The sequence below is a fragment of the Ktedonobacter robiniae genome (assembly GCF_016587375.1).
Classification (GTDB): domain Bacteria; phylum Chloroflexota; class Ktedonobacteria; order Ktedonobacterales; family Ktedonobacteraceae; genus Ktedonobacter; species Ktedonobacter robiniae.
In genome coordinates, this window is sequence record NZ_BNJG01000003.1 from 860712 (window position 1) to 918382 (window position 57671).

The 57671-nt window shown below is 53.2% G+C and carries 49 protein-coding genes and 1 other annotated feature (2 of these 50 cut by a window edge); of the genes, 24 read left to right on the plus strand and 25 right to left on the minus strand.

Translation table 11 applies throughout. The features are described 5' to 3' along the window. The 4 genes from JMJ04_RS36425 to JMJ04_RS36440 all read left to right on the plus strand — a co-directional run. Nucleotides 1–363 carry the 3' portion of a PPOX class F420-dependent oxidoreductase gene (locus tag JMJ04_RS36425; RefSeq protein WP_201375266.1) on the plus strand. The gene continues 93 nt to the left of window position 1, outside the view, so 363 of the gene's 456 nt are visible here — the last part of the coding sequence; its start codon lies beyond the left edge, outside the window; it ends in the stop codon at nt 361–363. A gap of 53 nt (nt 364–416) precedes the next feature. Continuing rightward, nucleotides 417–1028 (plus strand): hypothetical protein, encoded by a 612-nt coding sequence (locus JMJ04_RS36430; protein WP_201375267.1) that lies wholly within the window; start codon nt 417–419, stop codon nt 1026–1028. 262 nt (nt 1029–1290) lie between these two features. Then, entirely contained in the window at nt 1291–2853 is a 1563-nt protein-coding gene (locus JMJ04_RS36435; protein ID WP_201375268.1) for a PAS domain-containing sensor histidine kinase, read from the plus strand. Continuing rightward, complete coding sequence (locus JMJ04_RS36440) at nt 2840–3214, plus strand: response regulator (RefSeq protein ID WP_201375269.1); 375 nt, start codon at nt 2840–2842, stop codon at nt 3212–3214. The genes JMJ04_RS36435 and JMJ04_RS36440 overlap by 14 nt, the downstream gene beginning before the upstream one ends. A 144-nt stretch (nt 3215–3358) precedes the next feature. Here the strand turns inward: JMJ04_RS36440 and JMJ04_RS36445 are convergent, their stop codons facing one another. Next, entirely contained in the window at nt 3359–4219 is an 861-nt protein-coding gene (locus JMJ04_RS36445) for an RNA polymerase sigma-70 factor (RefSeq protein ID WP_201375270.1), read from the minus strand. A 316-nt stretch (nt 4220–4535) separates the two neighbouring features. Between JMJ04_RS36445 and JMJ04_RS36450 the strand changes: the two genes are divergently transcribed. From JMJ04_RS36450 to JMJ04_RS36460, 3 genes are all read left to right on the plus strand, one after another. Further along, entirely contained in the window at nt 4536–5072 is a 537-nt protein-coding gene (locus JMJ04_RS36450) for a TetR/AcrR family transcriptional regulator (protein ID WP_236038987.1), read from the plus strand. 118 nt (nt 5073–5190) lie between these two features. Beyond that, the gene (locus JMJ04_RS36455; protein ID WP_201375271.1) at nt 5191–5727 is read left to right on the plus strand and encodes a hypothetical protein; all 537 of its coding nucleotides are present in this window, start codon (nt 5191–5193) and stop codon (nt 5725–5727) included. Between the two features lie 81 nt (nt 5728–5808). Next, nucleotides 5809–6213 (plus strand): PPOX class F420-dependent oxidoreductase, encoded by a 405-nt coding sequence (locus JMJ04_RS36460; protein ID WP_201375272.1) that lies wholly within the window; start codon nt 5809–5811, stop codon nt 6211–6213. 75 nt (nt 6214–6288) lie between these two features. Here the strand turns inward: JMJ04_RS36460 and JMJ04_RS36465 are convergent, their stop codons facing one another. From JMJ04_RS36465 to JMJ04_RS36475, 3 genes are all read right to left on the minus strand, one after another. Further along, nucleotides 6289–7470, minus strand: a complete 1182-nt coding sequence (locus JMJ04_RS36465) for a zinc-dependent alcohol dehydrogenase (protein ID WP_201375273.1) — start codon at nt 7468–7470, stop codon at nt 6289–6291. Continuing rightward, complete coding sequence (locus JMJ04_RS36470; protein WP_201375274.1) at nt 7467–8276, minus strand: SRPBCC family protein; 810 nt, start codon at nt 8274–8276, stop codon at nt 7467–7469. Before JMJ04_RS36470 ends, JMJ04_RS36465 begins: the two co-directional genes overlap by 4 nt. Before the next feature lie 417 nt (nt 8277–8693). Continuing rightward, nucleotides 8694–8858 (minus strand): hypothetical protein, encoded by a 165-nt coding sequence (locus tag JMJ04_RS36475; protein ID WP_201375275.1) that lies wholly within the window; start codon nt 8856–8858, stop codon nt 8694–8696. Nucleotides 8859–9411: 553 nt separating this feature from the next. On the opposite strand from JMJ04_RS36475, the gene JMJ04_RS36480 reads away from it, so the two are divergent. From JMJ04_RS36480 to JMJ04_RS36505, 6 genes are all read left to right on the plus strand, one after another. Next, nucleotides 9412–10809 (plus strand): cytochrome ubiquinol oxidase subunit I, encoded by a 1398-nt coding sequence (locus tag JMJ04_RS36480; protein WP_201375276.1) that lies wholly within the window; start codon nt 9412–9414, stop codon nt 10807–10809. An 11-nt stretch (nt 10810–10820) separates the two neighbouring features. Next, nucleotides 10821–11837 (plus strand): cytochrome d ubiquinol oxidase subunit II, encoded by a 1017-nt coding sequence (gene cydB, locus JMJ04_RS36485; protein WP_201375277.1) that lies wholly within the window; start codon nt 10821–10823, stop codon nt 11835–11837. A gap of 219 nt (nt 11838–12056) precedes the next feature. Then, complete coding sequence (gene cydD / locus JMJ04_RS36490) at nt 12057–13808, plus strand: thiol reductant ABC exporter subunit CydD (RefSeq protein WP_201375278.1); 1752 nt, start codon at nt 12057–12059, stop codon at nt 13806–13808. Further along, nucleotides 13805–15574, plus strand: a complete 1770-nt coding sequence (gene cydC / locus JMJ04_RS36495; protein ID WP_201375279.1) for a thiol reductant ABC exporter subunit CydC — start codon at nt 13805–13807, stop codon at nt 15572–15574. Before cydD ends, cydC begins: the two co-directional genes overlap by 4 nt. Nucleotides 15575–15858: 284 nt before the next feature. Next, nucleotides 15859–17814, plus strand: a complete 1956-nt coding sequence (locus JMJ04_RS36500; protein WP_201375280.1) for a CBM35 domain-containing protein — start codon at nt 15859–15861, stop codon at nt 17812–17814. A 331-nt stretch (nt 17815–18145) separates the two neighbouring features. Next, nucleotides 18146–19876: a peptide ABC transporter substrate-binding protein gene (locus JMJ04_RS36505; RefSeq protein ID WP_201375281.1), complete on the plus strand. Its 1731-nt coding sequence runs from the start codon at nt 18146–18148 to the stop codon at nt 19874–19876. A gap of 76 nt (nt 19877–19952) precedes the next feature. Here JMJ04_RS36505 and JMJ04_RS36510 read toward each other — a convergent pair whose 3' ends face one another. Further along, complete coding sequence (locus JMJ04_RS36510) at nt 19953–20342, minus strand: PPOX class F420-dependent oxidoreductase (RefSeq protein ID WP_201375282.1); 390 nt, start codon at nt 20340–20342, stop codon at nt 19953–19955. A gap of 202 nt (nt 20343–20544) precedes the next feature. On the opposite strand from JMJ04_RS36510, the gene JMJ04_RS36515 reads away from it, so the two are divergent. Then, a complete protein-coding gene (locus JMJ04_RS36515) occupies nt 20545–21402 on the plus strand; it encodes a helix-turn-helix transcriptional regulator (protein ID WP_201375283.1) in 858 nt (285 codons plus the stop codon). Between the two features lie 155 nt (nt 21403–21557). On the opposite strand, the gene JMJ04_RS36520 is transcribed toward JMJ04_RS36515, so the two are convergent. From JMJ04_RS36520 to JMJ04_RS36565, 10 genes are all read right to left on the minus strand, one after another. Then, the gene (locus JMJ04_RS36520; protein WP_201375284.1) at nt 21558–22628 is read right to left on the minus strand and encodes a baeRF10 domain-containing protein; all 1071 of its coding nucleotides are present in this window, start codon (nt 22626–22628) and stop codon (nt 21558–21560) included. A 149-nt stretch (nt 22629–22777) separates the two neighbouring features. Beyond that, entirely contained in the window at nt 22778–23638 is an 861-nt protein-coding gene (locus JMJ04_RS36525; protein ID WP_201375285.1) for a phosphotransferase family protein, read from the minus strand. A gap of 148 nt (nt 23639–23786) precedes the next feature. Next, on the minus strand, nt 23787–26288 hold the full coding sequence (leuS, locus tag JMJ04_RS36530) for a leucine--tRNA ligase (RefSeq protein WP_201375286.1): 2502 nt from the start codon (nt 26286–26288) through the stop codon (nt 23787–23789). Nucleotides 26289–26369: 81 nt separating this feature from the next. Continuing rightward, nucleotides 26370–26635: a binding site (T-box leader), on the minus strand. A 123-nt stretch (nt 26636–26758) separates the two neighbouring features. Next, nucleotides 26759–27703, minus strand: coding sequence for an LLM class F420-dependent oxidoreductase (locus JMJ04_RS36535; protein ID WP_201375287.1), 945 nt, complete (start codon nt 27701–27703; stop codon nt 26759–26761). A 114-nt stretch (nt 27704–27817) separates the two neighbouring features. Further along, nucleotides 27818–28489: a DedA family protein gene (locus JMJ04_RS36540; protein WP_201375288.1), complete on the minus strand. Its 672-nt coding sequence runs from the start codon at nt 28487–28489 to the stop codon at nt 27818–27820. A 142-nt stretch (nt 28490–28631) separates the two neighbouring features. After that, the gene (locus tag JMJ04_RS36545; protein ID WP_201375289.1) at nt 28632–29447 is read right to left on the minus strand and encodes a chromosomal replication initiator protein DnaA; all 816 of its coding nucleotides are present in this window, start codon (nt 29445–29447) and stop codon (nt 28632–28634) included. 217 nt (nt 29448–29664) lie between these two features. After that, nucleotides 29665–29892, minus strand: a complete 228-nt coding sequence (locus JMJ04_RS36550; RefSeq protein WP_201375290.1) for a hypothetical protein — start codon at nt 29890–29892, stop codon at nt 29665–29667. Between the two features lie 267 nt (nt 29893–30159). Beyond that, complete coding sequence (locus JMJ04_RS36555; protein ID WP_201375291.1) at nt 30160–31500, minus strand: cation:proton antiporter; 1341 nt, start codon at nt 31498–31500, stop codon at nt 30160–30162. 202 nt (nt 31501–31702) lie between these two features. Next, nucleotides 31703–32548 carry a DUF6585 family protein gene (locus JMJ04_RS48450; RefSeq protein ID WP_307811799.1) on the minus strand — a complete coding sequence of 282 codons (846 nt, stop codon included), beginning with the start codon at nt 32546–32548 and terminating at the stop codon, nt 31703–31705. 22 nt (nt 32549–32570) lie between these two features. Further along, a complete protein-coding gene (locus tag JMJ04_RS36565; protein ID WP_201375293.1) occupies nt 32571–32888 on the minus strand; it encodes a hypothetical protein in 318 nt (105 codons plus the stop codon). Between the two features lie 426 nt (nt 32889–33314). On the opposite strand from JMJ04_RS36565, the gene efeO reads away from it, so the two are divergent. From efeO to JMJ04_RS36580, 3 genes are all read left to right on the plus strand, one after another. Further along, nucleotides 33315–34469 (plus strand): iron uptake system protein EfeO, encoded by a 1155-nt coding sequence (efeO, locus tag JMJ04_RS36570; protein ID WP_201375294.1) that lies wholly within the window; start codon nt 33315–33317, stop codon nt 34467–34469. Between the two features lie 190 nt (nt 34470–34659). Then, complete coding sequence (efeB, locus tag JMJ04_RS36575) at nt 34660–35925, plus strand: iron uptake transporter deferrochelatase/peroxidase subunit (protein ID WP_201375295.1); 1266 nt, start codon at nt 34660–34662, stop codon at nt 35923–35925. 28 nt (nt 35926–35953) lie between these two features. Beyond that, nucleotides 35954–36817, plus strand: coding sequence for an FTR1 family iron permease (locus JMJ04_RS36580; RefSeq protein ID WP_201375296.1), 864 nt, complete (start codon nt 35954–35956; stop codon nt 36815–36817). Nucleotides 36818–36885: 68 nt separating this feature from the next. Here the strand turns inward: JMJ04_RS36580 and JMJ04_RS36585 are convergent, their stop codons facing one another. After that, the gene (locus tag JMJ04_RS36585; protein WP_201375297.1) at nt 36886–37638 is read right to left on the minus strand and encodes an SDR family NAD(P)-dependent oxidoreductase; all 753 of its coding nucleotides are present in this window, start codon (nt 37636–37638) and stop codon (nt 36886–36888) included. Between the two features lie 237 nt (nt 37639–37875). Between JMJ04_RS36585 and JMJ04_RS36590 the strand changes: the two genes are divergently transcribed. Then, nucleotides 37876–38784 (plus strand): LysR family transcriptional regulator, encoded by a 909-nt coding sequence (locus JMJ04_RS36590; protein WP_201375298.1) that lies wholly within the window; start codon nt 37876–37878, stop codon nt 38782–38784. 88 nt (nt 38785–38872) lie between these two features. On the opposite strand, the gene cydB (JMJ04_RS36595) is transcribed toward JMJ04_RS36590, so the two are convergent. From cydB (JMJ04_RS36595) to JMJ04_RS36605, 3 genes are all read right to left on the minus strand, one after another. Continuing rightward, nucleotides 38873–39892, minus strand: coding sequence for a cytochrome d ubiquinol oxidase subunit II (cydB, locus tag JMJ04_RS36595; protein ID WP_201375299.1), 1020 nt, complete (start codon nt 39890–39892; stop codon nt 38873–38875). A gap of 29 nt (nt 39893–39921) precedes the next feature. Beyond that, the gene (locus JMJ04_RS36600) at nt 39922–41193 is read right to left on the minus strand and encodes a cytochrome ubiquinol oxidase subunit I (RefSeq protein WP_201375300.1); all 1272 of its coding nucleotides are present in this window, start codon (nt 41191–41193) and stop codon (nt 39922–39924) included. A 96-nt stretch (nt 41194–41289) separates the two neighbouring features. Beyond that, on the minus strand, nt 41290–41952 hold the full coding sequence (locus tag JMJ04_RS36605; RefSeq protein WP_201375301.1) for a PadR family transcriptional regulator: 663 nt from the start codon (nt 41950–41952) through the stop codon (nt 41290–41292). A 179-nt stretch (nt 41953–42131) separates the two neighbouring features. On the opposite strand from JMJ04_RS36605, the gene JMJ04_RS36610 reads away from it, so the two are divergent. Further along, nucleotides 42132–42953 carry an alpha/beta fold hydrolase gene (locus JMJ04_RS36610; protein WP_201375302.1) on the plus strand — a complete coding sequence of 274 codons (822 nt, stop codon included), beginning with the start codon at nt 42132–42134 and terminating at the stop codon, nt 42951–42953. Nucleotides 42954–43105: 152 nt separating this feature from the next. On the opposite strand, the gene JMJ04_RS36615 is transcribed toward JMJ04_RS36610, so the two are convergent. Further along, entirely contained in the window at nt 43106–43756 is a 651-nt protein-coding gene (locus tag JMJ04_RS36615) for a hypothetical protein (protein WP_201375303.1), read from the minus strand. 691 nt (nt 43757–44447) lie between these two features. Here JMJ04_RS36615 and JMJ04_RS36620 point away from each other — a divergent pair. Then, nucleotides 44448–46292: a glycoside hydrolase family 15 protein gene (locus JMJ04_RS36620; RefSeq protein WP_201375304.1), complete on the plus strand. Its 1845-nt coding sequence runs from the start codon at nt 44448–44450 to the stop codon at nt 46290–46292. Here JMJ04_RS36620 and JMJ04_RS36625 read toward each other — a convergent pair. The 5 genes from JMJ04_RS36625 to JMJ04_RS36645 all read right to left on the minus strand — a co-directional run bounded on the left by JMJ04_RS36625 (nt 46289) and on the right by JMJ04_RS36645 (nt 52065). Next, nucleotides 46289–47476: a cation diffusion facilitator family transporter gene (locus tag JMJ04_RS36625; RefSeq protein ID WP_201375305.1), complete on the minus strand. Its 1188-nt coding sequence runs from the start codon at nt 47474–47476 to the stop codon at nt 46289–46291. The genes JMJ04_RS36620 and JMJ04_RS36625 overlap by 4 nt on opposite strands. Before the next feature lie 157 nt (nt 47477–47633). After that, entirely contained in the window at nt 47634–48518 is an 885-nt protein-coding gene (locus JMJ04_RS36630) for a carbohydrate ABC transporter permease (protein ID WP_236038851.1), read from the minus strand. After that, the gene (locus JMJ04_RS36635) at nt 48518–49495 is read right to left on the minus strand and encodes a carbohydrate ABC transporter permease (protein WP_201375306.1); all 978 of its coding nucleotides are present in this window, start codon (nt 49493–49495) and stop codon (nt 48518–48520) included. Before JMJ04_RS36635 ends, JMJ04_RS36630 begins: the two co-directional genes overlap by 1 nt. A 23-nt stretch (nt 49496–49518) precedes the next feature. Beyond that, on the minus strand, nt 49519–50829 hold the full coding sequence (locus tag JMJ04_RS36640) for an ABC transporter substrate-binding protein (protein ID WP_201375307.1): 1311 nt from the start codon (nt 50827–50829) through the stop codon (nt 49519–49521). A gap of 204 nt (nt 50830–51033) precedes the next feature. Beyond that, on the minus strand, nt 51034–52065 hold the full coding sequence (locus JMJ04_RS36645) for a LacI family DNA-binding transcriptional regulator (protein WP_201375308.1): 1032 nt from the start codon (nt 52063–52065) through the stop codon (nt 51034–51036). Between the two features lie 362 nt (nt 52066–52427). Here JMJ04_RS36645 and JMJ04_RS36650 point away from each other — a divergent pair, with 362 nt between their 5' ends. From JMJ04_RS36650 to JMJ04_RS36665, 4 genes are all read left to right on the plus strand, one after another. Continuing rightward, the gene (locus JMJ04_RS36650; protein ID WP_201375309.1) at nt 52428–53759 is read left to right on the plus strand and encodes a Gfo/Idh/MocA family oxidoreductase; all 1332 of its coding nucleotides are present in this window, start codon (nt 52428–52430) and stop codon (nt 53757–53759) included. Between the two features lie 14 nt (nt 53760–53773). Next, nucleotides 53774–54649, plus strand: a complete 876-nt coding sequence (locus JMJ04_RS36655) for a sugar phosphate isomerase/epimerase family protein (RefSeq protein ID WP_201375310.1) — start codon at nt 53774–53776, stop codon at nt 54647–54649. Between the two features lie 124 nt (nt 54650–54773). Continuing rightward, the gene (locus JMJ04_RS36660) at nt 54774–55874 is read left to right on the plus strand and encodes a Gfo/Idh/MocA family protein (protein WP_201375311.1); all 1101 of its coding nucleotides are present in this window, start codon (nt 54774–54776) and stop codon (nt 55872–55874) included. Between the two features lie 274 nt (nt 55875–56148). Beyond that, nucleotides 56149–57671, plus strand: partial view of a family 20 glycosylhydrolase gene (locus tag JMJ04_RS36665; RefSeq protein ID WP_201375312.1) — the 5' portion only. 145 nt of this gene lie beyond the right edge of the window; the window shows 1523 of its 1668 coding nt (coding positions 1–1523); its start codon is at nt 56149–56151; the stop codon falls past the right edge of the window.

Consider the following 57671-nt stretch of genomic DNA (forward strand, 5'->3'; position numbering starts at 1 on the left):
ACAGGCGTCGGCACCCCAGTAGGCACGGTCGCCTCGAACGGTAAACTCTACTTTATGACGCCAGCGGATACCTGGAAGGTCAAACGCCTCGCCCACAATCCGCGCGTCACCCTCGCTCCTGGCAACCGCAAAGGGGAGGCGCTTGGTCCAGCGATTGAAGGCACCGTGCGCCGCCTGTACGCCGAGGAGGCAAAGCACGCGCGAGGCATGTTGCGTATCGGCATCGTGGGTCGTTTCTTCGGGATTGTCTTCGACCGCAAATACCCTGGCGAGAAAACGGCGGTGTATGAAATTGTGCTGGATGAGAGAGGCGCCGACATGGGAAATGGAGGCTTTGAGAAGACGCAGGCTGCGTGTTCCTAAGCTGGATCAACGCAGAATGTGGACAAAGAGCTGAAAAGAGAAAGGATTATTCCATGTCTGTTTTACCGCGTTTTCGTCTGATCGGGTTGCTCTGCCTGATCGGTGGAATCCTTCAATTAGCAGATACACCACTTGACCTGTGGTGGTCGGACCCCACAAGTCCGGTCCACGCTGTCGCCCGCTTGATTTGGGCTATCGCTAATGTGGCGCTCATTGGCGGACCCATAGGAATCATCGCCCGTCGGTTTGTTTTTCCTGGATGGCTGGCAATTGCTGGAGCTGGCGTTACCATCCTTGGCACTCTCAGTCAGGCGAGCGGGATGATCTGCTACCTGTTTCTCCCCAACTCTGGGGCAGGGCAGGTGTTGACGCCACCTGGTGGCATCCTGATCGCGCTCGGCATGGTCGTCCTGGGAATAGCAGCATTGTTAAGAAAGAAGTTGCCTGGCTGGCAAGCATGGGTCCCTCTCCTCGTTGGTCTGTACTTCATCGCCCAACTGGTCCTTATCCAGGTTCCTTTCTTCCTAAGAAAAGGACATCTGATTTTCGCTCCACTCGTCGATCTCTGGGGCTTTTTCTGGGTCCTTCTGGGGGTGGTGATTGTCTGGTCAGAAACTGTGCCAGCACAATCTCCTCTTACCGTTGTGTTGCAGGAAAAAAGCTGACCTGCTGCTCTTAGTTATGGGATCCATTATAGCCACCCTGCTGCCATCACACCACCCAACAATAGCAAGGTGTCTCTTTTTATCTTTGTAAACCGTATTATGGGTACTAGAGAATTTCTGTTTACTTCTTCTCCGAAAACCCTGAGCGGGAAGTGCTAGTCACGCAGGTGACGTTAGGTTTCGGGATAAGATCTTAGAGACCAGGATGGTGCGAAGTGACCACTTTCCGCTGTCTCTTTGGTTTATTTATATAAAGGGACCCATGATGTCAATACAAGATAAGCCTCAAGACTCTTCCCCCGAACACAATTCCTCCCCTACTCAATGGGAGGCACGTTTGCATGCGCTTATTGAGCATAGTCATGAGGTTTCGCTTCTACTTGATGATCAAGGTACTATTCTGTATGCCAGTCCCGCACTGACACATGTGCTAGGCTATCTGCCTAAAGAGGTATCTGGACAAACCATGCTCTCATGGGTTCACTCTCTCGATCAATCTGAGGCAAGTGAAAGTCTGGCAAGCTTACAGGCTCACACCAGGCAAGAGCTCTTTACGACACAAAGGTATCTTCACAAAGATGGCTCCTGGCGCTGGCTCGAACTACATGTCGTCAATAAACTAGCTGATCCCCAGGTAGCCGCGCTTATTTGTAGCCTGCGTGATATTACCACGCTCAAAGAAGCTGAAATCAAGCAGCAGCATCTCGTTAAGGAGTCAGACCTGGCGCATACACACCTGCTTACAGTCCTTCAACAAATGCCCGCGGGTGTTATGATCGCCGAGTCTCCCTCGGGCAAGCTCTTGCTTAGCAACGACCAGGTAAGGCAGATCTGGCGTCACTCTTTTCCTGAATCTAACGAGGTTGACAAATACGACCACTATAAAGGCTTTCATTCTGATGGCACACCCTATGCCGGGCATGAATGGCCGCTTGCGCGCTCAATCCGCCAGGGCGAGTCTGTACGGGAGGAAGAGATCACTTTTCTACGCGGCGATGGCACACGTGGTATCATGAGTGTAAGTTCTGCGCCCATCTTGAATACACAGAACGAGATTATCGCTGGCGTCGTTGTCTTCATCGATATTAGTGAAAGGAAGCGCCTGGAGCAACTCAAAGACAACTTTATCAGTATGGTCAGCCATGAGTTGAAAACACCAGTTACCAGCATCAAAGGCTATACCCAGTTGCTGCAAAAACACTTTCAGCGCTCTGATGAGAAACAATCACTCCATTTTCTTGCCAAGATGAACTATCAGCTTGATAAACTGACAGACCTCATCAATGAGATACTGAGTATCTCTCAACTGGATCTGGGTATGCTCAACCTGCGTCCTCAGGTGTTTGATCTTGTTGAGGCTGTAAGGGAGGAGTTAGAGAGCCAGCAGGCCACCACTGCAACGCATAAGCTCCAGCTCAAAGGCGTCGAAAAACTCACCATTACAGGTGACCGTGAGCGCATTGGACAGGTAATCCATCACCTGGTAAGCAACGCTATCAAGTACTCTCCAGGCAGAAAACAGGTATGTATTGAGATCTGTTATAGCGATCAAGCAGCCTTAATTCATATTCAAGATTATGGCATCGGCATCGACTCGGAGCACTTTTCCCGGATCTTCGAGCGTTTTTATCGCGTGGATGAGCCACTCGAACAAACATTTCCTGGCCTGGGCATCGGACTCTACCTCGCACACGAGATCATCCAGCGCCACCAGGGCCATATCTGGGTGGAGAGTCAGAAGGGAGAGGGCTCTACATTTAGTTTCTCACTCCCACTTCAACCCCATACAACCATTGCCAAGGAGACCAGTCATGACAACCACTAAATCTAGGGTGCTCGTAATCGATGACGATCCGGATATTGTTGAGGTGATTCAGTTACTGCTAGAGGATGCTGGATATCTCGTCTCGAACATCAATCAGCTTCCAGAAAACGCGAACTTAGCTCAAATCTGTCTTCAGGCGCAACCAGACTTCATCATTCTCGACATGCTGCTCTCAGGACAGGATGGTCGCCATCTCGCGCGCCATCTCAAAGAGAACCAGTCCACCAATCACATCCCTTTGATGATGATCTCGGCCCATCCCCAGGCCCGTTCCCAGGCGCTGGCTGCCGGCGCCGATGATTTCCTGGCCAAGCCCTTTGACATGGACGAGATGCTCGCCAAAGTTGAGCATTATTGTTAAGCTTATCTTACCAATACATCATGATATACCTGAAGTAATAATATTCCATCTACTATTTTGACTTACGATTACGTATACGTAAATATAAGAAAGCAGAGAGAGGCTGGTGGCGTGTGTCGCCAGCCTCTCTCTGCTTTCTTATGACTATACCCTTGCAAGTTTCTCCGGGTTGGCAACAATTCGAATCGCCCGAATACGTTCTTGCTCCACTTCAATAGTCATGACGGAGAAGGCTTTTTCGCCTACGCGGACAATCAAGGCTACCTGACCATTGACCTCTTCTACTTCAGGGCTATAGCCTTCGGGCCAGAAGCGCCTTGTCCCCAGCAAGAAACGGGCTACTGGGACACGTCCAACAAGCTCGTGAGTCGCTGCACCCTTGACTTTGCCGCCGCCATCTGCCCAGAAGGTGACATCTTCAGCTAACATATTCATTAGTGGTGTCATTTCGCCAGCACTTACGGCTTGCTGAAAACCGTTGAGTAACTGTCGGTGGAGTTGGGGAGAGGCCGGGAAGCGGGGCCGATGCGTACGTAGATGGAGCCTGGCTCGGCTGAAGGAGCGGCGACAGGCCGCCTCGCTCTTGTCAAGCATCGTGGAGATCTCGGGAAATTCATAACCAAAGATCTCGCGTAGCAGGAAGACCGCACGCTCGAACGGTTGAAGCTGCTCCAGCAAGACCAGGAACGCCAACGAGATCGACTCCTGCATATCGACACGCTTTTCTGGGTCGTCTGTTTCATCCATCTCGGTTGTCAGAATTGGCTCCGGTAACCAGGGACCTACATATAGTTCTCGTTTCCTGCGCGCTAGTTGAAGTTGATCCATACATAAGCGCGTGAGGATCGTGGTGAGATACGCTTTGAGTGAGTGAATGGTTTCTATGGGTGTAGACTGATAGCGCAGGTACGTTTCCTGCACCATATCCTCAGCATCCATCGCACTACCAAGCATGCGGTAAGCAATAGAAAAGAGGTACGTCCGATAAGTTTCAAAGGACTCCACGCTGTTTTCTGCCTTTCATCGACTCTTGAGAGCAAGTGTAGCCATAAATAAAGAGGGTTGAGCCATCTTATTTGGGACAACTTTCCACTCCAATTTTATATACGCCAGAGGCGCGAGGTGGATTCGGGTGAAAATAGCTTGACATAGCCTTTGGTTGCTGGTATATTTATATTTACCAAAGGTAAGTAAATTTAACTAAGGTAAATACAGGGTATATGGGAAAGAAAGACGGGCGAAGGAGCAGCAGGATCTCAAGCAAAGCATTCTAGATGCGGCGCGCGAAATCGCTCTCGCAGAAGGGTGGCGCAATGTGACGATGCGCAAGATCACAGATCGCATTGAATATAGCCATCCCGCCATTTATGCCCATTTTGCAAACAAAGATGTGCTCTTATTAGAGCTCGTGCATGAGGGCTTCCGCCTGTTGGAGGCCGACTTAAAGCTAGCCCGAGCACAAGGCCACGATCCAGTGGAGGCCATGCGGCTCATCGCTCGTAGCTACCTGGGATTCGCCTGGCGCTATCCTGAGCTATATCGCTTGATGTATGGCCTGGACGGCGTCACCTTCAGCATCTCAGAACCCGAGAAGGAAGGGCTACAGATAGAGAATGTGGTGGCACAAACAGTCAAAGACATGCTTGAGTCTCGTCACTTGTCAATCGAGCACCTGGCAGATCAGGTGAATATCATCTGGGGGACCGCTCACGGGCTGGTAACTCTTACGATGGCAGACCACATTAGCGGCGGGCAAGCGCAGGCGACGCGGTTACTCGAACGAGCACTCCAGGATATGCTGCTAACCTGGGAATATGAGGTAAACGTCACCGGTTCAGCGCCCCTTCCGAGCATATAGCTTCTCTGTAGGTCCACTGCGAAGATGCTAGGCCTGAGCAAAGTATTGCTTTAATTTACCAAAGGTAAATAAAAAAACTTAGGTAATAAATTACTACTCACGAGGGGAGATATACATCATGACACTCTATCCTTATACGCTTTTACTACACATTGTAGGTGTGATTGGCCTCTTTATCGCTATCAGCCTGGAGTTAATCATCACATCTCGCCTACGGGCTGCCAAGATGACCACCCAGGTCCATGAATGGCTCACACTCGGTCGCGTGATTGACCTGATTTTACCAGTCTCCGCTGTGCTCATTCTGGTCAGCGGCCTCGTGTTGACGTTCTCGGTGTGGGGATTGAACCATGCCTGGATAGACTTTTCGCTGGGCTTGCTCATTCTCCTGGGTATCCTGGGACCGGTGATTAACGGCCCTCGTATGAAGGCCATCTATGTGGCAGCAAAAGCCGCACCCGAGGGCGAGATCTCAGACTCTCTGAGGAAAGTTATCACTGACCCCGTGCTGCGGGCTTATGTGCCCGTTCCAGGCCTGGTTGCATTGGGCGCGATAGTCCTGATGGTTCTGAAGCTGGATTGGCTTGGCTCGGGAATTGTGATGGCTCTCGCCCTCATTGCAAGCCTCATCTTCGCCTTCTCGCTTAAAAGGTAGAACATACATTTTGTGATCGATTGTTAAAAGCCTTGATGAAGAAAGATTCGTATTAGGAGCATTCAGAGAAAGAGGAAAGAAATGTTTTCAGAACAAGAGCTCGCGTTTTTGCGCACACAACCACTGGCCAGACTGGCAACGGTGGCCGTCAATGGTCAGCCCGATGCAGATGCGGTCGGCTTCGCCTTTGAGAACGGGCACTTCTATATTGGCGGTTATTTCCTGGAACACACGCGCAAATATAAAAATATCGCCGCCGGACATAGCAAGGTGTCGCTGCTTATTGATGAACTGCGCTCGCTCGACCCCCTTGAGCCGCGCTCAATCAAGCTTCATGGTGAGGCCGCGATTCTGCAACTTGAGGAGGGTTTTCGGGGAGCCGGCACATATATTGTAATTACGCCAAAGGTCTCCTGGAGTATCGGTATTGAAGGACCAGCCTTTCAAGATGGGAAGTCAGTCATCAAGAAAATTACCTGGGAATAAAGACCATTTTCGCACGCTTCATACAAGCCGGGCCGACGCGGACTTTCACAGCGTCGGCCTGCATAATGTAAGTGATTACGCCTCCCAGGGTTTGATCACTACTTTGATACAGGAATCCTGCTTGTGCTTGAACATGTCATAGGCTTGGGGTACCTGGTCGAGGGAGACCTTATGCGTGATAACAAAGGTGGGATCGATCTCCGCCTCCTGAATACGCTTCAGCAGCGGGTGAAGGTAGCGATGCACATGAGTTTGACCCATCTTAAAGGTCAGGGCCTTGGCGAAGGCGGCGCCCATGGGCATCTTATCCACAAAGCCGCCATAGACGCCCGGTAGCGAGACAGCGCCTCCTTTACGGCAGGCCTGAATCACCTGGCGCAGGACATGGGGGCGATCCGTGCTCAGGCGCGTCTTTTGCTTGATGGTATCGGTGATGGCACCAACACTAGTTCCATGCGCCTCCAGGCCCACGGCGTCGATGCAGGCATCGGGTCCTACGCCGCCCGTCATCTGCTTGAGCATCTCCACCACATCACCCTCTTTCTCGTAGTTGATGATCTCGGCACGCCCGTGCTCCTGGGCCATGCGCAAACGCTCGGAGATGCGGTCAATAGCGATGACGCGCTCCGCACCCAGCATATAGGCGCTCTTGATGGCGAACTGCCCTACAGGACCACAGCCCCAGACCGCGACTGTGTCTCCAGGCTGGATGCCACAGTTCTCGGCCGCCATATAGCCCGTGGGGAAGATATCCGAGAGGAAGAGCACCTGTTCATCGCTCATGCCTTCGGGAACCTTGAGGGGGCCAATATCGGCGTAGGGAACACGCACATACTGAGCCTGGCCTCCGGCATACCCACCATAAAGATGTGAGTAGCCATAGAGGCCCGAGCCAGAGTAGCCATAGAGGCTCTCAGCCAGCCAGGCATTGGGATTGGAGTTGTCGCAGAGTGACCACATGTCACGCTTGCAGAACATGCAGTTGCCGCAGGCGATGGTAAAGGGAACGACGACGCGGTCGCCCTTCTTGAGGTTGCTCACATCTTTACCGACCTCAACGACCTCGCCCATGAACTCATGCCCCAGAATATCCCCCTTCTTCATGGTCGGAATATACCCATCATAGAGATGCAGGTCTGAGCCACAAATGGCCGAGGTCGTAATCTTGACAATGGCATCACGCGGGTTAAGAATTTCGGGATCGGGTACATTCTCTACTCGCACATCATGTGCTCCAAACCAGCATAGCGCCTTCATACCCGTACTCCTTCCTCTGCCTGCTTCCCTGTTGGCTGCCCCTTTATAGTGGGGACTTCGCCCGCCTCTACCAGAGATTTAAAGCGGCGCAGGATCTCGGCTACCTGCGTCTCAAGCATGATATCAGTAGCCCGACCCAGCAGCGGCATCTCAAGGACAGTTTGAAGCTTGCGATGATGTACGAAATCCATCTCCAGGATCGCAATGGTGCCGCGCCCTCCAGGAGCAGCGGTGAAGCGTACACGCCCATTATCCTCAAGCATGGGATTATTGATTACCCGCCACTCGATCAGCCTTCCTGGCTCCTCCCTGACAATCTCAATGTCCCACTCCAGGCGCTGCCCCTGCGGTCCCCTGGCCAGCCAGTGCGAACTCTTCTCACCAGTTTTACGCACTTCCTGCACCATAGGCATATAGGCAGACGCACGCTCTACATCATGCCAGGTATCGTACAGTTGTTCAGGGCTAGCTTGAATGGTCATGGCTCTATGCACACGAAAACCTGCTCCACCTGGCAGCTTGCTGACATTACTTGAGGAGAAGGGATGCTCCGCCCGGTTGACGTGCAGCCTGTCATAAAGCACGCTATGGCCTGTTGCTCCTCGATAGAGCAGACCTCCACCCAGCAAGAGGCTGGCAAGGCTACCCTTTGTCAGGCCAAAGAGAGTCAGCAGACCTCCACCCACCAAGGACCCAAGGCGCTCCCCCTGAGATATATTCGTGGGCTTATCCGTAGCTCTTTGCAATATATCGCGTATATCGCGTATATTGACTATGGCCCGATTGCTCGACTGCTCTGAAGGCATAAGCCGTTTCCTCCATGACAAGATGATTTAGTACATTCCTGTCACGAATGCCCCGGTTGTTTGTTCCATCTCTTAGCCCAGTTTACATTTTCATCACAGTTTTCTGAAACTTCTATCATAGTCTCTTCACAAAGGGGCGGTATAGTATTTATTAACCAGGAGCAAGGTCATTTCGGCGAGAATGTTTATCCAGTCCTAGCCACTCGCCTTGATACATACAATCCAATCCACCGGCAAAGGAGGATACGGCAATGTAGCAAAAGAAACTGCTCCGCGGCATCGATGAGCGAAGAGGCTCTGGTCTCTTCTTTCATCCATGCTGCGGAGCAGTTAATTTATAGAGAGTAATAACAGAGTAAGCAGAGAGACCAGGTTGAGAGCCGTACGGCTCTCAACCTGGTCTCTCTGCTTACTCTGTTATTTTGTGTTCTCTTCGTGACGTTTGAGCATGGTTTGGAGCATTTTTACGGCTCCTTCGATGGTGAGTTCGAGGTGGCTCTGCGTTTCGGTATTGTAGATCTCAACTATGCCGCGTTCGGGGTGAAACTGGATCTCAAATTCTTCGGTGCTACTGCTATACATCGTCTTGCTTGATCCTCTCTGTGTTTGGTTTGCCTCCATCTACTACTCGTAATCCGCCAGCACTCTGCTTTACTGAAGGCTAGCAGGACCTTCTTCTTAGCCGCGGAGGCACGACGCGTGCTTTAGCAGCGTCGATCAGCTTCCATAAGCTCCTCAGGACTCCGGTACTGCCTGGCTATCCTTCTTTATCCCAGGGTCGATATGAGTAAGTGCGCGCAATTCCCCAGGTCGATATGAGTAAGTGTATGCATTACACCTTAGGGTGTTTCGGTCATGAATCTGATGTCGGGATAACGTGTATAGCCAGAGTCCCAGTATATTCAAGCTTACTTAAACGTGGTTGTGTAGGATTCCACCCTACCTCCTGCTCCTTTTGCGGTTTTCACTGAGGTTACACCTGATCCAGACAGGAGAAAGAACCTGGTCTATCAGGGAAAAACTGGATACAGAAATACGGTATTTGAAGCGGCTAATATCCTGCGTTCACACGAGGTTCTTCCCCCTGCACCAATGCTATTCTTTAATTGCGATAAAGTGTAAGGAGCAAAAAATAATGGATGCGCTACTTCTAGCAAGGCTACAATTTGCTAGTACAATCATTTATCACTTCCTCTTCGTCCCACTGACGTTGGGACTCTCGATTCTACTCGTGATCATGGAAACCCTCTATGTCCGTACGGGCAAAGAAGTCTACCGGAACATGACTAAGTTCTGGGGTAAGATGTTCCTGATCAACTTCGCTATGGGCGTTGTGACTGGCCTGGTGCAGGAGTTCCAGTTTGGTATGAACTGGTCTGAATACTCACGCTTCGTAGGTGATGTCTTTGGCGCGCCCCTGGCGGTTGAGGCCTTGCTGGCCTTCTTTATGGAGTCAACCTTCCTGGGCATCTGGGTCTTTGGCTGGGATCGCCTGCCGAAGAAGATACACCTGGCCGCCATCTACCTGGTCGCCCTGGCATCTCACCTCTCGGCCTTCTGGATTCTCTCAGCGAATGCCTTTATGCAGCAGCCTACCGGTTTCGTCATTCGTAATGGCCGGGCTGAGATGACGAACTTCTTCGCACTGATCACTAATGGCCGCCTCTGGGTACAGTTCCCACACGTGGTCGCGGGTGGGCTGGTCACTGGCGCCTTCTTCGTCGCTGGTATCAGTGCCTACCGTTTGCTGAAGAAGCGTGATGAGCACGACACCGAGTTCTTTACCCGTTCAGCGCGTATCGGCCTGACGATGGCCTTGATCGGTGGTATCGCGGTCTCCCTCTTTGGTCACATCCAGGGTCAGTACAGCACAGTGCATACTCCTATGAAGATGGCTGCCGCTGAGGCCCTGTGGAATACCGAAAATCCCGCTCCACTCTCGCTCTTTAAGGTTGCGAATACACAGGAGCACAAGGATCTCTTCTCGATTGATATCCCTGCTGGGCTCAGCTTTATGAGCTACAACTCATTTGATGGCAAGGTCCAGGGCCTCAACCAGCTTCAGGCCGAATACGTGAAGCAGTATGGTCCCGGCAACTATATCCCGCCTGTCTTCATCACCTACTGGAGCTTCCGCGTGATGGTTGGTGCTGGTATGGCCATGGTCGCCATCGCGGGCCTGGGACTGTTCCTGCTGAACAAGCGGCGCTTCACCCAATATCCCAAGCTGATGATGCTGATGGTCGCCGCGATTGCAGTCCCTTTTGTTGCCAATACAATGGGCTGGATTTTGACAGAGATGGGCCGTCAACCCTGGCTAGTCTTCGGCGTCCTCAAGACAGATGCGGGCGTCTCGCCGAATGTGAGCGCCGGGATGATCCTCTTCTCGCTAAGCGCGTTTATCGCGGTCTACGCGGCCCTGGCCGTGGTCGATGGCTGGCTGCTCGTACGCACAGCGAAGCAGGATGTGCCTACGCTTGAGGCAGAGAAGGCGGCTTCCGAAGAAGAGAACGTGCTCCAGGGCGCGTACTAAGGGGAACTGTTATGAGCTTACAAATTACCTGGTTTGTGCTGATTATGGTGCTCTTCGCAGGATTCTTCCTGCTTGAGGGCTTTGACTTCGGTGTCGGCATGCTCCTGCCCTTCCTGGGCAGGAACAATATCGAGCGGAGCACGATTCTTAGTTCGGTTGGCCCCTTCTGGGACGCGAATGAGGTCTGGCTGATTACCGCGGGTGGCGCGATGCTGGCGGCCTTCCCCAACTGGTACGCGACGCTCTTCAGCGGCTTCTACCTGGTCTTTATCCTGCTGCTACTGTCCCTGATCGTACGTGGCGCAGCCTTTGAATTCCGGGGCAAGCACAACTCGCCACGCTGGCGGCGGACTTGGGACTGGCTAGCCTTCGTGGGCAGCGCGCTTCCCGGCTTTCTGTGGGGCATCATAGTCGCCAACATGCTGCTGGGTGCGCCTATCGACGCACACATGCACTATGTGGGTACGCCATGGCAGCTCTTCAATCCCAAAGCCATCATCGCGGGCCTGGCCTTTACGCTGATGTTCGCCCTGCATGGAGCGGTCTTCCTGAGCCTGAAGACTGAACACAAGCTGATGGAGCGCTCCTTCAAGGCGGCTCTCCTACTCTGGCTCCCCACGGTGATCCTGGCCGCGGTCTTTATTGGTGGTCTGTACATGACCTCGCCTGTGATTCATAGCTTCGGCAGCGATCTGCGTGTGCTCACGCCTATCGTAGGTGCCCTGGCGCTCTTGCTGATCCCAGTCATGGTCCTGCTGCGCCGTAGTGGAATGGCCTTTATTCTGACCTCGGTCACAGTCCTGCTGACCACGCTGACAGTCGCGATGGCCATCTTCCCAAATGTACTGATCTCTAGCCTGAATCCGGCCTGGAACCTGACCATCACCAATGCGTCGTCGAGTCCCTATACGCTCACGGTGATGAGCTGGATCGCGCTTACCTGTGTGCCTTTCGTTCTGGCCTACCAGGCCTGGAACTACTGGGTCTTCCGCAAACGCGTCAGCGTTCATACTCTGAGCCATCACTAATCAATCACGTTTGAGCATCTATAAGGATCGCATGCAATGTCGCATGCCTCACACTGAAGCGCATTTCTTCCTTACACGCTGCTGTGACATGGGAAGGGACCGGCGAGTCCCTTCCCTTATTTTTTCCTGTAGCTGTAACCCATTCGCCCCTTTGCTGTATATCATAATATAAGTAGGCCTTTTTTTCAGATTTGATACTACAAACCCGGGGTAGGGATTATGAAAATATATAGACGCCTCTTTCGCTATACACCGCAGGTACAGCTCTACCTGGCCTGCACGATTGGTATCGCCCTCCTGACCGGGCTGCTCATCGTGGCGCAATCCTATGGCATTACGCAGGTCATTCAACATATCTTTCTCGATAAGCAGACCCTCGCGCAGGTAACCAGCCTCCTACTCATCCTGGCCGCAGTGATGCTTGGGCGCGCGCTTCTGCCCTGGTTCGGCGAATTCATCGCAGGATATACAGCCAGCAAGGCTAAGACTTCTATCCGCGAGCGAGTGATGAAGCGCCTCTTCGCGCTTGGACCTGCCTACACCTCGGGTGAGCGTAGCGGCGAGATGGCCAATACACTAACTGAGGGCATCGAGGCCCTGGACGCCTTCTTTAGCCAGCTACTGCCCCAGATGATCATTACCATGCTGGTGCCAGTCATCATTCTGATAACGGTCTTTGCCTGCGACTTTCTTTCGGGCATTGTTCTCCTGGTCACGCTCCCCGTCCTGCCCATCTTTATGATCTTGATTGGCAAGGCTGCAGACGCCATGACAAAGAAGCAGTGGCGCCTCATGAACCAGATGAGCGCGCATTTCCTGGATGTCTTGCAGGGCCTGACCACGTTGAAGCTTTTTGATCGCAGCCGCGCCCAGAGCGAGATCGTCGAGCGTATCAGCGAGCGCTACCGCGTGATGACAATGAAGGTATTGCGTATCGCCTTCCTCTCGGCCTTTGTGATGGAGCTGGGCGCGACGATTAGCGTAGCCCTGGTGGCGGTCGAGATTGGTCTGCGCCTCCTGTACGGTCTGATGCCCTTTGATAAGGCCTTCCTGGTCCTGTTGCTGGCCCCCGAATACTTCCAGCCCTTGCGCACGATTGGCACACGCTTCCACGCCAGCATGAATAGCACGGCGGCCGCTGAGCGCATCTTTGATATCCTTGATACTCCTCTGCCAGAACAGAAGCCAGCCACGAGAGAGCCACTACCCACACCCGAAACCCTGCGCTTCGAGGGAGTCAGCTTCTCCTATCGCCAGGAGGGCAAGGAGCCACGGCGCGCGCTCGCTGACGTCTCCTTCACAGCCAGGCGCGGCCAGAAGATCGCCATCGTGGGACCCAGCGGCGCAGGCAAGAGCACGCTGGCCTCGCTTTTCTTGCGCTTTATGGAGCCAGAGAGTGGTCAGATTCTTGTCAACGAGACGCCTCTGGAGCGCTTCTCAATTCAGCAATGGCGACAGCAAGTAGCCTGGATTCCCCAGCGCCCCTACCTCTTCGACGCCAGCATCGCCGAGAATATCCGCTTTGGGCGCCAGGATGCCAACCTGGAAGAGGTTATGCAGACGGCTCAGCAGGCTGGTATCCATGACTTTATTCAGGGTCTGCCCCAGGGTTATGAGACGCCTATTGGTGAGCGCGGCGCGCGCCTGAGCGGAGGCCAGATACAGCGTCTGAGCCTGGCACGTGCCTTCCTCAAGCAGGCACCTATTCTGCTGCTCGACGAGGCCACAGCCAATCTGGATAGCCAGCATGAGGAGCGCATCCTCGATGAACTAAGCACACTAACTCAGGATCACATCCTCTTTATCATAGCGCACCGCCTGAATACCGTGCGCCAGGCAGACCGCATTCTCGTCCTGAATGAAGGTCGCCTCGTGGAAGAGGGCACGCATCATGAGCTTGTAGAGCAGAATGGCCTCTACAGAGAGTTACTGGCCGCCTACAGGCGCGATGAGAAGGAGGTAAAGGCATGAACGAGAACACGACGACAACCTTCCTGCGCCTGCTCAAACTGGCGAAACCCCTCAGAGGCTTGATGGCCCTGGCGGTCCTGCTAGGCTTTCTGACTATCGGTTGTGGTGTCGCATTACTGGCGACCTCGGCCTATCTAATCTCCGCAGCGGCACTGCATCCCGCCGTTTCAGCCCTAAGTATCGCCATTGTGGGCGTGCGCGCCTTTGGCATTGGGCGCGGCGTATTCCGCTATCTCGATCGCCTGGTCTCGCACGAAGTGGTCTTCCGCCTGCTCTCACGGATTCGCGTCTGGCTCTATAACGCCATCGAACCCCTGGCACCGGCACGCCTGCTCAGCTTCGCACGCGCAGATGGCACGGGCTTGAGCAGCGGCGACTTGCTGAGCCGCATTATCTCTGACGTAGACGCCCTTCAGAATGTCTACATTCGCGTGATCTCGCCTCCTATGGTGGCCCTGGTAGTTGCTATAAGTGTCTGGCTCTTTCTGGGCGCCTTTGATCTCCTGATCGGACTCGTCTTTATCGTCACCTTCCTGCTAGCAACGGTCGGCGTCCCCCTGCTTACGCACGTCCTGAGCCGCACGATTGGCGAGCGCTTGGTCACACTCAACGCACAACTTAAAACCGAGGTGGTCAATAATATCCAGGGCATGCCCGATATCGTCGCCTTTGGTCAGGAGGAGCACCAGGCCAACCGTCTGAGCGCGTTGAGCACAACCCTGCAAGGCCTGCAACGCCAGATGGCCAATATTACTGGCATCCAGAGCGCTCTGACTAACCTTTTTACTAATCTCGCGACCTGGCTGACGCTCCTCCTGGCGATTCCGCTGGTGACCTCGGGTCACCTCCCCGGCGTCCTGCTCGCGATGCTGGTCCTGACGGTCCTCTCCAGCTTTGAGGCCGCACAGCCTCTTCCTGCCGCCTTCCAGCAACTGGGCAGCACCACGCAGGCCGCGCGCCGTCTCTTTGAGATCGTCGATGCCCGTAGCGAGGTGGAGGACCCCAAAGAGGCCACGCCTCTGCCCCAGCGCTATGACATCGGGTTTCGCAATCTGACTTTTCGCTATATGCAGGAGCAGCCACCCGTCTTGCGCGACCTCAGCTTCCACGTACCCGAGAACTCTTGTGTGGCTATCGTGGGCGCTAGCGGCGCGGGCAAGTCGACCATCGCGCGCCTGCTCCTGCGCTTCTGGGAGCATCGCCAGGGCCAGATTCTATTGGGCGGGCAAGAACTACAAGGGTATCGCCAGGAGGACATCCATCGCCTGATGAGTGTCGTGGCCCAGGATACCCACCTCTTCAATACAAGCATCTACGAAAACCTGCGCATCGCCAATCACGATGCCAAGCGCGAGATCATCATCACGGCGGCCAAACAGGCCCAGATTCACGACTTTATCGAGTCTCTACCCCAGGGCTACGATACCCAGGTCGGGGAACAGGGCCTGTTCCTGAGTGGAGGCGAGCGCCAGCGCATAGCTATCGCCCGTGCCCTACTCAAGGACGCGCCCATCCTCATTCTCGATGAGCCAACCGCCAACCTGGACAGTCTGACCGAGCGCGAGGTCCTGCGCACCCTGCGCACCCTTATCCAGGGGCGCACCACCATTCTCATCACCCACCGCCTCGTTGACCTCGACATGGCCAATGAGATCCTGGTCCTGCGCGATGGCGAGATCGCCGAACGCGGCAGCGAGCGCCAACTCATGCAGAACGAAGGCCTCTACTGGCAAATGTGGAACCTGCAACACAAAGTGCTTGTATAAAATAAAAAGGGAAAGCGACGCTATGCGCATAGCGTCGCTTTCCCTTTTTATGAGCGCAACAGACACGAAGGGCGCCCCCTACACAATGATATACATTGACAATCTTCTATATACTTGAGTATACTTCTTATACTTGCTCCTTTGCTACAGATGTGCCAATGTCGGGAAAGGAGGTGCCAACTTTTCGCTAGCAAGCCATTCCCCGTGCTTTCTCTCTAGCCATGTGTCCCTCATACCGCTATGAATGTCGTCTCATCGCCTGTGCTGCACACAAGGAGGTAGTAATGCACAAGAGACGCCTGCTTAGAGGCCTAGTCTGCTCCCTCATTCTCTCAGCCACCTTTTTACTGCTCCCCATATTTTCTCATCCCGCTCATGCCCTTAACAATGGTGTCGCTCTGACCCCACCTATGGGCTGGAATAGCTGGAACAAGTTTGGCTGCAATATCAGCGAATCCCTGATCAAGCAACAGGCCGATGCTATGGTAAGCAGCGGCTTGAAGGCTGCGGGCTATCAGTATATCAATATTGATGATTGCTGGCAGACGAGCCGCGATAGCAATGGCAACATTGTTGCCGATGCCACAAAATTTCCCAGCGGCATCAAGGCTCTGGCTGATTATGTGCATAACGATGGTTTAAAGCTTGGAATTTACACCGATGCTGGCACCGCGACCTGCCAGGGAAGGCCAGGAAGCTATAACCATGAACAACAGGATGCTAACACTTATGCCTCCTGGGGTATTGACTATGTGAAAGAAGATTGGTGCAATACTTCGGGTCTCGATCCACAAACCCAGTACGTCAAGATGCGCGACGCACTCGCCAACACGGGCCGTGCCATCGTCTTCAGCATCTGTGACTGGGGTACCAACTCACCCTGGAGCTGGGGACCAGCCACTGGTAATCTCTGGCGTACCACAGGCGACATCAGCGACAGTTGGAGTAGCATGCTCAGTAACCTCGACTCCTCTTCGCAACATGCATCCTCGGCGTCTCCTGGCGCCTGGAATGACCCCGACATGCTCGAAGTTGGCAATGGAGGCATGACAACGACCGAGGATACCTCACACTTTAGTATGTGGGCCATCCAGGCCGCTCCCCTCATTGCTGGCAACGACCTTTCGAGTATGTCAACAAGTACAAAGAACATCCTGACGAACAGCGAAGTGGTTGCTGTAGACCAGGACCCGGCTGGCAACCAGGGTACCAAGGTCAGCGACAATGGTTCGGGACTGCAAGTCTGGTCGAAGACTCTCCAGGCCAACGGTGCCCGTGCCGTGGCCCTCTTCAATCGTGGCGGGTCCGCCACCAACATTACCGTCAACTGGAGCGATATCGGCCTCTCCAACGCTAGCGCCACGGTGCGCGATCTCTGGTCGCACACAGATAAAGGCTCATTCAGCGGCAGCTATACCGCGAATGTCCCCTCGCATGGTGTGATCATGCTCAAGATTGTGGGAAGCCCCGTCAGCAGTACCTCATATGAGGCCGAGTCCTCGGCCAACAGCCTCACCGGGCAGGCTGCCGCCTCCAGTTGCAGCAGTTGCTCCGGTGGTCAGAAGGTTGGCTATGTTGGCAATAACAGCGGCACTCTCCAATTCAACAACGTCAACGTTGGTAGCACAGGCAGCTACCAACTGACCATCTATTACACCAATGGTGATGCCTCACGAGGCGCCTCGCTAAGCGTCAATGGCGGGGCTGCCGATGCCCTGAGCTTCACTGGCACAGGAAGTTTCAACACTGTTGGCACCTACACCCTTGCTGTGAGCTTAAATGCAGGCAACAACACCATCAAGTTCTCCAACTCCTCCGCCTGGGCGCCCGACTTCGACCGGATCGCCGTCGGGCCCGGTCCGGCCAGCTCCTTTGAGGCTGAGGCATCAAGCAATACCCTCACTGGACAGGCCGCCGCCTCCAGTTGCGCCAACTGCTCTGGCGGGCAGAAAGTTGGTTACGTCGGCAATAACAGTGGCACCCTGCAATTCAACAATATTAACGTTGGCAGCTCGGGCAGCTACAAACTGACCATCTATTACACTGATGGCGATTCGGGGCGTAGCGCTACTATAAGTATCAACGGCGGCTCAGGCACCACCCTGAACTTCTCAGGCACCGGCGATTGGGGGAACGTCGGTACCTATACCATCACCATCAACCTGAACGCAGGCAACAACACCATCAAGTTCTCCAACTCCTCCGCCTGGGCGCCCGACTTCGACCGAGTTACCATCTAGGTACAATACCGACGCTGTTCAAGGATGCGTTTACATATCATGAGACGGGGAAGATCGTCTATGATATGTAAACGCATCCTTGAACAGCGCAATCTTCCCTCGTACCATTATATATAGACACGTGCTTGAGCAGCATCGTGCCATTCTATATAAGATCTATCAGCCCCTATATCTCCGCTTGACAGCTTCTCCACTTCATGAGATACTGCCACCAGATTGGTATAGATGACTTAACTTATCAACTTTCTAAAAAGAGATGCCAGTTTCGGGAATAAATAGACAGGCGTCAACACTTATAGGAGATAAGCAACTTAATTTGTGGAGGAAAAGCGTGTATAAGCAAGGCAAACGATTTGCCACTTCTGTGATGCTCGTCGTGATGGCGACCCTGGCGGTCCTGCTCGCGGCCTGCGGTAGCAATCCGGGTTCGACGACAGGCTCGTCGAAAGCCCCCGACGATAAACAGGTATTTGTCTATCCTGTGGCTGGGACGCCCGATCTTAGCGATATGGACCCCGCCTTTGCCGGTGGACCTATTGGACCTACTCTGATATATACCGGTCTCGTGCAGTTAAACGAAAAGCAGCAGCTCATTGACCAGCTTGCTCAGTCGCACAGTGTTTCGGCTGATGGATTGACCTGGACATTTAAGCTACGTCCTAATCTCAAGTTCAGCGATGGCTCTCCCCTGACCTCACAGGATATCGTGTATAGCATCAATCGCGCGCTTGAGCCAGCGCTCAAGTCGCCCTATGCCATGGTCTATCTGGGCCTGATCAAGGACGCCGACAAGCTCCAGACGGGCGCGGTCAAGACTCTGGTCGATGATAGCCTGCTGGCTCCCACGCCAGATACAGTCAAGATCATCACCAAGCAGAAGGCCGCCTACTTCTTGCAGACGATGACCTATGTCACCTCATATCCTGTGAACAAGAAGCTCGTCGACAAGTACGGCAAGAACTTCGTCGATCACCTGAGTGAAGGCGCCGGAGCCGGTCCCTTCATCATGAGCAAGTACGATCAGGGCCGTCAGATGACCTTTACGCCCAACCCTTACTACTATGGCCCTAAGCCAGCGTTGAAGAAGGTCATCATGGCCTACTATAAGGACTCGGAGACGATCTACAAGGTCTATGAGACCAACCAGGTCAGTTACGCCAAGATCCCGACCTCCAAGCTCGCCTCGGCGAGCAACCTGCCGAACAACCAGTTCCACCTGGTACCGATCCTGGGTGTGCAGTACTACGCCATGAACTACCTGGCCAAGCCCTTTAACAACATCAAGATTCGCCAGGCCTTCGATCTAGCCATCAACAAAGACCAGATCGCGAACAAAGTGCTGCGCGGCAGTGCCATCCCAACGAACAACATCGTTCCTCCTGGTATGCCGGGTCATAATCCAGACCTGACGGGTCCGGCTGGCGTCACCAGCACAAAGGGCGATCAGGCCAAAGCCAAACAGCTCTTTGCTGAGGGTCTCAAGGAAGAGAACCTGACGCTCTCCAGCCTGCCACCCATCACCCTGAGCATCTATGCGACCTCACAGGACGACACCAACCAGGCCGTCGCCGTCCAGCAGATGTGGCAGGAAGTGCTCGGCGTTCAGGTGAAGATTGATACCGTCGATGTCAACAAACTCTTCTCAGAGCTTGACTCGACGACCAATAATCCCAATGGCTTGCAGATGTGGAGTTCCTACTGGAAGGCCGATTATCCAGATCCACAGAACTGGCTCACCACGCTCTTCGCGCCCGAGTCCTCCTTCGACAACTATAACTATGGCAACAATCACGCCAAAGATATAACCGATCAGAAGAAGGCTCTCGACCTGATGCGCCAGGCTGATGGTGAGATGGATATCACGACACGCCTCAAGCTCTACAACCAGGCTGAGCAGCAGGTGGTCAATGACGCGGGTTGGATTCCTCTCTACCAGATGGAGACTGGCAAGGCACTCAAACCCTGTGTCAAGGGCTATGACATCAACGCACCCTTCATGCCCGCACCCGATAGCTGGGGCAACATCTACATCTCCAACGACAAACCCTGCACCAACGTGTAGGAGCAGACAAAACTATTCGCTCACTACTCACTCTGAAGGGAGAAGCTGGCAACAGCCTCTCCCTTCTTTTTGTTCCTTACAAGTTTTGACCGACAACATGTTGCACTTTGACATACAAGATAACGCGAGGGTCACCAGGATTACGAAATGGAGTGCCATAGTGTTCCGCGATTTCATTGAAAAAGGCCGCATCGGGATCTTCCTCAATCCGCTCAACCACGCCGCGGAATTCCGCATAGGTATAGGGATTCTCTGTATCTGTGATGGAAACAGAGACACGTGGGTCACGCTTAATGTTCTGATATTTCTTGCGATCGGTCGCATGCGTAAACTTAATATACTCGCCATCCCACAGAAACCACATGGGCGATGACTGTGGCTCGCCCTTGGCCCCAAGAGTCGCTAGATGGGCAAATGTCTTCAAGTGCAATAATTCCTGAACTTTGGGGTTATTCAAATCTGCCATTGCAAAATCCTCTCTTAATATCATCTCCACTAACTCGGCTCGCTGCGGCTCTCATGAGAAGAGCTAGCCGCAGGCGCCCGCCAGACACATCTCAACCTTCTGTGGTAGAATTATGCAATGCGTTTGCTTGCATAACCAGAACTCAACTTATCCTGGTACAAAAACTGCCAGGATAGCAGGCATAGAGAGGTTATTTTTGAGAATGAGGATGGATGATCAAGAACGACGGAGAGAACTGGCTCACTTCCTACGTACGCGCCGTGAGCGTCTCGTGCCCGAAGAGGTAGGCTTGCCTGTTGGGACGCGGCGACGCACGCCGGGACTGCGCCGAGAGGAGCTGGCCGTCCTGGCTGGAATCGGCGTAACCTGGTATACCAGGCTGGAGCAAGGGCGCGAAATAACCGTCTCCACCCAGGTACTGGAGAGCCTGGCGCAGGTGATGCACCTCGATAGTGCCGAGCGGAACCACCTCTTCATCCTCGCCCGGGAGCAGGTCCCCGCCGATCCTCATCCTCTAACGGCCATGATCGATCCAGCCCTCCAACACATCCTGGATACCTTTGGCACCTATCCCGCCTATATCGCCAATCCACGTTGGGATATCATCGCCTGGAACCAGTCCATGATGCGCGTCTATAGCGACTTTAGCGCCATGTCCAACCGTGACCGCAACATTCTGCGCTACATGTTTACCAATCCACAGCAACGCATCCTGCTTGCCGATTGGGAGAAAGAGGCCCAGAGCCTGCTAGCTCTCTTCCGCTCCAGCACAGAACGCTATGTCGGAGAGCCATGGTTCTCCGCCCTGGTCGCGGACCTTGAGCAAACAAGCCCAGAGTTTCGTCAGTGGTGGCCACGCCACGACATCCAGGGAGTCCATACAGGCAAAAAAGAGCTACAACACCCCCTGGTCGGACGCCTGGCCCTCCAATCAATCTCCTTCCAGATCATCGACGCACCAGACCTGCGTATGGTCATCTACACACCCCTGCCAGAACTGGACACCGCGCAAAAACTGGCTCAGTTGGCCCAACTCACCCAATCCCAACTCGCCAGCTAATATCTTAAGACCACCCTCCTCGCGAGGCACGGCTACCGCGTCCTGGCCTAACCTAATTTGGACACGAAGGACTTCCTAAACATTTAGAAGAGGTTCTGCAAAAGCACAGAGGCCGCATCTGCGGCCTCTGTGCTTTGACTAGATGGATGAGAAGGTTAAACCCATTGGGGGCGATAACGCAGTTGCGCGCCTACCCCTCCCAATTCCTGAAGAACAGGATTACTCTCTACTACCTCAACCCTGGCCCCTGAATTGGCCGCCTTGCGCACAAGTGTATTGCGTTGCTGATCATCGAGCGGAACATCGTTTGCCAGAATCAGAACGTCTGCCTGTCCATGCTCAAGCGCATCAAGGGTCTCCTGTATGCCACTGACCACCAACCCATTCGCGCGTATGCCTTCTACAAGGTTATCGACCTGGCTATGCGAGGCCTCACGCTCCAGGTATTCGATAACAGGTTTAATCTCGTCGTGTACCTCGCGTAGAGGTGTGTTAATATCAAGCCTCAGAACCTCTTCATGGACTAACGGCTCCACTGTGTTTGAAAGCTCTTCATGGAGCAAGGGAATGGCAACCGCATCGCCTGCGAGAATCACACGCTGGGCATCTTCTTGCTTGACAAGGTCTTCGATAGCTGAGGCGGCCTCGCGCGCAAATGCCTTCCGCTTATTCTCTACACGCCGGTGGTAGCGCGCTTGATTTAAGCAGGTTGCGTTACGCTTCCCATACCCACGAGGCAAGACCTCAGGTCCTGGGATCTCCTCAAGGAAGCCCCAACGTGTAACAAAGAGGCGGGTTGTATTGGTATCAACTAGGGCCGTGATAACCGTCTCATGCTTATCTAGCAAGTGTGCTAGTTGAAAAAGATCGGGATAGGGTTCAAAGGCAATCTGGTTCTGAAATGCGGTACCGACCTCCAGCGTTTCAAAAAGGCCGCGTTCATGACAAGCGAAGATAGCAACACCCTGCTGCCACGGCTCAACATGGTTCTCCATGTACGACTGCACCTTCTCCACATCCTTGTTAAAGGAATCTAGCATGGGATGACGCGGCAATAACGTCTTCTCAATCTCACGTATACGGTTTCTCAGTACAGGAGTAGATGTACGCGTCCATGGTCGCTTACCAGACATGTGAGGGCTCATATCCAGGTAGATGCTCAACACATACGCGTCACCAGGTTCAAAGGAAGCAAGCTTGTCGAACAACTCTTGCGTAGTCTGCATAACCTTCTCCTCAAAGAAACAAGGTATGAACTGTTGTAGAAAATCGCCTCCTTTCAAGATATTCACTGCCACAAGACCAGCCATTGTCGAGGCTTCATCTTCTGAAGGGATAATTGTTTGCCCTGCAAGGTTGCAGCGGACAGAGGCCTTTAAAGATAACGCTCCATGGCTTTCTCCAGCTCGCGCCCACAGCGAAGCACCCATTCCCGGCATGCCACCTGTACACGTACATAATAAAAGAGCCACTTCCAGACCTGGTAGAACCAATAGCGGAGGGGAAAACAGGGACCCAGATCCATGGCTTCACGATACCGGTTTACTAGCTCGAAATGGTGTATATGCCCATTGATGAGATTTACAAGATCCAACTCGCGCTCACCCCATTCGGCATCCATCGGATCAATGAGGCCAGAAATACTCCAGGTGTGGGGATTAAACAAGAGGTTACCAAAACAAAAATCGCCATGCAGGAGGACCGGCTGTCCCTGACTGGTACCAAGAATTTGTTCGCCATGCTCAATCGTACGATCCATAAGGGCAAGTACTTGAGAACCAAGATAGGAGCAAGCTTTATCAGAGTTTGTAATTGCCTGGTACGTATCCTGGATTTGTTGACTGTAATAATCCCACCAACTGCGATAAAATGGGCCATCAAACGAGCCATAGCCCTCTGGATGCGAAATAGTATGCACCTCCAGCAGGAGATCCACGGCCTGGCGCTGGAGAGATCGGCGCAGTACATGAGGAAGCCGCTCTGGCCGTGGACAAGTTTGTCCAGGAAGCCACTCCATAACAAGAGCCGAGTATGACTCCGTTTCTGGCAAACACGCGTAGACCTGGGGTACTAAAGCTGGAAGATAGGCGCGCAATTGGGCCAATTGGCGGGACTCCTGCTCCGCCATACGCGGATATTTCTGCAACTTAATCACGGCATGATACGGGGAACATTGAAAGCGTACACCATATGTCTTCCCATAGACCCCCTCCCCGAGAGGTGTAATTGATCGCATATCTGTCTTCCATGTCTTCTGAACGATACCTTGCAAGGACGAGTAAACCTGGCTATCAGAAAATTGCATACAGCCCCTTTATGTCTGCATTGCCCAGTAGCCGCGTACGCCAGGAACAGGCCCGCTCCTGGCGTACGCGGCTACTTATCTATCCAATCACGATATTTACCAGGCGGCCTGGCACGTATACGACGCGCTTGACGCTTCGCCCTTCAATAAAGTGCTGCACGCGCTCCGTTTCCTGGGCATGGCGCTGGACCTCCTCGGCGCTGGCGCTGGCAGGGATCTCGATGGTGTCGCGCAGGCGACCATTAACCTGTACGGCGATGGTCACACGCTGAGCCTGGATGGCCTCGGGATCGTACTCGGGCCAGGAGGCACGATGAACTGAGCCGCTTTTCCCCATCTGCTCCCACAGCTCTTCTGCCATATAGGGAGCGTAGGGGGCCAGCAATACCAGCAACGTCTCCAACTCAGCCTTTGATGCCGCACGCCTCTCAATGATACCATTGACATACTCCATGATGGCCGCGATGGCGGTGTTGTACTTGAGACTGGCCGTGTCCTCGCTGACTCGCTTGATTATTATGTGCATCGAGCGCAGAGCCTCTGGCGAAGAAGGCGCTTGTGGTGCGTACTGAGAATACTGCTCGACTAGGCGCCAGGCGCGCTCCAGGAAGCGTACCACGCCGCTGATTCCCCGGTCACTGAAGTCGCCACCTCCCTCATAGGGTCCCATGAACAGCAGATAAACACGGAAGACATCCGCGCCAAAGCGCTCGATATAATCGTCGGGGTTGATGATGTTTCCCCTGGATTTGGAGATCTTCGCGCCATCCCTGGTAATCATGCCATTGGCGCGGAAGCGCTTGAACGGTTCATTGTTCTCCAGCAGGCCCAGGTCGTGCAGGGCCTTGGTAATAAAGCGCGCATACATCAGGTGCAGCACACTATGCTCCGCGCCCCCGATGTACATATCCACTGGCAGCCACTTTCGCGCCAGGGCCGGATCCCAGGCCTGCGTCGCATCGTCGCTTGAGATGTAGCGCATAAAGTACCAGGAGGAGTCCAGGAAGTTATCATTGACGTCCGTCTCGCGCCGCGCTGGCTGACCACAAATCGGACAGGTCGTGTTGACAAACTCCTCGATGGCGGCCAACGGCGAGGCGCCAGTCCCCGTGGGACGCCAGTTCTCAACATCTGGCAGCACAACGGGCAGTTGATCCTCCGGCACCGGGACAGCTCCATGCTCGGGACAATAAATGATAGGGATGGGTGGCCCCCAGTAGCGCTGGCGACTGATCAGCCAGTCGCGCAGGCGATAGGAGACACTGCGCTCCCCCAGGCCGCGCTCTGTAAACCAGGCGATTACGGCCTCTCTTGCCTCGGCGCTTGCCATGCCTGTAAATTCGCCCGAGTCATACAGGATACCATCCTCTTCATTGGCCTCTTGCTCATCCTGGACAGCAGCGACATCAGCGGATCGTACGACGAAGCGTATAGGCAGGCCAACTGAGCGCGCGAAGAGCATGTCTGTCTGGTCATGTGCGGGCACGCCCATAATCGCGCCCGTGCCATGCCCCTCCAGGACATAGTCCGCGATCCAGATGGGCAGGCGCTCGCCAGTCAAGGGATGCCGAGCGTAGGCTCCAGTAAAGACGCCACTTGTGCCACGTTCGGCATCGACTGCTAACTTGCTCATGCGCTCCTGAAAGGTCTGCACCTCGGCGCGCCGCTCCTGAGCTGTGATCGCCTCGATAGCTGGATGCCGAGCGGAGAGCGCGACGAAGGTCACACCAAAGATGGTGTCAGGCCGCGTCGTATAAGCCTGGATAGCGACATCCTGTCCAGGTTGCGTCTCTCCTGATATCTCAGGCTCACTAACAACTTGCAGCGCAAAATTCAGGCCTTCGGAGCGGCCAATCCAGTTGCGTTGCAGGTTTTTGACGCGCTCGGACCAGTCCAGACCTTCCAGGTCGTCCAGCAGCCTCTGCGCATACTTCGTTGTCTTCAGAAACCACTGTTCCAGCCAGCGGCGCTCAACGATGGAGTCGCAACGCTCGCAACGCCCATTTATGACCTGCTCATCCGCCAGGACTGTCTTATCTTTGGGGCACCAGTTGACGCTGGCAGACTTGCGCTCGGCTAGCCCGGCTTTGAAGAGTTGCAGGAAGATCCACTGCGTCCAGCGATAATACTCAGGTGAGGTTGTATCCACCTCGTGTGACCAGTCAAAGCGATTGCCGATATGCTTTAATTGCCGCTCGCGAAAGTGCTCAATATTGCGCTTTGTCAGGATGCGCGGATGCACGCCCTGCTTGATCGCGAAGTTCTCGCTATGAATGCCAAAGGCGTCAAAGCCTATCGGCTCAAAGACATCATAGCCCTGCATAGCCTTGTAGCGCCCCTGGATATCCGTCCCAACATAGGAGTACATGTTGCCCACATGCAGACCCTCGGCCGACGGATACGGGAACATCATCAAATTGTAAAACGGTTTTTTGGCACGCTGTAAATCCACCTGGTACAGCCTCTGCTCCTCCCAGCGCGTACGCCACTTCGCCTCGAAGCTGGCGAAATCATAGCTGGGAGGCCGCACCTGTTGCAGCGCTTCACCTGCACCTGGTTGCGGGACATGTGTCTGTGACATAAACTCCTCCTGCTGACGGGTCATAGAGCTAATAAACAGCGAGACTCGACGCGGAGGGCAAGAAAAAAGCACCCTCCGCCCACGCAGGGCGAAAAGTGCGCTCAGGGCCACTTTCGCGGTACCACCATGCTTCGCCGTCGCCTCGCGACGACGGCCTTTAAGGGTACAGTATACCCAGCCTGCTAACGGGGGCTACCGGCAGCAACTACTCACCCCTCTGTCCAGGAGAAGCTTTCACTACTACGACTCACGAGGGAGCTTCAGATGACACGTTGATGCTGGCTCGCAGCGACCGCCAGCTCTCTGTAATCGCGATGCCTCTTACTTTCCTCGTTCTTCGTCTTGTTCCTTATATCATCTATTATACAGAGCGTACCCGACAATTTGCGCTTTGTCAAGTCTAAAAAAGGAAAAGTGGATGGTGGTATGGCGGAGTCATACCACCATCCACTTTTCCTTTTTTAATACACTTAATGCATGCAGGTTCCAACGAAGAGATGTAGAGGCTCGATCTTTGTGGCATCGGAGAAGCGGATAATGAGCTCCTGAATGCCTGCCGCCTCGTACTCGGCGATGCGCTCGCGGATCATATCGGGCGTGCCGATGAGCGCACGCTTGCGGGCCTCGTCGATATTAGCGCGCATATTGGCGGGAAGCTTCGCTACGGCCTCTTCGTCGGTGCGCGCGATGGCACAGTCGTCAACAATTGCCGTACGCTTGATGCTGTCATAATCGCGGCCCAGGGCGTTACAGTGTCCTTTGAGCACCTCAAGTTTATGCTTGATATTCTCGATTGTGCCACCCACGTTACAGGCATCGGCATACTGCGCGACTAGTTTGAGGGTCACTTTCTCGCCACCACCACCGACGAGGATGGGAATGTGTGGCTTCTGCACACCTTTGGGCTGGTTGATTGCACCACGAACCTGGTAATATTTGCCCTCGAAATGGGCTTCCTCCTGGCTCCACATAGCATGGATGATCTGAAGCGCCTCGCGTAGCATGCGCAGGCGATCAGGGCCCGAAGGATAGGGATAGTCATAGGCATTATACTCGTGCTCGTACCAGCCCGCCCCGATACCTAGCACCAGACGACCGTGACTTATCACATCAACCGTGCTCGCCATCTTGGCCAGCAAGGCGGGGTTGCGATAGCTATTACAGGTCACGATCTGTCCAAGGCGCACGCGCTTCGTATCGCGCGCCAGGGCCGCCATGCTGGTCCAGCATTCAAAGGTAACCTCTTGTGTCGGTGTGGGAACGGTATGAAAATGGTCATACAGCCAGACCGAGTCAAAATTCAGCTTCTCGGCCTCCTGCGCCACGCGTGTCATCGCCTCATATGCCTCAACAGGATCAGCGATATCCACAAGGTCCATCTTCCAACCCTGGGGAACAATTACGCCAAACTCCATAATAGTTTTTCAACTCTCCTTTTGTTGCTCCATAAGCCAGCTCTGGCTCATGCTTGTCCCCCTATTATACTATCTTCAATCTTCAAGACTTCAAGATTTCAAGCCAACAAACTATCAAGCCTGCATTCTAGCATGTAGGCGCGCCAGGCGGCGCTGATGACGCTGTTGGCGTTTGCGACGCCTCCACATATACCAGGCACCGAAGAGCACCAGGACCAGGGCGATAATTACCAGCCCCATGCGTTGGAAGATGGCCTCAAGCGTATCGATCTCGACCGCGATAAAATAACCTATCAGGCTGTAAATAGTGTTCCAGAGCAGGGCGGCGATGACTTCGAAGAAGAGGAAGCGTGTATAGCGCATGCGCGTCAGACCAGCGCTGATCGCAACAAATGAGCGCAAATGGCCCGCGATATGTGAGAGGATAATGGCCTTACCCCCATGCTTGTGGAGCATGAGGCGCGCGAGGCGCATACGGGCACCAAAACGCATTCGTATGCCAAGGCGCGTGGCACTGAAGCGCTGCAATGGTCCCCCAAGCGCGAAGCGCCCCAGGAGATAGTCGATATGATAACCGGCAACCGTTCCCAGGGTCGCGAAGAGAATCACCAGGCCGAGATTGAGTGTACCCAGGCGGGCATAAAACGCGCCCAGCAGGGCCAGCGAGTTGCCCGGCATGACCAGGCCTAGCAGGGCTGTGTTCTCAGAGAGCGTGCTGAGAAAGACGATCAAGTAACCGTACTGATCGTAAAACAACTTGAGCCATTCAATGAAGGTCTGGAGCATACGTTCTCTTTACTCAATCTTTCATTCTAAAGTGTTCTCAGCGTCGTAGACGCTTTGGGGAGTAAGAGATGTGGCGGGGAAAGACCGCAGGCCTTTCCCCGCCACATCAAAACTACATCTAGTAAGTTAGCAAAGCTGTAACTTAGAAGTCACCGCCACCTGAGTCTCCTCCTCCAAAGTTGCCAAAATCTCCTCCGCCAAAGTCTCCTCCGCCAAAGTCTCCTCCTCCTCCAAAGCCGCCAGGGTCACCTCCCATGGGTCCCATATCATGGCCTTGGTCCTGGCCAAACATATGTCCCAGACCATAGCCCATCAGGGCGCCCAATCCACCTACCACCCAGGGGTTCATGCCACTGCGCTGCTGGGGAGGATAGGGGCCATAGAATGGCTGCTGATACTGTGGCGGAAGTTGTTGCCCATAGCCACCAGGCTGCTGGTACTGCATTGGCGGCTGCTGCGCGCCATAGTCGGGCCGCTGAGGGGGATAGGGAGCCTGATTGGACGGCTGGCGTGGCTCCTGGCCACGTGGCGGTGGAACATCTCTACCTCGCTCTGGCGGATTTGCTGCATCACTTGAGCCAGGACGATAGTAGCTGGAATCGTAGTTTGTGCGTGGCTCTGGCTGCGAACGAGCCTTGTAGATATCCCCTTCCTCATCGGCGCGAGGCGTCGTTCCCGGCTCTGGTCGCGCTGTATAGCCTGCGGCATAGCCCTGGTCGTAGGTATCGGCCTCCTTGGGTGGAGGTGCGGCCTGCTCCTGGCCAGGTTGGTAGTATCCGGTGTCACTGTAGGGATCGCTGTACGGAGCTGCCTGCGGCGGCATCTGCTGTTGTTGCATCTGTGACATATCCGGATAGCCATCAGGCGCACGCTGAGACCAACGCTGCTGGGAAAGCGCACGCGCGAAGAACACAACCATTATGATCACAAAAAACAGGAGCAACAAAGCGGTAAACATAACGAGCTCCTCTAGGAGAGAGCAACCAGTCTTGATCTTCTGTCCTGGCTGCTCAAAGAATTTCTGATATCTCACTACCAGGCAAACTGCAAAAGTCTCTCTACAGTCCATCTTACAAAGTTATTGCAGATAAGCAAGCACAGCTTTTATAGGAGTAGAACGTATAGAAGATGCTGGGGCAAGACCCGCGGTCTTGCCTCAGCATCTTCTATACGTTCTACTCTTTTGGCTTCTGCTGCCTTTTCAACCGCTGAATGGCCTCGCGCATCTCCTTTTCGGCCTGCTCGCGGCTGATAAGCTCCTCATCCTCTAACTCCTCGGAGGTCATCTGTTGCGCAGCGCGCTTGGAGGCGTTGCGAATCTCTTGCTGCTCTTGCTTGCGGGTCGCCTCATCAACAGGCTCTTCTGGCTTATATGGCTTAATTTGCTCTTTATCTTGAGACATATCTTTCCTTTTCATTTTTGACTTGATGTTTTGGACTTCACACAACGACCAGCGGCTTCACTGGCTCTACCAGTGTAATTAATACAGGTGACACGAAGCGTCTATTTTAATGGTTACTCAACCTGAAATAGCACGCAAAAAAAGAGGCAGGGAGGCGCATATGGCGTCCCTGCCTCTCGCGACATAAAAGACGTAGGGAGGCCAGGCCAGGAGCGGGCACACCCCAGTAGCCGGGTGAAGAAAAAGCTAGGGCTTCTCCTCTCCTTCCTACTCAACTTGCTCCTGTATCGCCGTTCCGGCCACTGGCAACACCTCTTCACGGTCATCGGCCTCGGGCAGATCGGGGAGGAGATCCCATTGTTTGTTCAAGACCAATCTGAACCAGTAGCCAGCCATCAGCGAAGTAATGATGGCTACCATGACCAGTGTGGCGAAAAAGCTCTCGCTGATAATACCCAGGCCATACGCGACCGTCGCCAGCACGATACCGGGCCCTCCCCTCGTATTCATTGCCGCCCCTACATTCAGGCTTGATAACCAGTTTTCGCCGACGAGCCGAGCTGCCAGGATGGTTCCCAGCATTTTGAAGAAGGTGGCAAAAAGCAAAAACAAGAGGAAAAAGCCCACATCAAAGTGATGCACTAAATCAAGCTTGAAGCCAACAAGCGCGAAGTACAGAGGCACAAAGACCCCCAATGCCACATCTTTGATAGAGGCCTTGATCTTTTCAAATCGGCCATTTGAGACCATTTCCAGCACAATACCCGCCAGTAATGCTCCAAAGACGACGTTGATATTCAATAAGTTAGCGAGTGCAGCTAGAGAGAGGCACAGCAACAGGGCATATCCCGCCGACGACGTGTGCGCAAGGCCGGGGAGGTGAAGACGTTGAAGCAAGCGAAGAAGAGGAGGTAGCAGAAGCAGGGCGATCAGGAAAAAGGCCGCTATGAACAGCAGCGTGACTGGAATGGCGAGTGGAGAGAACGGTTGGGTGCTCACCAGCGCAGTCGCAATGGCAATGGCCACCCACAGGACGACATCCTCAATGGTGGCAACCGCGATAATGATTTTAGCAAAGCGTGTCTGAGCAATATGCAGGTCCAGGAATATTTTAGAGATCACCGGAATAGAGGTTACAGCTACCGCACATCCGATAATGATTCTTAAGGCAAGGAAATTTCTGTCGGTTCCGATAAGGGCGGTGACCGGATAGAACTCAGGTGCTATCCATCCAGCGGCAAACGACACAACCGTTCCCCCAAGTAGAAGAGCCAGGATCAGTTTCCTATCATCCTTGCGAAAGGATTTCTGTAGTTCGAAGCCAGAAATGAACATGAGCATAACCAGGCCAAGCCAGGAGAAACTGGAGAAGACCTGGTCTTCAGCTGCAAAGGAACCAAAGATGCTTGTCGAGAGATGAGGAGCCAGCCATCCGAGAAGTGTGGGCCCCAAGAGGAGTCCCCCAGCAATCTCCCCAATGACTTTCGGCATATGGAGTCGTTGAAAGACATACCCGAAGAGATGAGCAAAAAGAAGGAGCAAACTAATAGCAAGAAAAAACGTGGTGAGATCTGAGTTACTGAGCGCAGCGAGAGTTGAAAGCACCATGGTTCTGCATCCTTTTCTGAGACGCTAGCACAACCGGAAAACTAAATGATACAGCTAATCAACTTCACATCTTCTAATGCAACAATAATATTTTCTATATGAATACGTCAAGGAATCTTAACGCTCTTTTTAAAATATAGTTATTAATATGTAGCTATTAATACATCGAATATACAAAAACAGTTATAGTAGTACGGCATTGCTAAGAAGCCTTCTTGATGATAATAGGCTTGTACAGAACCTTGTTCTGGGTAATATAGTTGAGCAGGCCGATAAAGGCAAAGAAATTGGGAATCTCAGGGACGGTTACCAACGGCCAAAGCTGCGTCTCATCCTCCTGATCGATGGCAACATAGCCATCACAGACACACACAGCACTGATCTGTGACCAGGGTACCAGTTTCTTCCCTTTGCTCATCCCTTCCTGGCTGAGGATCAAAGGGCCAAATTGTAGTCTCTCGCCCCACTGATAGGCCTCCAGCAAATGAGGAAGCTTATGACGTGCCACCTCGCGCGAGATGATGCGCCCCAACTTCTCCACTTCCTGCAATTTCCCATCAAATACATAGCGCTTACCATTGCTAAGCCAGAGTTTATATCTGCGAGCTGGATCTTTTGCGTTATCTATCCCAAGTAGCGAGAGCCGAACCCGTTCAATCTCGCTCCACGACACCACAGTTTTACTCTTATTCCTACAATATAGAAGCCCCTCCGTACCAACCAGGACGCGTAGATAGCGGTGACGCATGATGTTTCGCACAGTTACCAATATCATTGCCCAGATGCCAATACAAAGGGCACATGCAAAGACCATCCACAAGATTGCCACTGCATCTGTAATTGGCAATGTAATCCAGATATATATGCCAAAAATGATTAATCCTGTGCAAAATAGAGCCAAGAGAAGACTAAAAAAGGCCGCCAACAAAAGAGATCGCTTTGGACGCGGGCGTTTGATGAATTCCGCTTGCAACTCTCCGAGAGGATACTGAAGCGCAAGCTGCTGGCCTTCCAGAGACAGAGTTTGCTCTGTTGGAGAATCAAACATGCAAAGCCTCTTTTCTCCAGACTTATAAAAAACGAAATACAATCGTAACAATAGAAACCATCATTATTGAGCGGATAGAAGAAAGGCGTGTTGGGAAAAGCTGGCGATGCAAAAGGAACGTAAAGTGGACAAGGCCAATAAGTACAATTATTGGCTTCAACAAAGACCAATGAGTAAATAGATAGACGAAGGGTAATAATAAAAGCGCAACGAAAGGAAGGTACTCATACTTCCGTACAGGCCTGTCCAGCGGCTCACCTCTATACGTCATGGCCCAGTCGGGCGGCTCATTCTCAAGCAGAGAGTCAATCGAGGGGAGATGATCTGGTGCGTCTTGCATAGAAACTCCTCATCCAAAAATACATACAAAAGAGGCAATCAATCACAGCCATTATAGAGGCAGACGCAGAGCCACACAAGCACTCAAATTCGGACAGAAAACGCGCAGAACCGACATCATAGCCATTCACTCTCCCTCCAACAACTAACCACAGCCACGCCAGAGCAGCCACACACTATGGATCAACACGCACAGCTCGATGAGCGTGACGCTGCTAAAGCACGCGTCTACATATAATGGGTACGGGGGACATTGGACGGACCGCTATGTCGGCCCAAGTATACGCATGCCCTTGACTTTCATTACAACGCTGTGCTAATATCCGACTCGTGGACTCAGATATTAGGGCACACTAATATCCAATCCATTGAGTCGGATATTTCTAACGCCGGACTCCTCGGCAAAAATATTAAAGAGGCTTTCAAAATGATGTTAGTCAAGCAGCGTATGCTTCTCCTTATCCTACTTCTGTGCGGCCTACCGCTGGTATTGCTCGCGGCCTGTGGCTCGACTAGCGACAGCAATAAGACAGGCAGTAAGAACACGGTTACAATCAACGCCTATGATAACTATTTTGATCCCAAAACCATTAATGTTACAGCCAATCAGCCCGTTGAAGTAACCTTTGTTAATAAAGGCACTAATGTGCACATTGTCGAGATCAAGGGCCTGATCGCCGAAACCACAATGCAGCCAGGCGAAAAAAAGTCCTTTACCATTACGCCACAACAGCGCTCTTATAAGCTCTATGATGAACTTTATGTCAGTAAGGGCATGGAAGGCGCCTTCACTGGTACCGATAAGGCAACGTCTTCAAACAATGCGCCGTCTGACAATGTGCAGAACACCAAGATTAAGAACGCAGTTGAGACATACCGACAATACGTTATCCAGCAGACAGATAGTCTAGTTACAAGTACGCAGCAGTTCAACGATGCCATTAACGCGGGCGATCTCAATAAAGCAAAGGTGCTCTACGCGCCGACACGTGAGTATTATGAGCGTATCGAACCCATCGCCTCAAGTTTTGGCAATCTCGATCCCGGCATCGATGCCCGCGAGGGTGATGTCTCCGATGAGCAGTGGGCCGGTTTCCATCGTATCGAGAAGGCTCTATGGGTCGATGGAAAGACCACAGGCCTTAAAACATATACCGACCAGTTGCTGAAGAACGTCAAAGACTTGCGCCAGAATTTGGATGGGATTAAACTGGTACCAACCGATATTATTGATGGCGCGGTTTCCCTGCTCAGCGAGGCCTCGCATACCAAAATCACTGGTGAAGAGGATCGCTACTCGCATACCGACCTGTATGACCTGGCAGCCAATGTCGAGGGTTCGCAGGTAGCCTTCAACAGCTTCAAAGACTACCTGAGCGAGAAAAATCCTGGCCTGCAACAGGATATCGCTGGCAAATTCCAGAAAGTGCAGGACGTACTCAAACCATTTCGTACCGATAAGGGGTTCATGGACTACGCCACTCTCAAGGACGGAGATAAGCGCGCAATTGCCCAGAGCATTGACGATGCGGGCGAATCCCTTTCCAAAGTCGCAGTCACTCTTCCCAAAACAGCCAACTAAGATCTTATTCCGAAACCCAACGCCACTCGCGTGTCTAGCGCTTCGCGCTCAGGGTTTTCGGAGAAGTCGTAAGATCTTATTCCGAAACCCAACGTCACTCGCGTGCCTAGCGCTTCCCCCATTCGGGGACAGGCGCGCTCAGAGTTTCGGAGAGAAGTAAGCGAGAAGTAAAGAGAGATGGTAGAAGTACATGAGTGAGAAGACTGGCCAAAAATTTAATCGGCGCAATATGCTGATCTCCGCCAGCGCGGCTGGAGCAGGCCTGGTCCTGGGTGGAGGAGGCGGCTATGCGCTAGCTCACACGCAAGGACAGCAAGCAATGCAACAGAAGAGTAACAACGACATCATCTCCTTTTATGGAGAGAAACAGGCAGGAATCACAACACCTCAACAGGATCATCTCCACTTCGCCGCCTTTAACCTGACGGCCCAGGATCGCAACGAGGTCGCCAGTCTCCTGCGCATCTGGACGGTGGCAGCGGCGGCTATGACCTCGGGCAAGCCTATTGGCGAGGGCACATTTCCAGATCATGCTCCCCCTCCCGATACTGGTGAGGCCCTGGACCTGCCCGCTGCCAACCTGACCATCACCTTTGGCTTTGGCCCAACCCTCTTCACCAAAGATGGGAAAGATCGCTATGGACTGGCTGCACGCAGACCAGAGGCCCTGGTGGACCTTCCCCCGATGGCTGGAGACGCCCTTGACCCCAACCGCTCGGACGGCGATCTCTGTGTACAGGCCTGCTCAGATAATCCCCTGGTCGCCTTCCATGCCGTGCGCAACCTGGCCCGCCAGGCTCGCGGACTCGCAACCATCCGCTGGTCGCAGCTAGGCTTTAACCGCACAGCCAGTACCAGCACTCAACAGGAAACGCCACGCAACTTGATGGGCTTCAAGGATGGCACTAATAACCTGAAGGTTGAAGATCCCGCACTTATGGATCAACATGTCTGGACTGGCAACGAGGACGCGTCCTGGATGCGTGGCGGCTCCTACCTGGTCGCGCGCCGCATTCGTATGCACCTGGAGTCATGGGACCGCGACTTTCTGGCCGACCAGGAGAAGGTCTTCGGCCGGAGGAAGGTCTCGGGGGCGCCCCTGACCGGCAAACAGGAGTTTGATGCCGTCGATTTGACCGCCAAGCACCCGGATGGGACCTCCATCATCGCTACCAATGCACATATTCGTCTGGCGCGAGAGGATGACAACATCCGCATCCTGCGCCGTGGCTACTCATTCACGGATGGCATGGATAAAGTGACGGGCGAATTGGACGCCGGCCTCTTCTTCATCGCCTTCCAGCGCGACCCGCGCAAGCAATTTATCCCCTTGCAACAGAAGCTAGGCCAGCGGGACCTGCTCAACGAATACATCACCCATAATGGGAGTGCGATTTTTGCCTGCCCTCCAGGGACACGACCGGGAGGCTTCATAGGAGAGACGCTCTTTGCTTAAGACCCTGGAGAAGGAGTAATCCATAGTAATGCTCGCTAATTTCTTACCAACGTTTGTCCTGTTCCTGCGTGAGGGGCTGGAGGCCAGCATGATCGTGAGTATCCTGCTCACCTCGCTGCGCCAGCTCAAAATAATGCGTTATAATACCTCAGTCTGGCTTGGCGTGGGCCTGGCCCTGCTCGGCTCGTTTGCGGTCGCGGCCCTACTCAAGACCGTCAGTAGCCTCTTCAGCCCTGACTTCCTCAGCATCTTCAAAACCGTTACCTATTTCATTGCCGTCGTCATTATTACATGGATGACGTTCTGGGTCCAGCACCATAGCCGCACCCTCAAGCAAGAATTAACCGCCCAGGCCAGCGCGGCAAGCTCCGGCTTCGCCCTGGGCTTGCTCGCCTTTAGCACCGTGGGGCGCGAGGGCATCGAAACAGCGATCTTTACCCTGGCCTTCGCCTTCCAGTCCGATACACAGATCCTCCTTGGAGCCTTATTGGGAGTCCTGGTCGCCATCGCCCTGGGTGTACTCATCTATCGCTTTGGCTACCGCCTGAACTACCGCATCTTCTTCCGCGTCATGGGTATCCTCCTGCTAGTCATGGCGGCTGGCTTGTTTAGCAACTTTATTCAAGGTGCCCAGGACGCCGGATGGATTACCTTCGGAACCACCCAGGTCTGGGATACCAGCAGCATCGATTGGCTCAGCGAGAATAAAAGCATTATTGGTAGCTTGTTGCACATCTTCACAGGCTATACCGAGAACACAAGCATCCTACAAATTGTAGGCTTTGTTGTCTACCTGGCTATCGCGGGCAGCTTCTTCTGGCGCATGACCCGCAACCAGAAACGCAGCCTCCCCAGTGCCACACCAGAACAGACTGCAACGCTCAAAGGATAAAATGCAATAGACAACAGAAGGGTTATGCCAGGCGGCGCCTGGCATGACCCTTCTGTTGTCTATTGCATTTAGCGTCCAAAGAGCCAGCCACCATTCACATTTAATACCTCGCCGGTGACAAACGAGGCCTCGGGCGAGGCCAGGTAGTGGACTGCGGCGACCACGTCGTCGACATGACCGCCTCGCCCTGCTGGCGTCTCCTTGATGATGCCATTGATTTTCTCATCGGTCCAGGCGCCAGTAAAGCCAGTATCAGCGATATAGCCGGGGGCTACGGCGTTGACTGTGATTGATTGCGAACTCAATTCGCGTGCAAAGCCATAGGTCAGGCCGTGCAAACCCGCCTTGGACGCGGCATAGGCGGTTGAACCAGCCCGACTTCCACCGGTGAAGGCGGCAATGGAGCTAATATAAATAATACGCCCACCGGGTCGCGCCAGATAAGGACCAACGGCAACGGTCATCAGAAAGCTGCCCTTCAGGTTCGCGTCAATGACCGCGTCCCACTCACGCTCGGCCTCGTCAAGCGGCATATCGGTCGTGGCGCCACGCACAAAGCCGGCCGCATTGATTAGTACATCCACCTGGCCCCATTGCTCCACAATGTTCGATACAGTAGACTGCACCTGCTCGCGCTGGCTTACATCCGCCTGGTACCAGGAGACCTGGGAGCCAAGCTCCTCAGCCGTGGCGCGCAAGGTGTCGCGGTCACGCCCAATGATCGCGACCTGCTCCCCCTCCCGGGCAAAGCGTCCCGCCATCGCACGCCCCATGCCGCTATTCCCACCAGTAATAATAATTCTACGTCCCTGCTTATTCATAGATTTCCTCCCCGAATAAATGATATAATTATCGTTTTTTATGCTCAGCGTCTACGACGTGGCTCGCCGGGTTAGAGGATGTGGCCGTTCCCAGCCACATCCTCTAACCCGGCGAGCCACGTCGTGGCGAGAAGTCCTGAATAGACACAAAACCGATAGGCTTAGCATAAGAGAAAACATCTTATCTGTCCAATATATAAATTGTGTTATACTTATATGTAGGGGATATAAATAGATATGGAGCTACGACACTTACGCTACTTTATCATGGTCGCGGAAGAGCTACACTTCAGCCGCGCGGCTGAGATCCTGCACATGGCGCAGCCGCCACTCAGCCAGCAGATCCAGAACCTGGAGATCGAGCTGGGTATACCGCTCTTGATCCGCACCAAGCGCAGCGTACAACTGACCCCCGCGGGCAAGGCTTTTCTTGTGGAGGCCAAGAAAGTCATCGCCCAGACCGAGCGCGCCATTGAGACCGCGCACCAGGCCCATAATGGCCTCCTGGGACAACTGGATATTGGCTTTGTAGGCACAGCCATGGCCGAGATCCTCCCTACCATCTTAAAGGCCTTCCGCGAACGCTACCCCCTGATCACAACAAAGTTGCAGAACCTGGTCACCACCGACCAGGTGCAGGCGCTACGCGAAGGCCTGATCGAGGTAGGCTTCATCCATCCGCCAATTCTCGACACCACCCTCAAGCTAGAGGTTATTGGCCGCGAGCAACTGGTTGCCGTCCTGCCCGCCGATCACGCCCTCGCAAGCCAGGAAAGCATCGATCTTGCCCAACTCAGAGATGAACTGTTTGTGCTATATCCCCGCGCCTGGAACATTGGCCTCTTCGACCAGATCAGCAGCCTCTGCCAGCAGGCAGGCTTCTCGATGCGCCTGGGCCAGGAGGCCCTGGGCTGGGAATCAATCATCAGCCTGGTGGCGGCGGGCTTTGGCGTCTCTATCGTGCCTGCCTCATCCCGCCTGCTGCGCAGTCTGGATGTCGCCTACCACCCCCTCCAGGGAGCCACCCCAACCTTCGACCTTGCCCTGGCCTGGCTCCCAGACAATACCTCGCCCCTGCTACACAACTTCCTCCAGGCCGCCCGCGAAACCGCACAAGCACGACAACACATGTTGCCTTCGCCCTAACTCGGGAGCCCGCTACTTGCGTACACGGCTACTGTTGGGAAAGTGCGCCGTTTACAAGCACTATCCGATCTGTGATGAAGCAACTTTTTTAATAATGCAAACGACTCCGCATGTGCAGGCGTTTGCGGAATATCCAGTAGCCCAGGGCCTGGTAGGCGATGATAATGGGCAGGAAGATTAAAGCAACCCAGGTGAGTAGGACCAGACTGGAAGGGGCTGCCGCCGCACGCTCAATCGTCAGGCTCCAGGTGGGCTGAAGGCTTGAGAGCAGGAGGTGTGGAAAGAGACTCCTTGCCAGCGCGAGCACACCACAAAGCATAGAGAGGCTCGTCGATATGAGCGCCCACCACCAGCGCTGGCGCTGGATCAACTGGCCCGCAATGAAGAGCAGCAGAGGCACAAGCACGCTTAAGGGCGCGATCCAGGGCACGGCCAGCAGGCGCAGCATGGCCTGAGAGACGAAAGCACCGCTAATAGCCAGCAACACAACCATGAATAGCGCCGGAATCCAGATCCTCCGCGCCGCCCTCTCAACATGCATAGTAATAGTCGCATCCACGCGCAGGCGGAGGAAGAGCGCGCCCTGGAGCGCAAAGAGGACAATAAAAGTGAGGCCCCATAACAAGGTCAGGGGCGTCAATAACTGCCAGGGGGTGCCCACGAAGCGCAGTTGGGCATCCAGGGGGAGTCCCTGCACAAACGCGGCCGCGATCACACCCCAGACCAGTCCAGGCACGATACTGCCGCCGCAGATGACCAGGTCCCAGAAGCCACGCCAGCGCTTGCTAGCCCGATGACTGCGAAACTCCAGCGCCGCCCCGCGCAGGATCAGGGAGAAGATCAGCAGCAGCACAAAGCCATACAGGCTACTCAGGAAGGTACCATACCACCTGGGGAAAGCCGCGAACATAGCGCCAAAAGCGGCCACCAGCCAGGTCTCATTCCCCAGCCAGAAGGGACCCATCGCGTTCAAAAGCACTCTGCGCTCGCGGTCGTCCTTGCTCAGGAAAGGCAGGAGGATACCGATGCCGTAATCGTAGCCTTCCAGGATAAAGTATCCAGCCAGTAGCAGACCAACCAGACCATACCAGAGTATCTGAAGATTCATAAAAGCCTAACCTCTTTCAGCAACGGGCGCTATTGAAGCGCAAAGACATTCTCCGTTTCCTCATTCGAGGATTCTTGTTCTTTCGTGTCGGGAGAGCCAGGTAGACCCAGGCGGCCATACTTACAGAGCAGGTAGACATCAATCACCGCCAGGGTCGCGTAGACCAGGGTAAAGGCCAGCAGCGAGGTGAAGACCATCGATGCATTAAGTGAGGGTGAGAGTGCGTCGCTCGTCTTCAATAAACCTTGCACGACCCAGGGTTGACGCCCCATTTCTCGCGTTAGCCAGCCGCTAATATTAGCCAGGTAGGGGAAGGCGATCAAGGGCAGGAGGAGACGCAGGAACCAGCGCTGGCGCACAATCGCATCCTTCCAGAGAAGCAACAGGCCGATAAGGGAGGCTATCAACAATAACGCGGCCAGAATGACCATGAGATGAAAAGTGTTTACAATCACCGGCATCAAGGGGATATAGTTGCCCGGACCATACAACTTGACGAATTGCGCCTGTAAGGCAGCAGCATCTTCCACCTTCCCAAACATCGCCGCCTCTTTCATAGGCTGAACTTTACCAACATTTTGAATCTGTGCTCCACCTACCAGGATCACAGCCAGGCTGCTCAGGAAGGCGATAATCATGCTCAAGCGCAATGAGTTACGGAAGACGGTACGTTCTGTCGTCCGCCTAAGTAGGTTAAAAGCACTGACGCCGCTGACGAAGAAGGCGCCAGTCAGCAGACTACCCGCCGTCACATGCTCCAGGGCGATCAAGAAGTTAGGATTCGTGACCAGAGCCGAGATGTTGGTCAGGACCAGTTGCCCATTGTGGATCTCGTAGCCTACAGGCTGCTGCATAAAGCCGTTGGCGATCAGGATAAAGACCGCCGAGAGGTAGACACCAAGCGCCACGATCCAGATGAAGGCAAGATGCACCTTCTTCGGTACGATATCCCAGCTCGCGAGCCAGAAACCAAAGAAGGTGGCATCCAGAAAGAAGGCCAGCAGCGTTTCAATCGCCAGCGGCGCACCGAAGACGTTTCCCACATAGCTGGAGAAAGCGGACCAGCTCAAACCAAACTGGAACTCCTGGACCAGGCCAGTCAGGAATCCCATAGCGTAGTTGATGATATACAACTGGCCCCAGAAGCGGGCCATGCGCCTGTAGGTCTCATCTCCACGCATGACATAGAACGTCTCCATCAGCGCCACCATAAAGACGAGGCCCAGCGTTAACGGCACAAAAAGAAAATGAGATACAAGCGTCAGGCCCGATTGCCAGCGCGCCAGCATCAAGGTATCCATCCTTCAACTCCTTTAGTATGAAGCAGGCCCGACGCTACTAAAGTACGCCTCTACATATAACGAGCATATGTAGACGCGTATTTTAGTAGCGTCGGGCTACTCAACTCTCTCTATCTCGGCTATCGCCCGCTCAAACCAGGCGATCTCAGCGTTTAACATGTGCAGATTGTAGTCGACGAGCTGTAGAACAAAGGTACGCTCATCCTCGTTTAGCTGAGGATTTAGTTTTACACGCGACTGCCCTTTGCGATAGTGATCACGAAACGTCTCCAGGTAGGTGCGATAGCGCTCAAGCACGCTTAGACGCTCTTGAGGCGTCAGCAGGTTAAACTTTGATAGCTGAACGGCAAACAACTCAGGGTGGTAGGCATACCCCTGTGGCTGGTGCATCAGCTCAAAGAAGCGCTCGCGGCCCGTGTCAGTAATCGCGTAGGCGCGGCGAGGCTGTCCCCGTTCCCGGCGCTCTTCCTGGGCAAACTCACTCTGCTGCTCCACAAAGACGGTAATCAACCCCTCCTGCTCCAGGCGTTTGATGAGCGGGTACAGCGTTCCCCAGCTTAACTGGCGCTGCGGCCCCAGAATGCGATTGATAATCTCGTTCAGCTTATATCCATGGTGGGGACCTTGCATCAACTCACCCAGGACAAACAGCTCATACGCCGGATTTGACCGGCGCGCTTCAGAGGTGCCACCCTTCTTGCCAGCGTGAGTAACCTCCTGCTCTCCTAACTGCTCTGTCTGATCGTTCTCGTGCGACATCGCTACTCCCCCTCTTTTTATTACGGTTCGATATAATTATAGCGAATCGATAGTAAAATTACAAGCGCTGCAATCCTTAATAAAGGGCTTTCTGTCTAGCAGGAATAAATTTAACCTCATTTACTGTTAAGATAGGCGTAAAACACCGTTTGTTTGCTAACAAGGAGCCTTCTGAATTTATGGAATGTCTGGTTCATGATACCCCTATTTACTATGAAGAATATGGTCAGGGAACGCCGGTTATCCTCATCCATGGATTTACGCCCGATCACCGCTTGATGACAGGCTGTATGGAGCCATTATTTGCGCAGAAGACTGGCTGGCGCAGGATCTACCTTGATTTACCTGGCATGGGACGCACACCGGGAAAAGCATTCGTCAATAGTAGCGATGATATGCTCGACCTTGTTCTGGGTTTTATCGATGCAATTATTCCCGGACAGCGTTTCTTGCTGGTAGGCGAGTCCTACGGGGGCTATCTCAGTCTTGGCATTATGCAGCGCAAGTTTGAACAGGTTGAAGGTATGGCACTCATCTGCCCCGCCATCGTTGCAGAGGCCTCTAAACGAGACGTCCCATCTCATACGCTTATCGCACCGAACCCACAGCTCCTGGCCTCGCTCGCTCCAGAGGACGCAGAAGAGTTTGGCTCAATATCCGTAGTGCAGGATACCTACGCCTGGGAGCATTTCCGCGACGACATTCTCCCTGGATTACGCGTCGCCGATCAGGCATTTCTGAACAAGATTCGCCAGCGCTATGCCTTCTCATTCGATGTAAACACGTTGCCCGTGCCCTTTGCGAAACCAACCCTCTTCTTTATGGGCAGGCAGGATTCCTCAACGGGCTATAGGGACACCTGGAACATCCTGGAAAACTATCCACGTGGCACTTTTGCCGTATTGGACCGCGCAGGACACAACGCGCAGATTGAACAGAGCCAACTCTTCAACGCGCTGGTGAATGAATGGCTTGAGCGAGTGCAAGAAGCTACGCGCTAATATAGGCCAGGAGAAAGCGTTTGCTCTCCAAAAGAGCGCTGGCACACATGTGTGCCAGCGCTCTTTTGGAGAGCAAAAAGTATATACGAAAAATTATTCAAGTAGAAGGGCAAAATGTAACATACATTGTTCTGGAATCTCCCTCATCCTGGTCAGGTACGCTGCAAGCTCGCGCGAGCGTTCTTCCTGCCGATGAATCGTCCAGGGAGGAGCAGCATGCAGCGGAGCGTGACGACCAGGATGAGGGTGGCGTTGGCATAGAACATACCATTGGCAAAGATAGTAGGCCAGTCGATAACCTGACCAACCTGACCAGAATGCTGTCCTATCAGTGCATCTATCTCATTCCAGCTATAGGGCGGGCTGTGAGTTGGCTCCCAGGAAAATATTGAGGCCCCCAATGGATATCCCCGTGCTTCCGTATAGACAATATCGCAACAGACCCGATGGTAGAGAATGTGCTGATAGCTTAAATACAGACCGAGACCAGCGCCAAGGATAATCAGAAAAATTTGCCAGTAATTCAGACGTAAGACCGAGAAACGCCGCCTACCCAGAACAAGCACTATGCCAACTGCTATCACCAGAGGGCAGAAAAGAGCAATTCTTAGGAGAGCAGGGGCATCTACATGCACCGTAAGAGGGTCATAATTATTGGACACAACTAGCGTTGCCACAATGAATGCAATCGCACTCAAAGCGAGAAAAGCAATGGAAAAAACTTTTGCCCCCTTGTCTGCAAGCATCTGAAGTCGTTTGAAAAAAGAGAGCTGAGAGGCATCTGGTGATGGTTTATCGCGCATTCTGAATCTCCTTGAGCTTATCCGAAAACGGAAAGTCGCCAGACTCCTCATATCAGCCGATTTTCGGATAAGCTCTTCGTATGTAGTCATCAAAGGATCGCACATTTCTAACAAAGAAGCTGTGAATTGAGCCACTTTTTGCCCAATTGCACCAACTGAATCTCTGTTCCCTGGAATATTACAGAAAGGTCAAACAAAAGTGAAGAGTAGACACGACATTTGTGTAAGGAAACACCTCATCCAATGCTTCAACCCTATTCGCAAGAGAAGCTAGTACTCCTGGGGCCGTTTCTTAAAAGCTGTTAATGAAGTATTTTCGCGTATCTGCTATACTCAATCCCATAGCGAGGGAGGTTACACACAAACCGAACTACATCTAGCAATTCATGCCGTTTTACCCCCGATCTCCCTCGCTCTCCTTCTCTTACCACTACCATCAGTTATGCCACCCCAAATGCCTCCTCAGTAGGTATTAGCTTATTAATGCATCCAGAAAGTTGTAGGGCCCAAGTTGGCTTAGACTCTTTTCCCCAGGAGAAGTACTCACGTTGCAGAACGTGGTGCCTATGGTAAGGAGGCAAAGAAAAGAACATAGCATTTGCGGATGCGGATACATTGTAATTAAGTAGTGCTATAAGGCGCTTAGAAGCAAGATGGAAGCAGAATCCTTGCAGGAGATTGGAGACGAGGCATGCTGGAGCTACAAGCAAGATATTTACCTATTGAAGATTATGCCATTATCGGCGACCTGCATACGGTGGCCCTGGTTGGGAAGAATGGCTCGATTGACTGGTGCTGCCTGCCGCGTTTCGACGCACCAAGCGTCTTTGGCGCGCTCCTGGACGCAAATAAAGGCGGCTTCTTTCAGATCGCACCCACGCCAACGAACGATTTGCGCAGTTCGCAGATGTACCTGCCCGAAACCAACGTCTTACTCACGCGTTTTCTCTGCGTTGATGGTATTGGTGAGATTACTGATTTCATGCCCATCAAAGATGATGACGATTCCCACACCCTACCCCATCACATCATTCGCTCAGTCGAGGTCGCCAGGGGAAGCATGGAGTTTCACCTGACCTGTCGCCCAGCTTTCAACTATGCTCAGGATGAACATGATACCCATCTGACGGAGCAGGGAGCCGTCTTCCACAGCCAGGGTCTCCACCTTGGACTCTCTACTAATATCGCGCTCTATCCAGATGATCAGGGAGGTGTGCAGGCGCATTTTGTCTTACATGAGGGTGAGTCACTGCACTTTATGTTGGAGAGCACTACCGCGGGTGCGCAGGCTCCTGATCCCCTCTGCGAAGAGGGCTACCAGGAGATGTTTCATAGCACCATGACCTTCTGGCGCCAATGGCTCAAGAAATGCCAGTATCGCGGGCGCTGGCGCGAGTATGTCGAGCGCTCTGCCTTGCTGCTAAAATTGCTGACATATGCCCCCACCGGGGCGATTGTGGCCGCACCCACCACCAGCCTGCCCGAGACCATAGGTGGAACACGCAACTGGGATTATCGCTTTACCTGGCTGCGCGATGCCGCCTTTAGCCTCTATAGCCTGCTCACTCTGGGCTTTACCCAGGAGGCGGAGCAGTTTATGAACTGGCTGGACGAGCGCTGTCACGAGCTACCAGATTGCGGCTCGCTCCAGCCTATGTACGGCATCGATGGTGAGCATAATCTCAGCGAGAAAATTCTGCCTCATTTAGAGGGATATCGGGCCAGCGCGCCCGTCCGCATCGGCAATGGCGCCTATACCCAGATGCAGCTCGACGTGTATGGCGAGATGCTGGACGCGATCTATATCTATAACCGTCACGAGGACATCTCATACGACCTCTGGGAGCATATGCGTAGCCTGCTGCACTGGCTTGAGGACCACTGGCAAGAGCCGGATGAAGGCATCTGGGAGGTACGCGGCGGTTCCAAACACTTCGTCCACTCGCGCCTGATGAGTTGGGTGGCCTTCGACCGCGCGCTGCGTCTCGCCAGGCACCGGGGCCTGCCCGCTCCCTACGCCGAATGGATGCAAACAAGCACCCAGATCTATCAACAGATCATGGAGGAAGGCTGGAGCAATAAAGACCAGAGCTTTGTGCAATATTATGGCGGCGACGCCATCGACGCCAGCCTGCTCCTTATGGGCCTCGTCAAGTTCACAGGAGCCAACGAGCCACGTATGCTCTCAACTATCCGCCGTATACAGCGTGATCTCGCCAAAAGCGCGCTTGTGAGTCGCTATGACCCACAATGTGCCGCCAGTGATGGCATCGAAAGCACTGAGGGGACCTTCGGCGCCTGTAGCTTTTGGCTGGCGGAGAACCTCGCCCGCTCAGGCTGTCCCCGCGAGGGCAGGCTCCTGCTGGAGAAGATGCTCTCCTTTAGCAATCACGTTGGACTCTTCGCCGAAGAGGTCGGGCTGGTCGGCGAGGCCCTGGGCAACTATCCCCAGGCCTTTACGCACCTGGCCATGATCACCGCCTGCGTCAACATTGATCGCGCCCTCGACGGCAATCCAGATCACAGTCCACTCTAATCGGCCTGGCTTCTAGGAGGTCGCATATGATGCCTGGTCAGACTATGTGGGTCGTACTCCGCCGTGCCATGTGGATCGACATGGATCTGGACAGTTGCCAGGCGAGGTTGTGTGTGAAAGAGCGCATGCCGCACCTCCTCGGCGATATCATGGCTCTGGCGGATACTCAAATTCTCATCGACCTCAATGCGCATATCGGCCTCCAGAGCACGTCCTAGCCAGCGCGCACGCAGCTCCAGTACATCGAGTACGCCGGGAATCGCTCGCGCTGCCCGCTCCAGGCTATCTATTACCTGCGGGTCAACCGCGTCCATCAGGCGATGCCACATCACCAGGGCCGTATCCTTGACGATAAGGAGAATCGCCAGCGTGATTAGCAGGCCAATGGCCGGGTCCACCAGGGGAAAACCTAGCAGAGAGCCGGCGGCACCGATGAGGACTGCGAGCGAGGTCAGGCCGTCTGCCTGAGCGTGTTTGCCATCCGCCACCAGGGCGGCTGAGCCGATCTCTTTACCAACGCGAATGCGAAAGATGGCCACACCCTCGTTCCCCGCGAAGCCGACAATAGCCGCCAGCATGACCCACCAGGCATAATGCAGCGGCTCAGGGTGCAAAAACTTCGTGATACTTTCATAGCCTGCTAGGAGCGCGCTCAGGAAGATCATCAGCACGATTACCACCCCGGCCAGGTCCTCAAGTCTACCATAGCCATAGGTATAGCGCCGATTCGCCGCACGCCGACTGAACGCAAAGGCAATCCAGAGCGGCACCGCCGTCAGGGCATCAGAGAAATTATGAATGGTATCCGCAAGCAGGCCGACACTTCCACTCAGCATGGCAATCACAAGCTGAAAGAGCGCCGTGACCCCTAGGCCTAATAAAGAGATCTTCAGCGCCCAGATACCCCGGTCACTACTCTCCAACGCGGTATCCACAGATGCCTCAGCATGACTATGGCCATGCACGAAGGGCAGCGCCTCCAACAACCAGCCCCAGCGCCCATGAACATGCTCGTGATCATGCTCATGGGCATGGGCATGGGCATGGGCATGGGCATGGTCATGGCCATGATGCTCATGCGCTTCATGCTTCTCATGCTCATGTGCATCGGACGTATGCCTATGCTTATGCTGGTCAAACATAGGGCCAGGAGCCTGCCCTGGCACATGGTCAGCATCTTCCATATTTCCTCTCAACTTCCATAACGCTCTATTGCTGGAAAAACGCATACAGGTAGAGTCAAACCATAAACTTAGCAGAGCATAGAATGCGCTATTTCCAGTATAAAACGCACGGCATCCTGGCGACAAATCTCGCAGGGTAAGAGGAGATGGTACACTGTTATCCTTTCAGTCCTGTCGTGTTTACTCCCTGGATTAAGAGACGCTGGAAAATCAGGAAGAAGCCGAAAATGGGTAACAGAGATAGCACAGACATGGCAAAAAGTTGCCCATAGGCCGAATTTCCTGTACTATCCACAAATTGACTCAGTGCAACTGGAATAGTGAACGTTGATTCGTCACTGAGGTAGATCAACTGGCTAAAAAAGTCGTTCCATGTCCAGATAAATGTAAAGATGGCTGTAGTCACCAACGCGGGCAGCGCTAACGGCAGGATGATGCGCCAGTAGAAGCTAAAGTGGCTACAGCCATCTATCCTGGCAGCATCATCCAGTTCTGTTGGAATACCACGAATAAACTGGATCATCAGGAAGATAAAAAATGTATCTGTAGCGAAAAGCTTGGGCGCGACCAATGGAAGAAACGTACCTATCCATCCCAATTCTTTGAAGAGAATATATTGTGGCACAATGAGTACGTGCGCTGGCAGCAAGATTCCTCCCAGCATCAAAGCAAACCAGAAGGGTTTATATTTGAAACGCAGGCGAGCAAAGGCATAGGCAGCCAGCGAACAGGAAAAGATATTACCAACAACCGCGCCAAGGCAGACTACCAGGGAACTGAGAAAGAAGCGGGTGAAAGGATAGTCAAGGGCATTCCAACCCTCGCCATAGTTCCCTAGTGTCCACTGCGTCGGCACCAGGCCTGGGCTTGAGAAAATCAGATCCTCTGGTTTAAATGAAGAGCTGAACAACCAGAGCAAAGGATAGATCATAATCAATGCGCCACCTAGCACGAGCATATACAGCAGGAAGCGCGTAAATTTTTTCGCGAACCAGCGCGTGTTAGTCCTGGCTTTGCCGGTTCTGGATAGAGATGTGATCATCACTTATCTCCCCTCTCATCCTGATAGAATACCCAGTAACGCGAGGTCAGGAACGCGACCGCGGTAAAACATGCCACCGCGATCAACAAAACCCATGCCATTGCTGAAGCGTAGCCCATCTTTAGATTGGCGAACCCTTCCTGGTAAAGATAAAGCGTATAGAAGAGGGTAGAGTTCACCGGGCCTCCGGTGCCGCCACTGACCACATAAGACGGCGTAAATGCCTGGAACGCGCCTATCATCTGCAAGATCAGGTTAAAGAACAACAGGGGCGTAATCAAGGGCAGCGTAATTGACAAAAAGTTTTTCAATGGCCCTGCGCCATCGGTTGAAGCTGCTTCATAGTATTCCTGGGGAATTTGTTGTAGACCAGCAAGAAAAATAAGCATTGGTGAGCCAAATTGCCACACGGCCAGAATGACCAGTGTGTATAGGGCAGTGTCGGGTGTAGAAACCCAGCTCGTGGTAGCATGAATACCAATGAGATTGAGCGCCTGATTCACAACGCCATCTGCGTCAAAGATCTGCCTCCAGAGCAGGGCAATAGCCACACTACTGCCCAACAGGGAAGGCACGTAATAGATTGCCCGGAAGAGCCCCAGCCCGATCAGCCCTCGCTTGAGTAGAAGCGCGACACCCAGCGCTAAAGCAAGCTTGAGTGGTACAGAGAGCACCACGTAGGCAAGCGTTACTCTGACTGCGTCCCACCATTGTGGATCCTGGAACATCGTCAGGTAATTTTGTAAGCCAATCCAACTGGGTGTTCCAATCAGGTTGTAATTGGTAAACGAGAGATATAACGAGGCGATAACTGGTCCCGCTGTGAATATGAAGATACCCACGAACCAGGGGAGAAGAAAGAGGTAGCCGGCGGCATTCTCTTTCTTCTCATGAGAGCGAAGTGCTCGCGGACGTTTCCGGGTGGGGAGCTTCTCACGTACCTCGCGCGTTATGCCCTCAATAGGAGTAAGAGCCATCGAACCACCTCCATAGTTCAGAGCTAAGAGACCGCTTTTACCGCTTCCTGGTAGAAGTTATTGGCTCCAGCCATGATCGACTGTTTCCCGAAGCCTACTGCCTGAGACGCATTGCTAAGCGCCGTTGAGACTTTGCCAGCGACAGAGGGGTCCAGCACGGTCCTGGGACTAGCCGTGTTATTGCTCGCCATCAAGTCTGAGTACGCCAGAACGGCTTTATCTCCAGCTTGCAGTGTAGGCTGAAGCGCGGCACGCGCACGCGCACTCCCTGGTACACCACGGTCCAGGCCGATAGCTTTGGCGCCTTTGGGATCTGTTATCAGGAAATTGATAAAGGTAGCAGCATCTTTGGCATATTTCGATTTTGCTCCAATGCTCATCAACATTGAGGGTTTGAGATAGTTACCAGGTCCGGGACCTGTGGGAACCGTCTGAAGGGCCAGTGTATGCTTCGTCAGGGCCTGAAAGCTGCCAAACTGGTTTGAATGTCCCGTCGCGAAGGCCGTTTTGCCAGCGGCGAGCAGGGAGGTATTAGGCCCACTGCCAGTAACCGTCGCCTGAGTTTGAGCGGGAACACAGGCACCAGATTTGCGCATGCCGTCCCAATAGCTAAACCAGGAGGCAATATCATCGACGGTAAACATGACTTTGCCATCAGTCGTCCATAGTTCCTTGCCTCGCTGGCGCACCCAAATTTCAAACATATCCATCGCTCCACTGGCATCGGGAGATCCATAGACGCCCTTAGATTTAAGGGCACTGGAGATATTACCTGCGTACGTTGCAAATTCGTTCCATGTCCAACTTGTGGGAGGCGTGCCAAGCCCCGCTTCCTGAATGAGCGTGGCATCGTAAATCATGCACTCGTAGTTGCCACCCAGCGAGATACCATACAACACGCCGTTGTCTTCACTATTCTTCAACATACCCTGATCAAAATCAGAGAGATCGATGGTCTTGTCATTGACGAATGGCGTTAGATCCAGCAGTTCATGTTCCTGAACGTATCGCGCGACATACGACATATCCATCTGAATCAGGTCCGGGATGCTACCGCTGGCAATCTGGGTATTCAACTTGTTGAAATAGACGCTAAAGTCGGCGAACCAGGAATGAATGGTAATGTTGGAGTGTGCTTGCTGAAAAGCTTTGATCGCGTTCTGGGTTAACTTATTACGTGATGCGGGCCCCCAGAAAGAGAGTTGAAGGGTTTCGTTAGCCGCTGTGCCGGTATCGCTACCGCAACCAACCAGATCTAGCAGGGTCATACCCGCCAGGCTACTCAGTCCGACCTGGCATACGCGCCTTCGCGTATAAGTAATCCTACTACTCATGTAACTGGACCTCCTTGTTTCGACATGAAGCATTTCATACATTCCGATAATAGGACAAGCGCATGACGATAACTATTCTGCCTGCCTCCATTGCAAGCATAGTGGGAAAGAGTATCCAAGTATCAAAGCAAATAGTGGAACAACCTCTTCCTCTTGAGAAGAGAGACATTCTCCAATGAACAAAGTACGAGTGGGAACTGTACGTTACTGTACGTATGTAGTATCAATAGCAAGCTTGCGTGTGCTTTTTCGTACCACCAGATCCGGTAATAAGATACGCTGATGCAGTTTCATCTCCGAATCGTTTAAGATCTCAACAAGATATTTGATGGCCATACTGTCCTGCTCTCTAAAGGCAAAGTTAATTGTCGTCAGCGGCGGTTCAGTAAAGGAGGCTAATTCCGCGTTATCAAAGCTAAGTACCGAGACATCGTTTGGAATATGCAAGCCATGCTCATGGAGAGCATGCATCGCCCCCAGCGCCATCGTATCTGAACCAACCAGCACAGCAGTAAAAGGCTGGTGTGTCGCTAGAATGCGCTCCATAGCTTCATACCCACTACGAAACGTATAATGTGCTTCGTGCGCAGGTCCCGGCTCCAGACCATGTTGCCGCAATGTCTCTTTCCAGGTAGTATAGCGCAACTGCCCATTGATCAGATTGATGGAGGGCGGAATGGCCGCAATCTGGCGATGCCCAAGTTCAATAAGATACTCCACGGCCATACGCGTCGCGTACACCTGGTCAAAGCCGACCCATGCAAGGCGGGAAGTCGGCACGTAGTCGCGGCGCACCAGGGGGAGCCCGTTACATAGCTCCAACAGCTTCTCATCGGAAATATGAAGAGAAGGAGCATACATCACTACTCCATCTACCAACCTCGCCGCGGCGTTATCCAACGCCATCCCCAGTTCATCCGAGCTGGTCATAGTCACAAGCAGGTTGTAGCCAGCATCTCTAGCCGCCAACGCCATACTCCTGATGGAGTCAGCGAAGTGACCACCCTGCATAATGTCAACAATAATCAACTCCAGAATCTGCGAGCGGTTGGTGTTAAGCATCTGTGCAACTTTATTAGGGACAAAATCCAATTCTTGCATTGCCAGCAGGACACGTTTGCGCGTCTCCTCTGCAACATTATTGTTCCCATTCAAAACACGCGAAACTGTCTGATAGGAAATACCTGCCTGCCGTGCAACATCTCGAATGGTAGTCTTCTTTTTTTTCTGTGCCATGACAGGTTCTTTCCCCATCTCTCTTGCTCACTTGATATGTCCAATGCTGCAATCATAATGTGACCGTTCACAGTATAGCTAATTTTAGATAAAGCTGTCAATAGGTGAACTACTGATATTAAACCCTAAAAATGTTTTAAGCGAAGCATTAATACTCTTAACGCTTTCTTCTCCTAAAAGAATATTCGTGTATTTCCGTATAAAAAAAGTATTATATGTTTTTCTGGCTCCTTTGGCGAGGATTCTCGAGAGGTTGATTCACTACGGCTTGATTTATCCAGCAAAATAGTGCATATAATAGTTGTGATCGGTCACAAACTATGTCGCCCGCTAGACAAAGAAGGTGAAGGGACGGAGCAAGCATGGAGAAGAAACGTTATGCGCTGGTTGGGACGGGGGCGCGCGCCCGCATGTTTATTGACGCGCTCATCACTACATATCGCGACGTGGCGGAACTGGTCGCGTTCTGCGATTTGAGCCAGGTCCGCATGGATTGGTATAACCAGCACTTACAAACGCTGGCGGGATTGCCGCCTCTACCAACCTATCATGCCGAACAGTTTGACGAGATGATTGCCGAAACCCATCCCGATACAGTCATCGTCACGACCATAGATGCTACACATCATCTCTATATCATACGCGCCATGGAATCAGGTTGTGATGTCATCACGGAAAAACCTATGACGACAAGCGCGGAAAAAATGCGAGCTATCTTCCAGACAATTGAACGTACGGGCCGCTCACTACGAGTGAGTTTTAATTATCGCTATGCCCCAGCCTATACGCGCTTTCGTGAATTGGTGATGCAGGGTGCGGTGGGGAAACCGCTGGCAGTCGATTTCTCCTGGATACTGGATACCAATCATGGCGCAGATTACTTTCGCCGCTGGCATCGCGAAAAACAGCACAGTGGCGGTCTGCTTGTTCATAAGGCTACACACCATTTTGACCTTGTCAACTGGTGGATTGCGTCATACCCCCAGCAGGTCTTTGCGCTGGGCGATCTCAGCTTCTATGGCAAGCAAAACGCCGAAGCCCGCGGCGAACAGTATGCGTACGAGCGCTACACTGGCGTCCCGGAGGCTGACAATGATCCTTTTGCGCTGACGTTGGAGAACAATGAGATGTTTCGTGGCCTCTACCGGGCTGCTGAAAATGAGACGGGCTATTTACGAGATCGTAATGTATTTGGAGAGCCGATTACGATTGAAGATACCATGTGTGTGACAGCGCGTTATCGCAATGGCGTGCTACTGTCCTACTGCCTGGTTACCTACGCGCCCTGGGAAGGTCTGCGCGTGGCGATTACTGGCACTAAGGGACGGATTGAGATGGATATTGTCGAGAATGTCAACCATCTCCAAGGGAATGGAGAGGCCAGAATGAACGCCAGCAAAGGGCCTTTCAAATCCGCACGTATCCGTGCGTACCCAATGTTCGCTCTCCCATATGATGTTGAAGTTCCAACGGGAGATGGAGGGCATGGCGGCGCCGATCCCATTTTGCTAGAGCAACTCTTCTCGCCCACTCCGCCAGCTGATCCCTTCAATCGAGCCGCCTCGCATATCGATGGTGCCGCTTCAATCCTGGTTGGCATCGCTTCCAATGAGTCAATGCGCACTGGCAAGATGGTCGTCGTTGATGACTTGTTTGTGCTCCCAGACAAAACAGCAGATGAGAGAGGTAAGTGAGGAGATATTCTAGCATGAGTATTGAAAGAGAGGAGTTACTTTTGCGGCTAAGTATTGTAACAGATGAGATTTCTCAGGATCTTAAGCACGCGCTTCACGTTTGTCGCGATCTCCAGGTCGATACGGTCGAACTACGCAAGGTTGAGGGCAAAGATATAGTTCTCCATGATACGGCCAGCTTGATGCGCATTCAATCTCTCTTGCGCGATCAAGGCTTTCGTGTATGCTCAATTGCTTCACCTTTCCTGAAATGCCCCCTCTGGAGTGAGCTAGCTCTTACAGCCCACACGAAGGAGCAGGCGCGAGAATGGGATTTATTGCAGCGCTCATTTGAGGTCGCCGCCCTGTTTGGGGCTCCACTGGTACGAACCTTCTCCTTCCTGCGCATACCCGATCCAGCAACCATACGCCCAGTTCTCCTGGAAGTGATCGCTGAGGCTGCTCGCCTCACAGAAGAAGCTGGTTTGAAGCTTGTACTAGAGAATGAACATGCCTGTAATATTGCGACAGGAGAGGAAGCTGGTTGGCTACTTCAGCGCCTTCCCGCAGACACATTTGGTGTCATTTGGGATCCCGGCAACGAGGCGTATGTTGGCTCAAGCCCTTTTCCAGCTGGCTACCAGCATGTGCGAGGACGTGTTCTGCATATGCATGTAAAAGATGCTATCTATCCCCTGGATGCGCCCCAGCAGAGGTGCTTCGTCAAGATGGGCACTGGCTCCATCGATTATGTAGGCCAATTCCGTGCGCTTGCTGAGGATGGATACACTGGAACTATTTCGCTTGAAACCCACTATATTCACCCTAACGGTGGACGTGAGCAGGCAACTCGTGAGTCCTTTGCCGCCCTGTACCAGATGCTACAAGAGGCGGAAGTGACACTCAACTAACACAATATATCAAGGTTTCTCTGTATCCTCCATTTACCCCCTCAATCGAGAGAAACTAAGAGGTCAGAGACAAAAGAGAAGCTCTCTAGAGAGCTTCTTTCATGCAAGAAAGGCAGAAAAAATAATGGAAGCATCGCAGGCACAGCGTTTGCGGCACGCCATCATTGGCGTAGGTGCGGGCATTTTGAATGGCCACCGACCAGCCCTGGCGTTACCAATAGTTGATCTTGTCGCCGCGTCCGATATCAATACGACAATAGGTGAGCAGCGCGCCGACGAATTGCAATGCGCCTTTTATGCAGATTACCGGCAGATGCTGGCCGAGACGCAACCAGACGTTGTCGTCATCCTTACTCCTCCTTTTCTGCATGCCTCCATGGTCATAGAGAGTTTGCGAGCAGGCTGTCATGTGCTGGTTGAGAAACCCATAGCGCTTCAGGTGGCGGAGGCCGATGAGATGGTCGCGACCGCGCATCGGTATAAACGTGTGCTTGGCGTCGTATTTCAGCAACGCTATCGCCCCGAGATCATGGCCGCGCGCAAGCTGTTGCAAAAGGGTGTTCTGGGCAAGATCCAGCGCGTCGAGTTGATAGCGGTGTGGACACGGCCATCCTTCTACTATCAAATGGCGCCCTGGCGAGCTACCTGGTCAGGAGAAGGAGGAGGAATTGTCACCAACCAGGCATCGCATAATCTCGACCTGCTCTGCCATTTGCTTGGCTCCCCCAGGCGCGTCTTTGCCTGGACGCGTAACTTGCTGCACCAGATCGAAACTGAGGATACCGTCCAGGCGATGCTAGAATGGCAGGATGGAGCTTTAGGAATGGTGCACATCAGCTCAGCCGAGGCCGATGATCCTGAACATCTGAAGATCATAGGGACCCGCGGCTCGCTGGAAATTGGTCGTGGCAAGCTGCTGGCCCACACGCTAGACCTCGACATGAGCGAATATGCGCTTACCAGCCGAGAGCCCTATGCCCAACCTGTACATCATCCATATGCCATTACGTTGGAACAAGGGCAAGGCAATCACATAGCTGTCTATCACGACTTCCACGATGCTATTCTCCACGGGAGTAGCGACTATGCTGATGGAGTACAGGCATGCCAGGAACTGGAACTGGCAAATGCAATGATCTATTCAAGCCGCTGCCACTGCGAGGTCGAATTGCCGCTCAATCGTCAACACTACTCGTCCCTGCTCAAGGATTTGCAGGCGCAATAATCATAATCCACCTTTGCACAAAACTCGTTGCAAGAGGTAAAAAATCATGTTCCAGTTTCATCTTCTTTTTGACAGAGGTTCGACGCCCCTCCAGAAAAACACTCAACTAGCTGGAAATGGCTATTACCAACTAGCCAGGACTAATATAGGGTGAAACGCCCTGAAATTGACATCCCGTTTTACCACTCTTATACTACATTTGATGCGCATAGCTCCTGATAAGAGGAAGTAAAAATTCCTTGCGCAAATATACTCTATTTTTAGGAGATGATAGTTGAAGCGCAAACGGTTCTTACTAGCAAGCGGGATCGTCCTACTTTTCTGTCTACTAGGCGTCCTCCTGGCCATATTTTTTAATCCACAGGCACCTACAGCCAGGCAGGCTACCGTTATGATTAATCCCGCGCCTAAAGTCATTCCCAGTTTGCGCGAGTGGCGGGGTAGTGTGGGGGAGTTCGAACTACCAGTCCGGGCGCATATTGTTATTGATACACGCTATGAAACTCAGTTGAAAGAAGCGGCCAGCACCTTTCAAAATGACCTGCGCATAGTCGCAAAGCGCAACGTCTCTATTTCTACAGCTCCTAATGCCAGTCCGGGCGATCTCTTCCTGACGCTGGGGGCCACCGATCGCGCCATCGGTGATGAGGGTTATCTGCTCACAATCGAGGACAGCGTCATCATCGATGCCCGCACTAGCAAGGGCGCCTTCTATGGCACACGGAGTCTGCTCCAGATCCTCACGCAAGATGACGCCAAATCTCACATCCCCAGGGGCCTGGCCAGGGATTATTCCAGTTATCCTATGCGCGGCTTTATGCTGGACGTTGGGCGCAAATTTGTACCCTTAAACATCCTCAAAGACTATGTGAAACTGCTCGCCTGGTACAAAATGGATGATTTTCACCTGCACCTTAACGATAACCAGTCTGGCGTCGGCAATGAGGATGGGTGGGAAGCAAAGTACTCCGCCTTTCGGCTCAAGAGCGACAAGTTTCAGGGGCTGGCGGCAACCGATGGGGCCTATAGCAAGCAAGATATGCGCGAGCTACAGGACCTGGCCCGTACCTATAGCGTAACGATCACACCTGAGATCGACGCGCCCGCGCACGCCCTGGCTTTCACTAAGTACCGGCCTGACCTGGCGAGCAGCAAATATGACAAAGACTTCCTGGATCTAAGCAATCCCAAAACCTATACTTTTATGGACTCCGTCTGGGACGAGTTCCTGCCCTGGTTCGATACTGATGAGTTTCACATCGGCGTCGACGAGTACGCGGTGAGCGACGCCGATAACTACCGGCGCTACATCAATCACTATATCGCCTACTTGAAACAGCATGGCAAGAAGGCTCGCATCTGGGGCAGCCTCTCAGAGATGAAAAGCTCGGTCCCGGTCGATAGTGATGCCACGCTGGAAGTCTGGAATAACCAGTGGTCGAACCCCATTGATATGAAAAAGATGGGCTTTCGTATCATCAACGCCAACGATCAGAATCTCTATATCGTGCCTGGAGTCACCTACTATCACGACTACCTGGATACCCAGTTACTCTACAACAAATGGGAGCCATACATCTTTGACCTGAGCAACCCCAAACTCAACTATGCGCCGGGCGACCCACAACTTGAAGGCGCCATTTTCGCCGAATGGAACGATAGGCTGGGGGGTGCCGTCGACGAAGCTGGACTACACGAACGCATCAAGCCCGCCGTCCAGGCCTTGAGCGAGAAAATGTGGGGCAGCACGCAGAACCGCCTGGGATACGATCAATTCAAAACTCTAGCAGGTATTAT

Excerpts from the sequence above, each read along its gene's own strand:
- JMJ04_RS36430 (WP_201375267.1), top strand. The coding sequence starts at position 417 with ATGTCTGTTTTACCGCGTTTTCGTCTGATCGGGTTGCTCTGCCTGATC.
- JMJ04_RS36435 (WP_201375268.1), top strand. The coding sequence starts at position 1,291 with ATGATGTCAATACAAGATAAGCCTCAAGACTCTTCCCCCGAACACAAT.
- JMJ04_RS36440 (WP_201375269.1), top strand. The coding sequence starts at position 2,840 with ATGACAACCACTAAATCTAGGGTGCTCGTAATCGATGACGATCCGGAT.
- JMJ04_RS36450 (WP_236038987.1), top strand. The coding sequence starts at position 4,536 with ATGCGCAAGATCACAGATCGCATTGAATATAGCCATCCCGCCATTTAT.
- JMJ04_RS36455 (WP_201375271.1), top strand. The coding sequence starts at position 5,191 with ATGACACTCTATCCTTATACGCTTTTACTACACATTGTAGGTGTGATT.
- JMJ04_RS36460 (WP_201375272.1), top strand. The coding sequence starts at position 5,809 with ATGTTTTCAGAACAAGAGCTCGCGTTTTTGCGCACACAACCACTGGCC.
- JMJ04_RS36465 (WP_201375273.1), bottom strand. The coding sequence starts at position 7,470 with ATGAAGGCGCTATGCTGGTTTGGAGCACATGATGTGCGAGTAGAGAAT.
- JMJ04_RS36470 (WP_201375274.1), bottom strand. The coding sequence starts at position 8,276 with ATGCCTTCAGAGCAGTCGAGCAATCGGGCCATAGTCAATATACGCGAT.
- JMJ04_RS36475 (WP_201375275.1), bottom strand. The coding sequence starts at position 8,858 with ATGTATAGCAGTAGCACCGAAGAATTTGAGATCCAGTTTCACCCCGAA.
- JMJ04_RS36480 (WP_201375276.1), top strand. The coding sequence starts at position 9,412 with ATGGATGCGCTACTTCTAGCAAGGCTACAATTTGCTAGTACAATCATT.
- cydB (WP_201375277.1), top strand. The coding sequence starts at position 10,821 with ATGAGCTTACAAATTACCTGGTTTGTGCTGATTATGGTGCTCTTCGCA.
- cydD (WP_201375278.1), top strand. The coding sequence starts at position 12,057 with ATGAAAATATATAGACGCCTCTTTCGCTATACACCGCAGGTACAGCTC.
- cydC (WP_201375279.1), top strand. The coding sequence starts at position 13,805 with ATGAACGAGAACACGACGACAACCTTCCTGCGCCTGCTCAAACTGGCG.
- JMJ04_RS36500 (WP_201375280.1), top strand. The coding sequence starts at position 15,859 with ATGCACAAGAGACGCCTGCTTAGAGGCCTAGTCTGCTCCCTCATTCTC.
- JMJ04_RS36510 (WP_201375282.1), bottom strand. The coding sequence starts at position 20,342 with ATGGCAGATTTGAATAACCCCAAAGTTCAGGAATTATTGCACTTGAAG.
- JMJ04_RS36515 (WP_201375283.1), top strand. The coding sequence starts at position 20,545 with ATGAGGATGGATGATCAAGAACGACGGAGAGAACTGGCTCACTTCCTA.
- JMJ04_RS36520 (WP_201375284.1), bottom strand. The coding sequence starts at position 22,628 with ATGCAGACTACGCAAGAGTTGTTCGACAAGCTTGCTTCCTTTGAACCT.
- JMJ04_RS36525 (WP_201375285.1), bottom strand. The coding sequence starts at position 23,638 with ATGCGATCAATTACACCTCTCGGGGAGGGGGTCTATGGGAAGACATAT.
- leuS (WP_201375286.1), bottom strand. The coding sequence starts at position 26,288 with ATGTCACAGACACATGTCCCGCAACCAGGTGCAGGTGAAGCGCTGCAA.
- JMJ04_RS36535 (WP_201375287.1), bottom strand. The coding sequence starts at position 27,703 with ATGGAGTTTGGCGTAATTGTTCCCCAGGGTTGGAAGATGGACCTTGTG.
- JMJ04_RS36540 (WP_201375288.1), bottom strand. The coding sequence starts at position 28,489 with ATGCTCCAGACCTTCATTGAATGGCTCAAGTTGTTTTACGATCAGTAC.
- JMJ04_RS36545 (WP_201375289.1), bottom strand. The coding sequence starts at position 29,447 with ATGTTTACCGCTTTGTTGCTCCTGTTTTTTGTGATCATAATGGTTGTG.
- JMJ04_RS36550 (WP_201375290.1), bottom strand. The coding sequence starts at position 29,892 with ATGTCTCAAGATAAAGAGCAAATTAAGCCATATAAGCCAGAAGAGCCT.
- JMJ04_RS36555 (WP_201375291.1), bottom strand. The coding sequence starts at position 31,500 with ATGGTGCTTTCAACTCTCGCTGCGCTCAGTAACTCAGATCTCACCACG.
- JMJ04_RS48450 (WP_307811799.1), bottom strand. The coding sequence starts at position 32,548 with ATGTTTGATTCTCCAACAGAGCAAACTCTGTCTCTGGAAGGCCAGCAG.
- JMJ04_RS36565 (WP_201375293.1), bottom strand. The coding sequence starts at position 32,888 with ATGCAAGACGCACCAGATCATCTCCCCTCGATTGACTCTCTGCTTGAG.
- efeO (WP_201375294.1), top strand. The coding sequence starts at position 33,315 with ATGATGTTAGTCAAGCAGCGTATGCTTCTCCTTATCCTACTTCTGTGC.
- efeB (WP_201375295.1), top strand. The coding sequence starts at position 34,660 with ATGAGTGAGAAGACTGGCCAAAAATTTAATCGGCGCAATATGCTGATC.
- JMJ04_RS36580 (WP_201375296.1), top strand. The coding sequence starts at position 35,954 with ATGCTCGCTAATTTCTTACCAACGTTTGTCCTGTTCCTGCGTGAGGGG.
- JMJ04_RS36585 (WP_201375297.1), bottom strand. The coding sequence starts at position 37,638 with ATGAATAAGCAGGGACGTAGAATTATTATTACTGGTGGGAATAGCGGC.
- JMJ04_RS36590 (WP_201375298.1), top strand. The coding sequence starts at position 37,876 with ATGGAGCTACGACACTTACGCTACTTTATCATGGTCGCGGAAGAGCTA.
- cydB (WP_201375299.1), bottom strand. The coding sequence starts at position 39,892 with ATGAATCTTCAGATACTCTGGTATGGTCTGGTTGGTCTGCTACTGGCT.
- JMJ04_RS36600 (WP_201375300.1), bottom strand. The coding sequence starts at position 41,193 with ATGGATACCTTGATGCTGGCGCGCTGGCAATCGGGCCTGACGCTTGTA.
- JMJ04_RS36605 (WP_201375301.1), bottom strand. The coding sequence starts at position 41,952 with ATGTCGCACGAGAACGATCAGACAGAGCAGTTAGGAGAGCAGGAGGTT.
- JMJ04_RS36610 (WP_201375302.1), top strand. The coding sequence starts at position 42,132 with ATGGAATGTCTGGTTCATGATACCCCTATTTACTATGAAGAATATGGT.
- JMJ04_RS36615 (WP_201375303.1), bottom strand. The coding sequence starts at position 43,756 with ATGCGCGATAAACCATCACCAGATGCCTCTCAGCTCTCTTTTTTCAAA.
- JMJ04_RS36620 (WP_201375304.1), top strand. The coding sequence starts at position 44,448 with ATGCTGGAGCTACAAGCAAGATATTTACCTATTGAAGATTATGCCATT.
- JMJ04_RS36625 (WP_201375305.1), bottom strand. The coding sequence starts at position 47,476 with ATGGAAGATGCTGACCATGTGCCAGGGCAGGCTCCTGGCCCTATGTTT.
- JMJ04_RS36630 (WP_236038851.1), bottom strand. The coding sequence starts at position 48,518 with ATGATCACATCTCTATCCAGAACCGGCAAAGCCAGGACTAACACGCGC.
- JMJ04_RS36635 (WP_201375306.1), bottom strand. The coding sequence starts at position 49,495 with ATGGCTCTTACTCCTATTGAGGGCATAACGCGCGAGGTACGTGAGAAG.
- JMJ04_RS36640 (WP_201375307.1), bottom strand. The coding sequence starts at position 50,829 with ATGAGTAGTAGGATTACTTATACGCGAAGGCGCGTATGCCAGGTCGGA.
- JMJ04_RS36645 (WP_201375308.1), bottom strand. The coding sequence starts at position 52,065 with ATGGCACAGAAAAAAAAGAAGACTACCATTCGAGATGTTGCACGGCAG.
- JMJ04_RS36650 (WP_201375309.1), top strand. The coding sequence starts at position 52,428 with ATGGAGAAGAAACGTTATGCGCTGGTTGGGACGGGGGCGCGCGCCCGC.
- JMJ04_RS36655 (WP_201375310.1), top strand. The coding sequence starts at position 53,774 with ATGAGTATTGAAAGAGAGGAGTTACTTTTGCGGCTAAGTATTGTAACA.
- JMJ04_RS36660 (WP_201375311.1), top strand. The coding sequence starts at position 54,774 with ATGGAAGCATCGCAGGCACAGCGTTTGCGGCACGCCATCATTGGCGTA.